The 55,709-nt window shown below is 71.3% G+C and carries 53 protein-coding genes; 31 read left to right on the top strand and 22 right to left on the bottom strand.

From position 1 onward, the window contains the following. Positions 1-81: 81 nt before the first annotated feature. The 4 genes from ACFYZL_RS03260 to ACFYZL_RS03245 all read left to right on the top strand — a co-directional run bounded on the left by ACFYZL_RS03260 (position 82) and on the right by ACFYZL_RS03245 (position 4,027). Positions 82-1,467 (top strand): APC family permease, encoded by a 1,386-nt coding sequence (locus ACFYZL_RS03260; protein ID WP_388675544.1) that lies wholly within the window; start codon positions 82-84, stop codon positions 1,465-1,467. Between the two features lie 300 nt (positions 1,468-1,767). Next, positions 1,768-2,985, top strand: a complete 1,218-nt coding sequence (xseA, locus tag ACFYZL_RS03255) for an exodeoxyribonuclease VII large subunit (RefSeq protein WP_384743087.1) — start codon at positions 1,768-1,770, stop codon at positions 2,983-2,985. Positions 2,986-3,057: 72 nt separating this feature from the next. Further along, positions 3,058-3,303: an exodeoxyribonuclease VII small subunit gene (locus ACFYZL_RS03250; RefSeq protein ID WP_388675541.1), complete on the top strand. Its 246-nt coding sequence runs from the start codon at positions 3,058-3,060 to the stop codon at positions 3,301-3,303. A 133-nt stretch (positions 3,304-3,436) separates the two neighbouring features. Then, positions 3,437-4,027, top strand: coding sequence for a malonic semialdehyde reductase (locus ACFYZL_RS03245; RefSeq protein WP_384743092.1), 591 nt, complete (start codon positions 3,437-3,439; stop codon positions 4,025-4,027). Between the two features lie 84 nt (positions 4,028-4,111). On the opposite strand, the gene ACFYZL_RS03240 is transcribed toward ACFYZL_RS03245, so the two are convergent. Further along, positions 4,112-4,630 (bottom strand): DUF4245 domain-containing protein, encoded by a 519-nt coding sequence (locus ACFYZL_RS03240; protein WP_384743295.1) that lies wholly within the window; start codon positions 4,628-4,630, stop codon positions 4,112-4,114. Between the two features lie 204 nt (positions 4,631-4,834). Between ACFYZL_RS03240 and glpX the strand changes: the two genes are divergently transcribed. After that, positions 4,835-5,866, top strand: a complete 1,032-nt coding sequence (gene glpX / locus ACFYZL_RS03235) for a class II fructose-bisphosphatase (protein WP_376662492.1) — start codon at positions 4,835-4,837, stop codon at positions 5,864-5,866. A gap of 102 nt (positions 5,867-5,968) precedes the next feature. Here glpX and ACFYZL_RS03230 read toward each other — a convergent pair whose 3' ends face one another. The 3 genes from ACFYZL_RS03230 to ACFYZL_RS03220 form a co-directional block, all read right to left on the bottom strand. Further along, positions 5,969-6,370, bottom strand: coding sequence for a WhiB family transcriptional regulator (locus ACFYZL_RS03230; protein WP_384743095.1), 402 nt, complete (start codon positions 6,368-6,370; stop codon positions 5,969-5,971). 143 nt (positions 6,371-6,513) lie between these two features. Next, a complete protein-coding gene (locus ACFYZL_RS03225) occupies positions 6,514-7,113 on the bottom strand; it encodes a TIGR03086 family metal-binding protein (RefSeq protein WP_388675537.1) in 600 nt (199 codons plus the stop codon). Positions 7,114-7,193: 80 nt separating this feature from the next. After that, positions 7,194-7,859: a DUF1707 domain-containing protein gene (locus ACFYZL_RS03220; RefSeq protein WP_388675868.1), complete on the bottom strand. Its 666-nt coding sequence runs from the start codon at positions 7,857-7,859 to the stop codon at positions 7,194-7,196. A gap of 168 nt (positions 7,860-8,027) precedes the next feature. Here ACFYZL_RS03220 and ACFYZL_RS03215 point away from each other — a divergent pair, with 168 nt between their 5' ends. From ACFYZL_RS03215 to ACFYZL_RS03205, 3 genes are all read left to right on the top strand, one after another. After that, positions 8,028-9,692, top strand: a complete 1,665-nt coding sequence (locus ACFYZL_RS03215; RefSeq protein WP_384743101.1) for a fumarate hydratase — start codon at positions 8,028-8,030, stop codon at positions 9,690-9,692. A gap of 137 nt (positions 9,693-9,829) precedes the next feature. Next, positions 9,830-10,441, top strand: a complete 612-nt coding sequence (locus tag ACFYZL_RS03210) for a hypothetical protein (protein ID WP_388675534.1) — start codon at positions 9,830-9,832, stop codon at positions 10,439-10,441. A 233-nt stretch (positions 10,442-10,674) separates the two neighbouring features. Further along, entirely contained in the window at positions 10,675-11,442 is a 768-nt protein-coding gene (locus ACFYZL_RS03205; RefSeq protein ID WP_388675531.1) for a glycerophosphodiester phosphodiesterase, read from the top strand. Here the strand turns inward: ACFYZL_RS03205 and ACFYZL_RS03200 are convergent. Continuing rightward, positions 11,396-11,779, bottom strand: a complete 384-nt coding sequence (locus tag ACFYZL_RS03200) for a hypothetical protein (RefSeq protein WP_388675528.1) — start codon at positions 11,777-11,779, stop codon at positions 11,396-11,398. The two genes, ACFYZL_RS03205 and ACFYZL_RS03200, sit on opposite strands and share 47 nt — an antisense overlap. A 194-nt stretch (positions 11,780-11,973) precedes the next feature. Then, the gene (locus ACFYZL_RS03195; RefSeq protein ID WP_388675525.1) at positions 11,974-13,524 is read right to left on the bottom strand and encodes a ricin-type beta-trefoil lectin domain protein; all 1,551 of its coding nucleotides are present in this window, start codon (positions 13,522-13,524) and stop codon (positions 11,974-11,976) included. Positions 13,525-13,632: 108 nt separating this feature from the next. On the opposite strand from ACFYZL_RS03195, the gene ACFYZL_RS03190 reads away from it, so the two are divergent. The 3 genes from ACFYZL_RS03190 to ACFYZL_RS03180 all read left to right on the top strand — a co-directional run bounded on the left by ACFYZL_RS03190 (position 13,633) and on the right by ACFYZL_RS03180 (position 18,324). Next, complete coding sequence (locus ACFYZL_RS03190; RefSeq protein ID WP_384743115.1) at positions 13,633-15,039, top strand: class II fumarate hydratase; 1,407 nt, start codon at positions 13,633-13,635, stop codon at positions 15,037-15,039. 132 nt (positions 15,040-15,171) lie between these two features. Continuing rightward, positions 15,172-15,870 carry a DUF402 domain-containing protein gene (locus tag ACFYZL_RS03185; RefSeq protein ID WP_384743118.1) on the top strand — a complete coding sequence of 233 codons (699 nt, stop codon included), beginning with the start codon at positions 15,172-15,174 and terminating at the stop codon, positions 15,868-15,870. Between the two features lie 255 nt (positions 15,871-16,125). Further along, a complete protein-coding gene (locus ACFYZL_RS03180; RefSeq protein ID WP_388675521.1) occupies positions 16,126-18,324 on the top strand; it encodes a SpoIIE family protein phosphatase in 2,199 nt (732 codons plus the stop codon). Positions 18,325-18,468: 144 nt separating this feature from the next. Here ACFYZL_RS03180 and ACFYZL_RS03175 read toward each other — a convergent pair whose 3' ends face one another. Further along, complete coding sequence (locus ACFYZL_RS03175) at positions 18,469-20,748, bottom strand: transglycosylase domain-containing protein (RefSeq protein ID WP_388675519.1); 2,280 nt, start codon at positions 20,746-20,748, stop codon at positions 18,469-18,471. A gap of 233 nt (positions 20,749-20,981) precedes the next feature. Here ACFYZL_RS03175 and ACFYZL_RS03170 point away from each other — a divergent pair, with 233 nt between their 5' ends. The 3 genes from ACFYZL_RS03170 to ACFYZL_RS03160 all read left to right on the top strand — a co-directional run bounded on the left by ACFYZL_RS03170 (position 20,982) and on the right by ACFYZL_RS03160 (position 22,992). After that, complete coding sequence (locus ACFYZL_RS03170) at positions 20,982-21,902, top strand: SPFH domain-containing protein (protein ID WP_384743125.1); 921 nt, start codon at positions 20,982-20,984, stop codon at positions 21,900-21,902. Continuing rightward, positions 21,899-22,168, top strand: coding sequence for a hypothetical protein (locus ACFYZL_RS03165; RefSeq protein WP_384743128.1), 270 nt, complete (start codon positions 21,899-21,901; stop codon positions 22,166-22,168). Before ACFYZL_RS03170 ends, ACFYZL_RS03165 begins: the two co-directional genes overlap by 4 nt. A 104-nt stretch (positions 22,169-22,272) precedes the next feature. Continuing rightward, positions 22,273-22,992 carry a peptidylprolyl isomerase gene (locus ACFYZL_RS03160; RefSeq protein WP_384743131.1) on the top strand — a complete coding sequence of 240 codons (720 nt, stop codon included), beginning with the start codon at positions 22,273-22,275 and terminating at the stop codon, positions 22,990-22,992. 67 nt (positions 22,993-23,059) lie between these two features. Here ACFYZL_RS03160 and ACFYZL_RS03155 read toward each other — a convergent pair whose 3' ends face one another. Beyond that, positions 23,060-24,556, bottom strand: a complete 1,497-nt coding sequence (locus ACFYZL_RS03155; RefSeq protein ID WP_388675515.1) for a DUF2079 domain-containing protein — start codon at positions 24,554-24,556, stop codon at positions 23,060-23,062. A 130-nt stretch (positions 24,557-24,686) separates the two neighbouring features. Here ACFYZL_RS03155 and ACFYZL_RS03150 point away from each other — a divergent pair, with 130 nt between their 5' ends. From ACFYZL_RS03150 to ACFYZL_RS03140, 3 genes are read left to right on the top strand one after another with little or no spacing between them, the layout of a single operon-like run. After that, entirely contained in the window at positions 24,687-25,211 is a 525-nt protein-coding gene (locus ACFYZL_RS03150) for a PadR family transcriptional regulator (protein WP_376661647.1), read from the top strand. Continuing rightward, complete coding sequence (locus tag ACFYZL_RS03145; RefSeq protein ID WP_384743138.1) at positions 25,208-25,894, top strand: ABC transporter ATP-binding protein; 687 nt, start codon at positions 25,208-25,210, stop codon at positions 25,892-25,894. Before ACFYZL_RS03150 ends, ACFYZL_RS03145 begins: the two co-directional genes overlap by 4 nt. Further along, entirely contained in the window at positions 25,891-28,239 is a 2,349-nt protein-coding gene (locus ACFYZL_RS03140; RefSeq protein ID WP_388675510.1) for an FtsX-like permease family protein, read from the top strand. Before ACFYZL_RS03145 ends, ACFYZL_RS03140 begins: the two co-directional genes overlap by 4 nt. Before the next feature lie 114 nt (positions 28,240-28,353). Here the strand turns inward: ACFYZL_RS03140 and ACFYZL_RS03135 are convergent, their stop codons facing one another. Further along, positions 28,354-29,319 carry a hydrogen peroxide-inducible genes activator gene (locus ACFYZL_RS03135; protein ID WP_384743144.1) on the bottom strand — a complete coding sequence of 322 codons (966 nt, stop codon included), beginning with the start codon at positions 29,317-29,319 and terminating at the stop codon, positions 28,354-28,356. Between the two features lie 135 nt (positions 29,320-29,454). Here ACFYZL_RS03135 and ACFYZL_RS03130 point away from each other — a divergent pair, with 135 nt between their 5' ends. Together ACFYZL_RS03130 and ACFYZL_RS03125 are read left to right on the top strand one after the other, a co-directional pair. Beyond that, entirely contained in the window at positions 29,455-30,009 is a 555-nt protein-coding gene (locus tag ACFYZL_RS03130) for a peroxiredoxin (protein ID WP_384743147.1), read from the top strand. 3 nt (positions 30,010-30,012) lie between these two features. Beyond that, a complete protein-coding gene (locus ACFYZL_RS03125; protein WP_384743150.1) occupies positions 30,013-30,552 on the top strand; it encodes an alkyl hydroperoxide reductase in 540 nt (179 codons plus the stop codon). Between the two features lie 102 nt (positions 30,553-30,654). On the opposite strand, the gene ACFYZL_RS03120 is transcribed toward ACFYZL_RS03125, so the two are convergent. From ACFYZL_RS03120 to ACFYZL_RS03100, 5 genes are all read right to left on the bottom strand, one after another. Continuing rightward, positions 30,655-31,341, bottom strand: a complete 687-nt coding sequence (locus ACFYZL_RS03120; RefSeq protein WP_384743153.1) for a hypothetical protein — start codon at positions 31,339-31,341, stop codon at positions 30,655-30,657. Further along, entirely contained in the window at positions 31,338-32,654 is a 1,317-nt protein-coding gene (locus ACFYZL_RS03115; RefSeq protein ID WP_384743156.1) for an AI-2E family transporter, read from the bottom strand. The genes ACFYZL_RS03120 and ACFYZL_RS03115 overlap by 4 nt, the downstream gene beginning before the upstream one ends. 121 nt (positions 32,655-32,775) lie before the next feature. Beyond that, positions 32,776-33,477 (bottom strand): transglycosylase SLT domain-containing protein, encoded by a 702-nt coding sequence (locus ACFYZL_RS03110; protein ID WP_384743159.1) that lies wholly within the window; start codon positions 33,475-33,477, stop codon positions 32,776-32,778. A 445-nt stretch (positions 33,478-33,922) separates the two neighbouring features. Beyond that, a complete protein-coding gene (locus ACFYZL_RS03105; RefSeq protein WP_388675504.1) occupies positions 33,923-35,239 on the bottom strand; it encodes a PhoH family protein in 1,317 nt (438 codons plus the stop codon). 351 nt (positions 35,240-35,590) lie between these two features. After that, positions 35,591-36,352 (bottom strand): isoprenyl transferase, encoded by a 762-nt coding sequence (locus ACFYZL_RS03100; RefSeq protein WP_384743164.1) that lies wholly within the window; start codon positions 36,350-36,352, stop codon positions 35,591-35,593. A 133-nt stretch (positions 36,353-36,485) separates the two neighbouring features. Here ACFYZL_RS03100 and mgrA point away from each other — a divergent pair, with 133 nt between their 5' ends. Further along, complete coding sequence (mgrA, locus tag ACFYZL_RS03095; protein WP_384743167.1) at positions 36,486-37,523, top strand: L-glyceraldehyde 3-phosphate reductase; 1,038 nt, start codon at positions 36,486-36,488, stop codon at positions 37,521-37,523. Positions 37,524-37,654: 131 nt separating this feature from the next. On the opposite strand, the gene ACFYZL_RS03090 is transcribed toward mgrA, so the two are convergent. After that, positions 37,655-38,446: a prepilin peptidase gene (locus ACFYZL_RS03090; protein ID WP_384743169.1), complete on the bottom strand. Its 792-nt coding sequence runs from the start codon at positions 38,444-38,446 to the stop codon at positions 37,655-37,657. A 258-nt stretch (positions 38,447-38,704) separates the two neighbouring features. Between ACFYZL_RS03090 and ACFYZL_RS03085 the strand changes: the two genes are divergently transcribed. From ACFYZL_RS03085 to ACFYZL_RS03075, 3 genes are all read left to right on the top strand, one after another. Further along, positions 38,705-39,073, top strand: coding sequence for a DUF192 domain-containing protein (locus ACFYZL_RS03085; protein ID WP_384743172.1), 369 nt, complete (start codon positions 38,705-38,707; stop codon positions 39,071-39,073). A 59-nt stretch (positions 39,074-39,132) separates the two neighbouring features. Beyond that, positions 39,133-39,750: an SMI1/KNR4 family protein gene (locus ACFYZL_RS03080; protein ID WP_384743175.1), complete on the top strand. Its 618-nt coding sequence runs from the start codon at positions 39,133-39,135 to the stop codon at positions 39,748-39,750. Positions 39,751-40,028: 278 nt separating this feature from the next. Continuing rightward, complete coding sequence (locus ACFYZL_RS03075; RefSeq protein WP_384743178.1) at positions 40,029-41,318, top strand: ABC transporter substrate-binding protein; 1,290 nt, start codon at positions 40,029-40,031, stop codon at positions 41,316-41,318. A gap of 147 nt (positions 41,319-41,465) precedes the next feature. Here the strand turns inward: ACFYZL_RS03075 and ACFYZL_RS03070 are convergent, their stop codons facing one another. After that, entirely contained in the window at positions 41,466-42,095 is a 630-nt protein-coding gene (locus tag ACFYZL_RS03070) for a hypothetical protein (protein ID WP_384743180.1), read from the bottom strand. Between the two features lie 150 nt (positions 42,096-42,245). Between ACFYZL_RS03070 and ACFYZL_RS03065 the strand changes: the two genes are divergently transcribed. After that, on the top strand, positions 42,246-43,373 hold the full coding sequence (locus ACFYZL_RS03065) for a serine hydrolase domain-containing protein (RefSeq protein WP_384743183.1): 1,128 nt from the start codon (positions 42,246-42,248) through the stop codon (positions 43,371-43,373). A 49-nt stretch (positions 43,374-43,422) separates the two neighbouring features. Here the strand turns inward: ACFYZL_RS03065 and ACFYZL_RS03060 are convergent, their stop codons facing one another. The 3 genes from ACFYZL_RS03060 to ACFYZL_RS03050 form a co-directional block, all read right to left on the bottom strand. Further along, positions 43,423-43,752, bottom strand: coding sequence for a nuclear transport factor 2 family protein (locus tag ACFYZL_RS03060; RefSeq protein ID WP_384743186.1), 330 nt, complete (start codon positions 43,750-43,752; stop codon positions 43,423-43,425). A gap of 122 nt (positions 43,753-43,874) precedes the next feature. Next, the gene (locus ACFYZL_RS03055) at positions 43,875-44,681 is read right to left on the bottom strand and encodes a polysaccharide deacetylase family protein (RefSeq protein ID WP_388675498.1); all 807 of its coding nucleotides are present in this window, start codon (positions 44,679-44,681) and stop codon (positions 43,875-43,877) included. A 193-nt stretch (positions 44,682-44,874) separates the two neighbouring features. After that, positions 44,875-46,464, bottom strand: coding sequence for an MDR family MFS transporter (locus ACFYZL_RS03050; protein ID WP_388675495.1), 1,590 nt, complete (start codon positions 46,462-46,464; stop codon positions 44,875-44,877). Positions 46,465-46,598: 134 nt separating this feature from the next. Here ACFYZL_RS03050 and ACFYZL_RS03045 point away from each other — a divergent pair, with 134 nt between their 5' ends. Beyond that, entirely contained in the window at positions 46,599-47,177 is a 579-nt protein-coding gene (locus ACFYZL_RS03045) for a TetR/AcrR family transcriptional regulator (RefSeq protein WP_388675492.1), read from the top strand. Between the two features lie 196 nt (positions 47,178-47,373). Continuing rightward, the gene (locus ACFYZL_RS03040) at positions 47,374-48,189 is read left to right on the top strand and encodes a class I SAM-dependent methyltransferase (RefSeq protein WP_388675489.1); all 816 of its coding nucleotides are present in this window, start codon (positions 47,374-47,376) and stop codon (positions 48,187-48,189) included. 15 nt (positions 48,190-48,204) lie between these two features. Here ACFYZL_RS03040 and ACFYZL_RS03035 read toward each other — a convergent pair whose 3' ends face one another. Continuing rightward, entirely contained in the window at positions 48,205-48,657 is a 453-nt protein-coding gene (locus ACFYZL_RS03035) for a nuclear transport factor 2 family protein (protein ID WP_384743199.1), read from the bottom strand. Between the two features lie 102 nt (positions 48,658-48,759). On the opposite strand from ACFYZL_RS03035, the gene ACFYZL_RS03030 reads away from it, so the two are divergent. Next, the gene (locus tag ACFYZL_RS03030; protein ID WP_384743201.1) at positions 48,760-49,299 is read left to right on the top strand and encodes a TetR/AcrR family transcriptional regulator; all 540 of its coding nucleotides are present in this window, start codon (positions 48,760-48,762) and stop codon (positions 49,297-49,299) included. Positions 49,300-49,358: 59 nt separating this feature from the next. Here the strand turns inward: ACFYZL_RS03030 and ACFYZL_RS03025 are convergent, their stop codons facing one another. Together ACFYZL_RS03025 and ACFYZL_RS03020 are read right to left on the bottom strand one after the other, a co-directional pair. Beyond that, positions 49,359-50,450, bottom strand: coding sequence for a hypothetical protein (locus ACFYZL_RS03025; RefSeq protein WP_388675485.1), 1,092 nt, complete (start codon positions 50,448-50,450; stop codon positions 49,359-49,361). Positions 50,451-50,519: 69 nt separating this feature from the next. Further along, entirely contained in the window at positions 50,520-51,596 is a 1,077-nt protein-coding gene (locus tag ACFYZL_RS03020; protein ID WP_388675482.1) for a hypothetical protein, read from the bottom strand. 451 nt (positions 51,597-52,047) lie between these two features. Between ACFYZL_RS03020 and ACFYZL_RS03015 the strand changes: the two genes are divergently transcribed. The 4 genes from ACFYZL_RS03015 (at position 52,048) to ACFYZL_RS03000 (ending at position 55,548) form a co-directional block, all read left to right on the top strand. Further along, a complete protein-coding gene (locus ACFYZL_RS03015) occupies positions 52,048-52,329 on the top strand; it encodes a hypothetical protein (RefSeq protein ID WP_384743208.1) in 282 nt (93 codons plus the stop codon). A 133-nt stretch (positions 52,330-52,462) separates the two neighbouring features. Then, on the top strand, positions 52,463-53,824 hold the full coding sequence (locus tag ACFYZL_RS03010) for a hypothetical protein (protein WP_388675479.1): 1,362 nt from the start codon (positions 52,463-52,465) through the stop codon (positions 53,822-53,824). 66 nt (positions 53,825-53,890) lie between these two features. Beyond that, the gene (locus tag ACFYZL_RS03005) at positions 53,891-54,601 is read left to right on the top strand and encodes an HdeD family acid-resistance protein (RefSeq protein WP_388675476.1); all 711 of its coding nucleotides are present in this window, start codon (positions 53,891-53,893) and stop codon (positions 54,599-54,601) included. Between the two features lie 50 nt (positions 54,602-54,651). Next, positions 54,652-55,548, top strand: coding sequence for a S41 family peptidase (locus tag ACFYZL_RS03000; RefSeq protein WP_384743216.1), 897 nt, complete (start codon positions 54,652-54,654; stop codon positions 55,546-55,548). Positions 55,549-55,709: the final 161 nt, after the last annotated feature.

The following is a 55,709-nucleotide window of genomic DNA, read 5'->3' as shown; positions in this document are numbered from 1 at the left end:
CAGCAGGCCGTACGTCCCCCGTACGGCACACACTTGCCGGGAAGATCAGAAGAAACGTCCCGACAGTCACCCGGAGGACTGATGGCGTCCGCGACGGATTCCGGCAACGCCGTGCCCGGAGGTACGGGCGGCGCCGCACCCACCGCCCTGCGGCGGAGCCTCGGCTTCCGGGACCTGGTCGTCTACGGGCTGCTCTTCATCGCCCCGATGGCCCCGGTCGGGGTCTTCGGCACCCTGGACGCGAAGTCGCACGGCGCCGTCGCCCTGGTCTACCTGGCCGCGACCGTCGCGATGGCGTTGACGGCCTTCTCGTACGCGCAGATGGTGCGGGTCGCCCCGCAGGCCGGCTCGGTCTTCACGTACGCCCGCAAGGGGCTGGGTGAGGGGGCGGGGCTGATCGCCGGGTGGATGGCGATGCTCGACTACCTGCTGATCCCGGCGGTCGCGTACCTGTTCTCGGGGATCGCGATGAACGCGCTGGTGCCGGAGGTCTCCCGGTGGGTGTGGACGGCGCTGGCGGTGGTCGTGACCACCGGCCTGAACCTGTGGGGCGTACGGACGGCCGCGCGGGTCGGGTTCGCGGTGCTGGCCATGGAGGTGCTGGTCCTGCTGGTCTTCGTGGTCGCGGCGGTGACGGTGCTGGTCCGGGACGGGGCGCGGCGCGGCCTGCTCTCCCCGCTGACGGGCGACGGTTCGCTCGGCTTCAGTTCGGGGGCGGTGCTGACGGCGGTGTCGGTGGCGGTCCTGTCGTACCTGGGCTTCGACGCGATCGTCTCCTTCGCGGAGGAGGTGACGGGGGGCTCGCGGCGGGTGGCGCGGGCCGTGCTGTTCTGCCTGGGGATGGCGGGTGCGCTGTTCGTCGCGCAGACGTATCTGGTGGCCCTGCTGAACCCGGTCTCCTCGGCGGAGCTGGCGGCCGATCCGGGACTGCAGGGCCCGGCCTTCTACAACGCGGTGCAGTCGTCGGTCGGCACCTGGCTGCACGACCTGGTGGCGGTCAGCAAGGCCGTCGGGGCGGCGTTCGCGGCGCTGGCCGGGCAGGCGGCGGCGGGCCGGCTGGTGTTCGCGATGGCCCGCGAGGGGCGGCTGCCGCGGGCGCTGGCACGGACCTCGGACGGCACTCCGCGGGTGGCTCTGGTGATGGCGGCGACGGTGACGCTGGTCGCGGCGCTGTGGGCGGCGGGGCGGGACGACGGGCTGGACCACCTGGTCTCGGTGGTGGACGTGGGGGCGCTGGTGGCGTTCACGCTGCTGCACGCGTCGGTGATGGGGTGGTTCGTGGTCCAGCGGCGCGAGGGGCCGCCGAACTGGTGGAAGCACCTGGTGATGCCGGTGCTGGGTGCAGCGGTGACGGTGGCGGTGATCGTGGAGGCGTCGTGGGCGGCGCGGGTGGTGGGGGCGGTGTGGCTGGGGGTGGGCCTGTGCGTGTTGCTCGCGCAGCGGGGGCGGCGGCGGGTGTCCGCCTGACGGGACGCCGCCGCGGGGCTCCGCCGCCGGGCTCCACGGCCGGGCGCGGCGCCGTTCCGGGGGCTCCGCCCCCGCGCCCCCGCGCCTCAAACGCCGGCGGGGCTGGGATGGTGCGCCACTGCCGGGGCTCCGCCCGGACCCGCAGGGTGGGGGCCCCGACCGGCAAATCCAGCCCCGCCGGCGTTTGAGGCGCGGGGTCCGGGGCGGCGCCCCGGCAGCTGGCCCGCACCCGATGGCCGACACGGCCCCGCGGGGTAGCGGCCCTGAGGCCGTGTCAGCCCGGGCGGATAGCCTGCGTACATGGGTCTGAATACGTCGGCCGAGGCGCCGCTGCCGGTGGGGCAGGTGTCCCGGCTCATCGGGGGCTGGATCGAGCGGCTCGGGCAGGTGTGGGTGGAGGGGCAGATCACGCAGCTCTCGCGGAGACCGGGGGCGGGGGTGGTCTTCCTGACGCTGCGCGACCCCTCGCACGACATCTCGGTCAGCGTGACCTGCTTCCGCCAGGTCTTCGACGAGGTCGCGGACGTGGTCTCGGAGGGCGCGAGGGTCGTACTGCTGGCCAAGCCGGAGTGGTACGCGCCGCGCGGGCAGCTGTCCCTGCGGGCCACCGAGATAAGGCCGGTCGGCATCGGGGAGCTACTGGCCCGGCTGGAGCGGCTCAAGCGGTCCCTGGCCTCCGAGGGGCTGTTCGCCCTGGAGCGGAAGAAGCCGCTGCCGTTCCTGCCGCAGCTGATCGGGCTGGTGGTCGGGCGGGCGTCGGCGGCCGAGCGCGACGTACTGGAGAACGCACGGCGCCGCTGGCCCGCGGTCCGTTTCGAGGTGCGGAACGTGGCCGTGCAGGGCGTGCACGCCGTGCCCCAGGTGATCCAGGCCGTCAAGGAGCTGGACGCGCTCGACGAGGTCGACGTGATCATCGTGGCCCGCGGCGGCGGCAGCGTGGAGGACCTGCTGCCGTTCTCCGACGAGGAGGTCGTGCGGACGGTCGCCGCGGCCCGTACGCCGGTGGTCTCGGCGATCGGCCACGAGCCGGACTCCCCGCTGCTGGACCTCGTGGCGGATCTGCGGGCCTCCACGCCCACGGACGCCGCGAAGAAGGTCGTCCCGGACGTGGGCGAGGAGCTGGAGCGGGTGCGGCAGTTGCAGGGCCGCGGGCTGCGCGCGGTGCGCGGGCTGCTCGACCGGGAGGAGCGGGGGCTGGCGCACGCGCTGGCGCGGCCGGTCTTCGTACATCCCCAGCGGATGGTGGAGGTACGGGAGGACGAGCTGGACGCGCTGCTCGCGCGCAGTCGGCGCACGCTCGGGCACCTGCTGGACCGGGCCGACTCGGAGCTGGAGCACACCCTGGCCCGGGTGGTGGCGCTGTCGCCCGCCGCGACGATGGAGCGGGGGTACGCGGTGCTCCAGCGGGCCGACGGGCACGTGGTGCGTTCGCCGCGGGAGGTGACGGGGGACGAGGTGCTGCGGGCCCGGGTGGCGGAGGGCGAGTTCGGCGTGCGGGTCGTGCCGGAATCCGACTAGCCACATGTGATCAACCAATTCACACACTGAAGCAACGGTTCCGTTGCATCGCACACATAGGGTGGAAAAGGAATGGCAGAGGCCGAAACCGCGCTGGGTTACGAGCAGGCGCGCGACGAGCTGGTCGAGGTCGTCCGCAAGCTGGAGGCCGGTGGGACCTCCCTGGAGGACTCCCTGGCCCTCTGGGAGCGCGGCGAGGAGCTGGCGACGGTCTGCCGGCACTGGCTGGAGGGGGCCAGGGCCCGGCTGGACTCGGCGCTCGCGGCGCGCGAGCAGGCGGAGGCGGGCGGGGCGGGCGGGGCGGGCGAGGCCGGCTAGGGGCGGGGGCGGAAAAGGTCCCGTAGCGCGAGTGACGCCGATCACGATCGGCCAGATTTAGTTGAAATTTCATCTACCTGCGCCGTAGTGTCTGGGACATCGCTTCACCTCCGTATGGAAGAAGGCTTTCCGCATGTCTCTCGTTCTTGACTCCGCCGCCCAGGACCTGCTGTTCCGCGAGGCCCGCACCGCCAACACGTTCTCGGACGAGCCGGTGACCGAGGAGCAGGTTCAGGCGATCTACGACCTGGTGAAGTACGGCCCCACCGCCTTCAACCAGACCCCGCTGCGCATCACCCTGGTCCGCTCCCCCGAGGCCCGCGAGCGCCTCGTGAAGCACATGGCCGAGGGCAACCAGGCCAAGACCGCCGCCGCCCCGCTGGTCGCGATCCTCTCCGCGGACAACGAGTTCCACGAGGAGCTCCCGCAGCTGCTGCCGCACTTCCCGCAGGCCAAGGACGCGTTCTTCTCCGAGCGCCCGGTCCGCGAGCAGTCCGCGCTGCTGAACGGCGCCCTGCAGGCCGCTTACTTCATCCTCGGCGTCCGCGCCGCCGGCCTGGCCGCGGGCCCGATGACCGGCCTGGACTTCCAGGGCCTCCAGAAGGAGTTCCTGGACGCCGACCACACCCCGCTGATGGTGATCAACATCGGCAAGCCGGGCGAGGACGCATGGTTCCCGCGCTCCCCGCGCCTGGAGTTCGACCAGGTCATCACCACGGTCTGAGTCCGAACGCGCGAAAGGCGGCCCGCCCCGGGATTCCGGGGCGGGCCGCCTTCGTGCGTGTGCGCGCTCGGCGGGAGGCCGGCGCTACTTGCCCTGCTTGAACTCCAGCGCCGCCGCCATCGCGCCCAGCTGCTCGAAGGAGGCGGTGCCGGTGACCACCGTGACGTGGCCCTGGTCCTGGCGCACGAGGGCGTCGTACTTCTCGCCGTCCCAGCGCTCCCAGGTCGCGTCGCCGACCTGCTGCGTCTGCCCGGTGGCCTTCGCCTTCTGGGTGATCCGGCCGAGGTTCTTGGCGGAGGTGTCCGTGGACTGCTCCACCGCCACGTACTGCTGTTCCGGATCGAGGAAGCCCAGGTGCCAGGCGTTGGCGTTCTTGCGCTCGTACGAGACCGACGTCGCCCGCCACTGCTCCGGGAGCCCCACGGGGGCGGCCACCGGGTAGGGGGCCGCGCGCCGGGCCGTGAGCGTCTCCACCCGGTAGTCGACCGTGAGCGTCGGATCGGCCTTGTCGTCATGGGGGACGAACATGTAGATCCCCGCCACGACGACGCCGATCACCGCCAGCGACCGGACCATGTCCCAGACCGTCTGCTTGCCTTTCATACCTGCCACGGCACCATCGTCCCGCATCGCCGCCGGCGATCACCGCCGGGGGCCGCCCTTGCGGGTCGCGAGTGTCCGCTCAGGCCAATCGGCTGACCGATATACCGCTCATAAGTGACCCGGTCTGCTCAATTTGTCGACCTGACGATAGAGTTCCAGCACCCTCACTTCACCGGCCGTCGCCGACCAGAAAGGTGCCCTCGGATGACCGAGCACAACCTGCCGCCTCAGCTCGTAGTCTCACCGGAGGCCCCCGACCGCAACCTCGCCCTGGAACTCGTCCGGGTCACCGAGGCCGCCGCCCTGGCCGCGGGTCGTTGGGTCGGCCGCGGTGACAAGCTCGGCGCGGACGGCGCGGCCGTCAACGCCATGCGCACCCTGATCTCCACCGTCTCGATGAACGGCGTCGTCGTCATCGGCGAGGGCGAGAAGGACGAAGCCCCGATGCTCTTCAACGGCGAGGCGGTCGGCGACGGCACCGGTGCCGAGGTCGACATCGCCGTGGACCCGATCGACGGCACCACCCTGAACGCCAAGGGCATGCCGAACGCCATCGCCGTCCTGGCCGCCGCGGACCGCGGCACCATGTTCGACCCGTCCGCGGTCTTCTACATGGAGAAGCTCGTCACCGGCCCCGAGGCCGCCGACTTCGTCGACATCAACGCCCCCGTCTCGGTGAACATCCGCCGCGTCGCCAAGGCGAAGGGCATGGCCGTCGAGGACGTCACGGTCGTCATCCTGGACCGCCCGCGCCACGAGGGCATCGTCAAGGAGATCCGCGAGACGGGCGCCCGGATCAAGTTCATCTCCGACGGCGACGTCGCCGGCTCGGTCATGGCGGTCCGTGAGGGTACCGGCGTGGACCTGCTCCTCGGCATCGGCGGCACCCCCGAGGGCATCATCTCCGCCTGCGCCATAAAGTGCCTCGGCGGCACGATCCAGGGCAAGCTGTGGCCCAAGGACGAAGCCGAGCGCCAGCGCGCCCTGGACGCCGGCCACGACCTGGACCGCGTCCTGACCACGAACGACCTGGTGTCCGGCGAGAACGTCTTCTTCGTCGCCACCGGCATCACCGACGGCGAGCTGCTGCGCGGCGTGCACTACCGCTCGGAGACGGCGACGACGTCCTCGCTGGTCATGCGCTCGAAGTCGGGCACGATCCGGCAGATCGACTCGACGCACCGCCTGTCGAAGCTGCGCGCGTACAGCGCGATCGACTTCGACCGCGCGAAGTAGCCCGCGGCCGGTAGCCACAGGCTCGCACGGCACGACGAGAGGGGCGGTTCCCGCGTACGGCGGGAACCGCCCCTCTCGTCGCTCCCGCGCCGGGCGGGCGCCTCAGCCCGCGGCGGCGATCGGGCCGGTGGTCGGGGTCTGGCGGAGCTCGGCGGCCCTGCGGCGCATCCGGGCCAGGATCACCCGGCGCTCGGCCGCGGTGAGACCGCCCCACACTCCGTACGGCTCGGGCTGGAGCAGTGCGTGCTCGCGGCAGGCGACCATCACCGGGCAGCGCGCGCAGACGCGCTTGGCGGCCTCCTCCCGGGAGAGCCTGGCCGCGGTCGGCTCCTTCGACGGCGCGAAGAAGAGCCCCGCCTCGTCCCGGCGGCACACCGCCTCCGCGTGCCAGGGGCCGTCCTCTTCCCGTGATGGGGTCCGCGGCTTCGGCACGGCCGGCGCCGCACGCCCCTGAAGAGTCTGGACGGCGGCTGCCTGCAGGGACTGATGCGGCGGATGCGGCACGGTCTACTCCTGACGACGTATACGCGAGCGAGACGCGAGCGGGAGACGATGCACCTGTCCCTACCCGCTGTACGCGCCCCTATGCACCGTGCACCACCGGCCGCGCGGCCTTCGTCCGAAACGTGCCCCTGCCGCCGGGGCGCTCACGCGCCCTTCGGCGCCCAGCCCGGATCGCGCCCGAGGAAGGCCAGCAGCGACCCGACCGGGTCGGCTTCGGGCGAGGGCGCGTCGGGCAGCGCCGGGCCGTAGGCGAAGCCCCGCAGGGGCTCGGCGAGGGCCTCCGCGGCGGGCCGCAGGGCGCGGGCCAGCTCCGCGGGGAGCGGGGAGGGCCGTCCGGTGGCCACCGCGATGTCCCAGGCGTGCACGGCGGCGTCCAGGGCGGCCGCGCCGACGGCCGTCTCGGCGGGCACCGTGAACGGGGGCAGCGGCACCGCGACCTCGGCGGTACCGGGCGCGACCCCGGCGAAGGCCTCGGCGGCCGCGTCGAGCGCGGGCTCCAGCAACCGCGCCGGGGCGTCGACCGGGGCGCCGGACGGCGCGAACGGGTCCTCGGCCGGGCCGGGTCCGCCGGTGAGGCGGGAGGCGTAGGCGAGCTGGTCGCCGACGGCGTGCCGGAGGACCTGGGTGACGTTCCACTGCTCGCAGGGCGTCGGCCGGTCCCAGCCGTCGGCCGGCACCGCGGCGACGGTGGCGCGAAGTGCTTGGTGTGCCTGGTCGAGGAGGTCCCACTTGGATACGGTCATGCGCCGGATCCTACGAGAGCGCCTACGGCCGAATCCCGTTGTTTCCAGGGCGTGTTGGGGAGCGGAAAAACGGAATCGGATCAGCCGTCGAGCCGCTTGCGCAGCTTGTTCGCCAGGTCGACGAGGCGGGCGCCGAGCTTGGGGCGGGCCTCGATGTTGCCGAGCAGGGCGAAGCCCCGGACGATCACCACGGGTGCCTGCGGGTCGATCTCCCCGCGGCTCTCGCCGCGCACCTCGAAGTTGCCGAGGACCCCGCTTCCGTAGCCGCGCAGGGTGACGTTCTCCGGGACCCGGATCTCCACGTTGCCGAGTACGCAGGTCACGTTGATCTCGGTGACCTGCTGCTCGAAGACCGCCTCGGTGAGGTCGATCTCGATGTCGCCCATGAGCGAGACCGCGCGGGTGTGCGCGCCCGGCCGCCAGCGGCCCTTGCGGGAGGCACTGCTGCACACGGCGACGACGTTCTCCATCTGGCCGGCGGGAACGGCCGTGGCGGCTCCCGCCGCGTACGCGGGCCGGTCCTGGCCGACGCCGGGCGCGGGCAGGTCCCGTACGAGGACCTCCAGCTCGCCGACCGTCTTGAGCTCGTAGAGCGAGTCGAGGCGCTCCGAGTGCTCCTCGGCGTTCAGTCGACCCTCGGCGAGGGCGTCGGCGAGCCGCTGCGCGATCCGGTCCCGGTCGGCGTCGGAGGCGCGCAGCTCGGATGCGGCGGGGGCAGGGGCGGCGGGGTGCTTTTCCAGGTCCACGTCAATCAGCATAGCGAGACACGATAGATCGCGATACTCCTGAGTGGCGCAGAGCGCGCCCCGAGTGAGCCTTACCTCACAACCACGGCCGCGTCGAGAGGTCCTACGCTGGATGACCGCGCTGCCAATTGGTCGCCAGTGCTGTCTGCCGAGTGAGGAATGGCCACAATGCCGGAGTTCGCGTACACCGATCTGCTGCCCCTGGGTGAGGACACCACCCCCTACCGGCTGGTGACCGCCGAGGGCGTGTCCACCTTCGAGGCGGACGGCCGTACGTTCCTCAAGGTCGAGCCCGAGGCCCTGCGCAAGCTCGCCGAAGAGGCGATCCACGACATCCAGCACTTCCTGCGCCCCGCGCACCTCGCGCAGCTGCGCCGCATCATCGACGACCCCGAGGCCTCCTCGAACGACAAGTTCGTCGCCCTCGACCTGCTCAAGAACGCGAACATCGCGGCGGCCGGCGTCCTGCCGATGTGCCAGGACACGGGCACGGCGATCGTGATGGGCAAGCGCGGCCAGAACGTCCTGACCGAGGGCGGTGACGAGGCGGCCCTGTCGCGCGGCATCTACGACGCGTACACCCGCCTGAACCTGCGCTACTCGCAGATGGCCCCGATCACCATGTGGGAGGAGAAGAACACCGGCTCGAACCTGCCCGCGCAGATCGAGCTCTACGCGACGGACGGCGGCGCGTACAAGTTCCTCTTCATGGCCAAGGGCGGCGGCTCGGCCAACAAGTCCTTCCTGTACCAGGAGACCAAGGCGGTCCTCAACGAGGCCTCCATGATGAAGTTCCTGGAGGAGAAGATCCGTTCGCTCGGCACGGCGGCCTGCCCGCCGTACCACCTGGCGATCGTGGTCGGCGGCACCTCGGCCGAGCACGCGCTCAAGACCGCGAAGTACGCCTCGGCGCACTACCTGGACGAGCTGCCCCGCGAGGGCTCCGCGCTCGGCCACGGCTTCCGCGACGAGGCCCTGGAGCAGCAGGTCTTCGAGCTGACCCAGAAGATCGGCATCGGCGCGCAGTTCGGCGGCAAGTACTTCTGCCACGACGTCCGCGTCGTCCGCCTCCCCCGCCACGGCGCCTCCCTCCCGGTCGCCATCGCGGTCTCCTGTTCCGCGGACCGCCAGGCGGTCGCGAAGATCACCGCCGAGGGCGTCTTCCTGGAGCAGCTGGAGACGGACCCGGCGCGCTTCCTCCCGGACACCACGGACTCCCACCTGGACGAGTCCGCGGACGTGGTCTCCATCGACCTGAACCAGCCGATGGACGAGATCCTGGCGACCCTGACCAAGCACCCGGTCAAGACCCGCCTGTCGCTGACCGGCCCGCTGGTCGTGGCGCGCGACATCGCGCACGCCAAGATCAAGGAGCGGCTGGACGCGGGCGAGGGCATGCCGCAGTACCTGAAGGACCACCCGGTCTACTACGCGGGCCCCGCGAAGACCCCCGAGGGCTACGCCTCCGGCTCCTTCGGCCCGACCACGGCCGGCCGCATGGACAGCTACGTCGAGCAGTTCCAGGCGGCGGGCGGCTCGAAGGTCATGCTGGCCAAGGGCAACCGCTCGCAGCAGGTCACGGACGCGTGCGGTGCGCACGGCGGCTTCTACCTGGGCTCGATCGGCGGCCCCGCGGCGCGCCTGGCGCAGGACTGCATCAAGAAGGTCGAGGTCCTGGAGTACGAGGAGCTCGGCATGGAGGCGGTCTGGAAGATCGAGGTGGAGGACTTCCCGGCGTTCATCGTCGTCGACGACAAGGGCAACGACTTCTTCCAGAACCCGGCTCCGGAGCCGACGTTCACGCACATCCCGGTGCGCGGCCCGGGCCTGTAGCCCTGTGACCGAGGGCCCCTCCCCCGAACGGGGGAGGGGCCCTCGCGCATGTCCGCCCTTCGGCAGATGTCGGGCGGGCACGCTCCCGACGAGGCTGTTGCCGTACCCAAACAGCCCGTGCAGCAAGGGAGTTCACGATGAAGAACCGCACCCGGACCCTGATCCTCGCCGGAACCGCCGCCGCCCTGGTGGCCTCCCTGGTCGCGGCGGGCCCGGCCCCGGCCGCGCCGGCCGCGGACCGGGCGAAGACGGCCTCCGTCCACGGGGGCGGCACGATCTTCTTCCCCTACTCCCCCGAGGACGACATCCGCTTCACGGTCGAGGCCGAGTCGGTCCCGTGGAGCAGGCCGTACCCGGCGCCGGGCCCCGAGAAGGGCCTGCCGACGGACGCGCGGGGCCGGGTGACCGTCTCCCACCACTTCAAGGCGACCGGGTTCACCGGCACCGCCGAGGCGGAGGTGGACTGCCTGGTCACGGGAGGCAAGACCGCCACCCTGACCGCGGTGGTCAAGAGCTCGAACGTCGGCTGGGAGGGCAAGCGGATCGGCATCAGCGTCCAGGACGGCGAGCGCGGCGCCCCGGACCGCCTCGGCTTCTCCTGGGCCGTCGCCAACCTCGACAGGAAGCCGGACGGCACGGTGTACGAGCCGCCGGTGGGCACCTGCATGGCCCCGGCCCCGTTCACGGAGGTCACGAAGGGCGCCTTCAAGGTCACCCCGGCCCCGCTGTCCCCGCTGCCGGCGCCGTAGCGGCCGTACCCGCCGAGCGCGTGGCCGCTGCGCGGGGCTCCGCCCCCGGCCCCTCGGTCCTCAAGCGCCGGACGGGCCGGAATCGCCCTGCGTGCGATCCGGCCCCGCCGGCGTCGAGGCGCCGGTCGCGCAGCGGCCCCTGTCGGGCTGCGCGTACCCGTCCATCCGCTGTTCAGCCATCCGGGCAGCATGCGCTGCCGGGGCGTCGGCCGCATCCGGATAACGTCTGCGGCATGACGCAGCTACCCCTCCCCGCCACCCCCGCCATCCGCGTGGTCGCCCATCGCGGGGCCTCCCACGAGCACCCCGAGCACACCATGGCCGCCTACCGGCAGGCCATCGCCGACGGGGCCGACTCGCTCGAGTGCGACGTGCGGCTCACCGCCGACCGGAAGCTGGTGTGCGTGCACGACCGGCGGGTGGAGCGGACGTCCGACGGGCAGGGGGTGGTCTCCGCCATGACGTACGAGGAGCTCGCCGCGCTCGACTTCGGGCGCTGGAAGGGCGAGGAGCACGCCGGGGCGCGGGTGCTGCTCTTCGAGGACCTGCTGCGCGAGGCGCTGGCGGCGGAGCGGCCGGTCGGGCTCGCCGTGGAGACCAAGCACCCGTCGCGGGCCGGGGGCCGGCTGGAGGTGGAGCTGGCGCGGATGCTCCGGGAGTACGGGCTCGCGGACGGGGCCTCGGGCCGCGTCGAGGTGATGAGCTTCTCCCGCAACGCGCTGACGCGGATGCACCGGCTCGCGCCCGGGCTGCCGACCGTCTACCTGATCGAGCGGGCGGTGCGGCCCGTACGGCCTCCGTTCGCGACGCACGCGGGTCCGGGCATCGACCTCGTACGGCAGGATCCGGGGCTGGTGGGGCGGCTGAAAGCCAAGGGGCTGCGGGTGCGCGTGTGGACCGTGGACGAACCCGAGGACGTGGAGCTGTGCGTACGGCTCGGGGTGGACACGATCATCACCAACCGGCCGCGGGAGGTCCGAAAGCTCCTGGAGTCGCGCTGACCTGCCGGCGGGACCGTACGCCCCTCACGGTGCAGAACGCGACGCCCGCCGGAGAGCCCACGAGCAGGGGGTTGACCCAGATCTGGACGACTTCCACGACGACGCCCATGGGGAAGGTGCACTCCGTGGACACCGGGAAGTACGACCGGTCGATCTTGATGTCGTCGTCCGGGGTGCGGTGGCTCTGCGGGCCGTGCTGCGCGGTGAGCGCGTCGAGGCAGGGGCGGGCGGGGCGCGTGTTGAAGCCGCTCACGTTGCCCCAGGCGAAGGCGATGACCGCGAGGCACAGGCCCACCCAGGCGGCCTCGCTCCACTGGCCGGAGGCCTTACGGCTCATTCCCGGTCTTCGGGTCACCGCCAGTGGACGGCCTTGACGAGGACGAACCCCACGGCGGGCAGGGCCGGCAGCACGGATATCGCGGTAATGATCATCGGGCAAGCGTGCCACGGAGGTTGGAGCCACCCGGCCGGGGCGCGCCGGCCGGGTGTGGGGGTGCGTGTGGGGATGTTCGGCGGGGGTGCCGCGTGGGGCTACGCGAAGCGCTGGTTGGCCGAGCCGTTGCACGGCTGCAGGCGCAGCGGGTCGTGGGCGGCGGCGACCGTCAGGCACATGCCCTGGGCGGCCGCGGGGCGGATGGTGGCGCCGTCGCGGACGAACTGCTGGTTCGCTCCGCCGTGGCAGTTCCAGATGATCAGGCCGGTTCCGGCCCCGTAGTTGGCGCCGGGGGCGTCGAGGCAGCGGTCGTGGCTGAGCTCGATGTGGACGGACTTGCGTGCCGTGTCGTACCACCAGCCCTGGTTGCGCCCGCCGTGGCAGTCCCATCCGAGGACGGCCGTCTCATTGGCGCTGGAGCCGCCCTTGGCGTCGACGCAGTTGCCGGTCGCCTCGTTCTTCAGGGGTGCGTAGAGGGAGTCCCACGCGCCGGCCTGGAGGACGGGGGTACCGGTGCTCGCGGGGTCGGCGCAGGAGGCCTCGCGCAGGCCGGAGTTGTAGAGCTGGGTCAGGCAGGACGCGAACGCGCCGTGGCCCCGGTAGTTGGGGTGGAAGGACTGGCGGGCGGTGTTCTCGTCCCACGGGAAGTGGTCGCCGAGGTCCAGGTAGAGGCCGCGGGCCCAGGTGTCCTCCATGCACACCTCGTGGCCGTGGAAGAGCCGGGAGTTGTCGAGGAAGATCGCGCCGGAGTTGCGGGCGGCCTCGCGCATGCCCTTCTCGAAGGTGGGCACCGCGTAGTTGCGGCCCCAGGCGGCGTCGGAGTCGTAGCCCGCGCAGCCTCCGGGGAGCTTGCCGGGGAAGTTCGGGTTGTCGTAGAAGTCGGGGCCGATGGGGCTGGGGTAGCCCATGACGACGAGCTTGTAGTCGGAGTCGGCGTAGCCCGCGTCGCGCATGACCGTCTTGAGGTCCGCGACCGTGGCCTCGACCTTCGGCTTCAGGCCGTCGACGCGCGCCTGCCAGCCGGGGCCGTACTTGGGCTCGCAGGTGCCCTGGCTGAGCACCCAGCGGGTGACGCAGTCGGTCATGACGGGGCCGAACTGGAGGTCGTCGTTGGCTCCGGCGACCAGCAGCACCATCTTGATCTTCGTGTTGCGGGCCTTGATGGCGAGGTTGTCGCTCTGGACCAGCTCGTCGGCGTACTGCTTGCTGCCGCCGATGCGGATGTTGCCGGTGTACCCGCCGGAGCAGGCGACGTTGAAGGTCAGGTCGGCGGGGATCCCGGTGCGGTGGATCGCCGAATCGGGCGAGCGGTGGCACTGGTTGGACGAGGTGTTGGTCGCGGGGTCGTAGTTGCCGACGCCCTCGCCCGAAATCTCGCTGTCGCCCAGCGAGATCAGGCCGGTTTTGCGCTCGGCGAGCGGGCGGACGGCCGGGTCGCCGTAGATCTTGGTGGCCTCCGCCGCGCGGATGGCCTCCAGCTCGGGCGAGAGGGGGGTGACCGCCCCGGCCGTGGTCCCTGCCGTGGTCCCCGCCGTGGTCGCGGCCTGGGCCATCGGGGTGATGGCGGTGACGCCCCCGAGGGCGGCCGCGATCGCCGCGACCGCTGCGAAGGTAGATCTGAGCATGGGTTTCGTACGTGCACGTGCCATGGACGCCTCCCCGGCTGTCGGTGTTACCCCCGGTATTTACTGGCCGGTAGGGGAGTTGGGAACACTTCGAACAAGACAATTGCTCAACTTTTTGAGGAGGCTACAAAAATGACCGACGATCAGCAGGCCGAAGCGTTCCGGATCGAGCACGACTCCATGGGTGACGTACGGGTCCCCGCGCACGCCAAGTGGCGTGCGCAGACCCAGCGCGCGGTGGAGAACTTCCCGATCTCGGGGCAGCGCCTGGAGAGCGCCCACATCGAGGCGCTCGCCCGCATCAAGGCCGCGGCCGCCGTGGTGAACGCGCGGCTCGGCGTCGTGGACGAGGACATCGCCGCGGCGATCCGGTCCGCCGCCGCCGAGGTCGCGGACGGCCGCTGGGACGACCACTTCCCCGTGGACGTCTTCCAGACCGGCTCCGGGACCTCGTCCAACATGAACGCCAACGAGGTGATCGCCACCCTGGCCACCGAGCGCATGGACGGCGTCCAGGTCCACCCCAACGACCACGTCAACGCCTCGCAGAGCTCCAACGACGTCTTCCCGTCGTCCATCCACATCGCCGCGACCGCCGCCGTCACCCACGAGCTGATCCCGGCGCTGCGGCACCTGGAGATCGTGCTGGAGCGCAAGGCCGCCGAGTTCGAGCACGTGGTCAAGGCCGGGCGGACGCACCTCATGGACGCGACCCCGGTCACCCTGGGCCAGGAGTTCGGCGGGTACGCGGCCCAGATCCGCTACGGCATCGAGCGGCTGCACGCGGCCCTGCCGCGGCTCGCGGAGCTGCCGCTGGGCGGCACGGCGGTGGGCACCGGGATCAACACCCCGCCCGGGTTCTCCGCGGCGGTGATCGCCGAGGTGGCCGCCGCGACCGGGCTGCCGCTGACCGAGGCGCGCGACCACTTCGAGGCCCAGGGGGCTCGGGACGCGCTGGTGGAGACCTCGGGCATGCTCCGTACGGTCGCCGTCTCGCTCACCAAGATCTGCAACGACCTGCGCTGGATGGCTTCCGGGCCGCGCACGGGATTGGCCGAAATCAACCTCCCGGATCTCCAGCCCGGCTCCTCGATCATGCCCGGCAAGGTCAACCCGGTGGTTCCGGAGGCGGTGCTGATGGTCGCCGCGCAGGTGATGGGGAACGACGCGACCGTCGCCGTGGCGGGCGCGGCCGGCAACTTCGAGCTCAACGTGATGCTGCCGGTGATGGCGAAGAACCTGCTCGAATCGATCCGGCTGCTGGCGAACGCGAGCCGGCTGCTCGCGGACCGCACGGTCGACGGGATCACCGCCAACATCGCCCGGGCCAGGGAGTACGCGGAGTCCTCGCCCTCCGTGGTGACCCCGCTGAACCGCTACATCGGCTACGAGGAGGCCGCCAAGGTCGCCAAGAAGTCCCTCGCGGAACGCAAGACGATCAGGGAGGTCGTCCTGGAATCCGGCTTCGTGGACCGCGGCGACCTCACCCTGGAGCAGCTGGACGAGGCCCTGGACGTGCTGCGGATGACGCACCCCTGAGCCGGGCGCGGTCGGGGGCGGACGAGGGCGGAGGGCTTCGGGGAGGGGCCGGATTCGGTCGTTTACCGTCCCCGGCCCCCTCCGTGACCTGCACCGCAGCGGGCGCGGGGGCCCCGGACCTAAGATCTGCGCATGACAGGTACCTTCCGGCCCACGAGCGGTGACGCGGCGCACGGCACGCACTGGGCGCCCGGGGAGCAGATCCTCTGGCGCTACCGCGACCACGCGCCGGGGCCGACGGGCGGGGTGCACATCTGCCGCCCGGTGACCGTGGTGCGGGACACCGAAGACCTGCTGGCCGTCTGGATGGCCCCGGGCACCGAGTGCGTCAAGCCGGTGCTGGCCGACGGCACGCCGGTCCACGAGGAGCCGCTCGCCACCCGCTACACCGCGCCGCGGACCACCGTGCGCTCGCGCTGGTTCGGCGCGGGCGTGCTGAAGCTGGCCCGTCCCGGGGACCCGTGGTCGGTGTGGCTGTTCTGGGAGCGCGGCTGGCGGTTCAAGAACTGGTACGTGAACCTGGAGTCGCCGCGGACCCGGTGGTCCGGCGGGGTGGATTCCGAGGACCACTTCCTCGACATCTCCGTCTACCCCGACCGCACGTGGAAGTGGCGGGACGAGGACGAGTTCGCGCAGGCGCAGCACTCCGGCCTGATGGACGCGGAGCAGGCGGAGCGGGTGCTGGCGGCGGGACGCGACGCGGTCGACGTGATCAAGGCGTGGGGGCCGCCGTTCGCCGACGGCTGGGAGGACTGGCGGCCCGATCCGGCATGGACGGTTCCGGTCCTGCCCGAGGACTGGGACCGCACCCCGGCGCATATGACCTCATGAGACCCTTGATGCGCCCCCGGGGTTCAAACGTAGGATCGTTCTCCACGAGGTCGCGACGCCGGCGGTGCGGGCGGTCTGTGGTTCCGTAAGTGTCGTGTTACGCGCGGTACTTGACCGGAGGTCGAGGCAGGGCGAGAAGTAACGAGGGGGACCCGGAAGCGCGGGGCGATGGTGCCGCGGCCGCTGAGCGGGTATACCGCGACTGACCGAGTTGAGTGCAGCGCACATCGAGCGCAAACGGACGGAATTCCACGCGTGACGGAGTACCCCACCTCCCAGGAGGGCCCGCAGCCCGTCGCCTCCGGCGGAGGTACGGACGAGCCCGGCCACGGCAAGGCGCCGATCGCCGCCGAGGCCGTGCGCACGCATGCCCCGGACTCCGGCGCCGGCCTCGCCGATTCGGCCGCTGTCGCGGCGGCCACCGACGCCCGTGCGGCCCGCTCCGCGGCGGGTGGCGGCGGACTCCCCCACCCCCGGGGCGAGGCCGGCGCGGCCGCGCGGAACGCCGCGGGCGACGCGGCCGACGAGCAGCCCCGCACCCGCGGGGAGGGCGACGCGCCGGCCGGGGACGGCCCGGCCCGGGCACGGGACGGCGATGCCGCGCGCAACGCGGGCCGGGCTCCCGGCCCGCGCGGTGAGGACGGCGACGACACGGCCGGGGGCGGCAAGGGCGGGATGCCCGGCGGGGAGGTCACGGCCGCGCGCCGTGAGGGTGACCGGCTGCGGTTCGTCGGGGCCGCCACGCGGCGCATCGCCCGCGGCATCGACCTCGACGAGATCGTGCTCGGACTGTGCCGGGCCACCGTCCCGACGTTCTCCGACGCGATCCTCGTGTACCTGCGCGACCCGCTGCCCGTCGGCGACGAGCGCCCCGTCGGCCAGGTCGTTTTAAGGCTGCGTCGCACCGACCGGCTCCGGCCGATCGACGATCTGACCACGGTCGAGGGCGCCGGGGCCGCGGGGGCCGCCGGCGAGCTCGACTTCAGTCAGCTCCCGCTGCTCGGCCCGCAGGGCGACCTGCCCGCGGCCGAGCTCTGCGAGATCCGCTCCGGCGGCCCGCTCGCCGAGGTGCTGCGCGGCGTACGGCCCGTCTTCGGGTCCGCCGCCGGGGCCAAGGAGGCCCTCGCGGAGCTGCTCGGATCGGAGCACCCGGTGCCGCGCGGCAACCGGGCCGTCCTCGCGCCCCTGCGCGGCCGCCGCCGGGTGATCGGCGCGGCCGTGTTCCTGCGCAGCCCCGAGCGGCCCGCCTTCGAGCAGAACGACCTGCTGGTCGCCGCGCAGCTGGCCACGCACACCGCGCTCGGCATCGACAAGGCCGTGCTGTACGGCCGCGAGGCGTACATCGCGGACGAGCTCCAGCGCACCATGCTGCCCGACGGCCTGCCCCAGCCCACCGGGGTGCGGCTCGCCTCGCGCTACCTGCCGGCCGCCGAGACGGCCCGGGTCGGCGGGGACTGGTACGACGCCATACCGCTGCCCGGCAGCCGGGTCGCGCTGGTCGTCGGCGACGTCATGGGCCACTCCATGACGTCCGCGGCGATCATGGGTCAGCTCCGCACCACGGCCCAGACCCTGGCGCAGCTGGACCTGCCGCCGGCCGAGGTGCTGCACCACCTCGACGAGCAGGCGCAGCGGCTCGGCTCGGACCGCATGGCGACCTGCCTGTACGCGGTCTACGACCCGGTCTCGCACCGGATCACCATCGCCAACGCCGGTCATCCGCCGCCGGTGCTGCTGCACCTGGGCGGTCGCGCGGAGGTGCTGCGCGTGCCTCCGGGCGCCCCCATCGGCGTCGGCGGCGTGGACTTCGAGGCCGTGGAGCTGGACGCGCCCGCCGGGGCCACCCTGCTGCTCTACACCGACGGCCTGGTGGAGTCGCGGCTGCGGGACGTGTGGACGGGCATCGAGCTGCTCCGGGAGCGCCTGGCCACCACCGCCCAGCTGACGGGCCTGGACCACCCGCCGCCGCTGGAGGCCCTGTGCGACGACGTGCTGGACATGCTGGGCCCGGGAGACCGGGACGACGACATCGCGCTGCTCGCGGCCCGGTTCGACGGGATCGCGCCCAGTGACGTCGCGTACTGGTTCCTGGACCCGGAGGAGACGGCGCCGGGCCGGGCCCGCCGGTTCGCGCGCCGCGCGCTGACCCGCTGGGGTCTGGAGGAGCTGACCGACTCCCTCGAACTGCTGGTCAGCGAGGTGGTCACCAATGCGGTCCGGTACGCGGAGCGGCCCGTGACGCTGCGGCTGCTGCGGACGGACGTACTGCGCTGCGAGGTCGGCGACGACTCCCCGCAGTTGCCCCGCCAGCGACGCGCGCGGGACACCGACGAGGGCGGCCGCGGCCTGTTCCTGGTCAACCGGATGGCTCGGCGCTGGGGTGCGACCCGGCTGAGCAGCGGCAAGGTCGTCTGGTTCGAGCTGCCGCTGCCGGGACCGCACGAGCGCCGCTGAGAAGGCGCCGACCCGCAAGGAGCCCCGAGAAGCCCCGAAAAGGCCCTGAGAGGGCCCGAGAAGGCCAGTGGATGCCTGCGAGGGCCCCGAGAACGGCAGAACCGCCGCCCGCGTCCTGCGGGCGGCGGTTCTGCCGTTACGGGCCTACTGTTCCTGCTGCGGCGGGAAGAGCGGCGGGTCCGGCGGCTTGGGACCGTTCGTCTTGGTCGGGTCCGGGCTCGTGGTCGGCGAGGTGGTCGGGGTCGGCGACTTCGAACCGCTCTTGGTCGGCGTCGGCGACGGCGACTGGCTGCCCGCCGGGGTGCTGCTGGTCGACGGGGAGGTCGAGGCGCTCGTCGAGGCCGACGGGGAGGCGCTGCGGGTGGGGGCCTGCGAGGCTCCCATGTCCGCTTCCTTCAGCTCGAACTCGGCCGTCTCCTGGCCCTTGAGCGCGGCGAGGGTGTACGTCTTCCAGATCGCCGCGGGGAACGTGGAGCCACCCGCACGACCACCGCCGGCGGTACCGGTCAGCGTGACCTGCGTGTGCGTCGTGGGGTCTTCACCGAACATCGCGACGACGGTGACCAGTTCGGGGGTGAACCCGGTGAACCAGCCAGCCACGTTCTTCTCGGTGGTACCGGTCTTGCCGGCGGCCTCGTAGGCGCTGCTGCGGACCTTGTTGCCGGAGCCGCCCTCGTCGTTGACGACGCCGGTGAGCACCTTGGTGACCGTGTCCGCGGTCTTGCGGCTGATGGCCTGGGCGCCGATGGCCTGACGGGGGGTGAACTTGCCCTCCTTGTGCTCGGCCTTCTTGATGATGGTCGGCGTGACCTTCTTGCCGTGGTTGTCGAAGGTGGCGTAGACGGCCGCCATCTCCACGGTGTTGGCGCTCATGGTGCCGAGCGCCATGGCGGGCTGGTCGTCCGGCCAGCCGGGACGCTTCTTCATGCCGAGCGACAGGGCCGTCTTCTGCACCTTCTCCGGGCCGACGTCCACGATCATCTGTGCGTAGACGGAGTTCACGGAGAAGTCGGTGGCGCCCTGGACGGTGATCATCGGATCGCCGAAGTTCCGGTCGTCCTGGTTCTGCGGTGCGAAGGGGACCTTGCTGCCCTTGACCGGCCGCCTGCTGGTGCCGTCGTAGAGGGTGTTCGGCGTGATCGGCTTGCTGTCCTGCGTGGTGGCGTTCTCCTGCAGGGCGGCGGCGAGCACGACCGGCTTGAAGGTGGAGCCGGGCTGGTAGTCGGTGCGCAGGGCGTTGCTCTCGGACTTCTCCGTCAGGCCCTGGCCGCCGTACATCGCGACGATGGCGCCGGTCTTCGGGTCGACCGAGGTCGCGCCGGCCTGGACGCTCTGGTCCTGGGGGCGGTTCTTGGTGTCCTTGCGGTCGAGCTTGGACTCCAGCTCCTCGTCGACGGCGTCCTCCAGCGCCTTCTGCTTCTTCGGATCGATGTTGAGCGTGATGTTCCAACCACCGGCCGCGATCTCCGCGTCCTTGATCCCCTGCTCGATCATCTCGTCGTTGGCCGCCTGGATCAGGTAGCCCTTCTGGCCGTCCGTGCCCGGGCGGGGCTTGGGCTTGATCGGCGGCGGGAGCGTCATGGTCTTGCGCTTGGCCGGGTCGAGCTTGCCCATCTCGACCATGTTGTCGAGGACCGCGTTGAAGCGGATGTTGACGAGCCTCGTGCCGTTCGGGCCGGCGGTCGCCAGGTCGTACTGGCTGGGGGCCTGGATGACGGAGGCGAGGTAGGCGCCCTGCTCCAGGGTGAGCTTGTCGGAGTCGACCCCGTAGAAGGCCTGGGCCGCGGCCTGGATCCCGTAGGCGTTGCGGCCGTAGAAGTTGGTGTTCAGGTAGCCGACGAGGATGTCGTCCTTCTCCATGCGCTGGTCGACCTTGAGGGAGATCACCAGCTCCCGGAGCTTTCGGGTCGGCGACTGGTCCTGCGTCAGGTAGTAGTTCTTGACGTACTGCTGGGTGATCGTCGAACCACCGGCCGTGCCCTTGCCGCGCACCGTGTTGAACAGGCCCCGGGCCACGCCCATCACGTCGATGCCGCGGTCCTTGTAGAAGGACTTGTTCTCGATCGCGATGAAGGCGGTGCGGACGTCCTCGGGGATCTTGTCGATCGTGACGTTCTCGCGGTTCATCTTGCCGGTGCGGGCCATGACCGAGCCGTCGGCGTACTGGTAGGTGTTGCTCTGGAGCGTGGCGCTCTTGTTCGGGTCGGTGGGTTCGTCCACCGAGAAGTAGAGGATGATCGCCGCGGCCATGAGGAGCAGGATCAGACCGAAGAAGGTCCCGAGGACCTTCTTCCAGGTGAAGAAGCGACGTATGCCGGTGCGCTTGCCGCCGCCCGCCCCTCCCTTGGCGGGCTTCCCGCGCCCGCTCGGCGCACGCCGCGCACTGCGCTGCGTCTGCGCCCTACGCGTTTCTGCTCGGCTCATCGCTCCCGCTCCGCTCGATTTCCCCCGACACGTCAGCTCAGAAAGCTAACACCGCAGGCTGTGACAAAGGTTGGTCAACCATCATCAATACCGGTCAAATCGGACGTGAGAATCAGCACCCACGCCATGGGAACCGACGCTTGTGAGGGCCGAAGGGTTGCCGTACCGCCAAAAAGTGATATCACTTTGCTAAGCGGCTCGACCGGCCGCGACCAAGAGAAACGGGGCAGACCATGACGAACGCAGCGACCTCACCGGCCGGGGCGTCGGACGGCGTACGGGAATTCAGCGCGCGCAGCGTGGGTGGCGGCCTGGCGCTGCTGCTCGGACTGGCGGGCGTCGTGGCCGGGGCGGGCCTGATCGCGGCCGGCGCGGTCCAGACGGCGGCCGCGGCCAAGGTCCTGCTGATCGCGGGCGGCATCCTGCTGAGCGTGGCCTCGATCTTCGCGATGAGCGGGCTCAACACCGTCGCGCCGGGCGAGGCCCGGGTGGTCCAGCTGTTCGGCCGCTACCGGGGGACGATCCGCACGGACGGCCTGCGCTGGGTCAACCCGCTGACCTCCCGGGAGAAGATCTCCACCCGCGTGCGCAACCACGAGACGGCCGTCCTGAAGGTCAACGACGCCTACGGCAACCCGATCGAGCTGGCGGCGGTCGTGGTGTGGCGGGTCGAGGACACGGCCCGGGCCGTCTTCGAGGTCGAGGACTTCACGGAGTTCGTCGAGACCCAGACCGAGGCGGCGGTGCGGCACATCGCGATCGAGTACCCCTACGACGCCCACGAGGAGGGCGGGCTGTCCCTGAGGGAGAACGCCGAGGAGATCACCGAGAAGCTCGCCGCCGAACTCCACGCCCGGGTGGAGGCGGCCGGCGTGAGCATCATCGAGTCCCGCTTCACGCATCTCGCGTACGCTCCGGAGATCGCCTCCGCGATGCTCCAGCGCCAGCAGGCGGGCGCGGTCGTGGCGGCCCGCAAGCAGATCGTGGAAGGCGCGGTGGGCATGGTCGAGCTGGCCCTCACCCGCCTGGCGGAGGAGGACATCGTGGACCTGGACCCGGAGCGCAAGGCCGCCATGGTCTCGAACCTGATGGTGGTCCTGTGCGGGGACCGCGCCGCGCAGCCGGTCGTCAACACGGGCACCCTCTACCAGTGACCCGACCCGAGGCCCCGGACCCGACCCCGCCCCCGGACCCGGCGTCCGGGGCGAAGGCCGGGCGGCAGGCCCGCAAGCAGGTGCTGCTGCGGCTGGACCCGCAGGTGTACGACGCGCTGGCGCGGTGGGCGGGTGAGGAACTGCGCAGCGCGAACGCGCAGATCGAGTTCCTGCTGCGCCGTGCCTTGTCCGAGGCCGGGCGGCTGCCCTCCTCGCCCGGGCCGATCCCCCGCCGCGGGCGTCCCCGTAACGCACCCGATTCCTGAGGGATTTCCGCCGGAATTCAGCGGCGTGTGCCGCCGGTGCCCTTCGGCGCGACTGGATACGCTCACCGCGTCGTACACGGCCGCTCACCGAATTCGAGGCGCGTATGGATCTGACCAGTGTGAAATCATTCGTCGGTCGGCGGGCGGCCCGGAAAGCGGCCGGCGTGGCCGCGGCGATCGTCGCGTGCTCCGGGCTCGCCTGGACGGCGGTTTCCCTCACCAGCAGTACGACCACGGACGCCAAGCGGCCCGAGGCCTGCCTCTACACACCCACCGGCAAGGGCAACGGCAACAAGTCGGTCGGAATGCCGACCTACGACAGCATCGCCGCGCGGCGGCCGTTCATGCTCACCCTCTCCACCAGCGAGGGCCCGATCACCATTCAGGCCCTCACCACGCAGGCACCGTGCACCACCAATTCGTTCGCCTATCTCGCCGGGAAGAAATACTTCGACGGCAGTAAATGCCACCGCCTCACGACGAAGGGTATTTTCGTACTGGAATGCGGTGACCCCGCCGGAGTGGGAACCTCGGACCCGGGCTACTCCTACCCGAACGAAAACCGGAAGGGCGCCACCTATCCGGCGGGCACGGTGGCCGTCTCCAAGGCCCAGCCGGGGCGGAACGGCGGACAGTTCTTCATCAGTTACGCCGACCCGCTCCTGAGGATGCCGCCCGAGTGGACGCCCTTCGGCAAGGTGATCGACGGGCTGGAAGTGGTGCAGAAGTTCGCCGCGAAGGGGACGGCGACCGGGGAGCCCGACGGAGCGCCCAAGGAGCCCGTCGTCATCGACTCGCTCACGGTGCAGTATCCGAAGGGCTGAGCGCGGTACGGGTGCCACGTGACCGTCACGGTCGCGTGGCACCCGTGCGCGTGCCCCCGTCCGACGGCTAGCCGGTACGGGTCAGCAGGATGAAGCCGTCCTTGTCGTACACCACGCTGTATCCCCGCGCGCGGGCCTCTTGGACGGCCCGGTCCTGCTGCATGTGGTTGTACGGCCACTGCAGCGCCGGGGGCACCTCGGTGTCCACCATGATCCACTCCGGGTCGGGGCGGCTGTCCCCCCAGCCGTGCAGGCTGACGCTGGTGCGGTCGGCCAGGTGGGGCACCAGATAGTGCCCCGCCTGGACCGTGGCGCCGTCCGGGATCATCTCCATCACCTTGTGGGCCTCCGCCGTACGGGGATGGTTGGCCCAGGTGTCCGGCTTGACCAGTTGCCAGAAGGCGAAGTGCGGCAGCAACAGCAGGGTGACCGCCGCGCAGCCCGCCAGATACCGGTACAGCCCGCGACCGCTCGCACCCCGCCGGTGCAGGGCGTCCACGAAGGCCACGAAGACGATCGGCATGACCAGCAGCGAGTAGTGGTAACTGGTGCCCCAGTGCGGCGCGTAGTCCGAGGAGAGGCGCCACAGCACGGACGGCACCAGGACCAGGGCCAGCGGTGAGCGCAGGGCCAGGAAGAGGGTCGGGGCCAGGATGTAGAGGATGGTCGTGACCTTCTCGCGCGGCGTGATGAGGCCGAGCGTCATCCGTTCGACGGAGCCCATGAAGCCGCCGTCCGACTGCACCGCTCCCGCGGCCGCGCCGGTGTTCGGGTTGTGGGAGGCGAAGTAGCCCTCGAACCCGCCCGGATGGAAGGAACTCAGCACCAGCAGGGACAGCCCGAGCGCCGCCACGCCGATCGCCGCCGTCACCAGCCCCGTCCTGCGGTTGCCCCGGCCCGCCTGCCAGGCGATGACGACGCCGATCGCGGCGACGGTGAGGCCGAGGTCCTCCTTCACCAGGAGCAGGGGCAGCGACCACGCCGCCGCGGCGCGCAGCCGCCCCGCGCTGAGGGCCGTGAGGGAGAGCGTGAGCAGCGGAAGGGCGAACGCCCACTCGTGGAAGTCGGATTCGAGTCCGCTCGCCAGGCCCCACGAGAGGCCGTAGCAGACGCCGACGACCGCGGCGGCGGGGGCGCCCAGCGCGCGGCGCGTCCACAGGGCCAGGGGCACCACGCTTCCGGCGACCAGCGCGGCCTGCGCGACGAGCAGCATCTTGACCGAGGGCCACAGCCAGTACAGCGGCGCCAGCAGGGCCAGGATGGGCGAGAAGTGGTCGCCCAGGACCGGGAAGTCCGGACCCTTGACCTCGGATACGGGCAGGTGCCAACCCGCGTACGAACGCACGACCTGGACGAAGATCGCCAGGTCGAAGCTGCGCGAGCCCAGGCGGTCGTGGACGGACAGGGACAGGATCGAGTAGCCGAAGAACAAGGCCCCCGCCATGGCCCAGATCCACCATGTGCGTTCGGGGCGGTCTTCCCGGGGCGGCTCCGGCGCCGCCCGTTCCTCGATGCCTGTCTGCTGCGGTGGGAGTGTGGCGGCGGCGCCGGTGGGTGCTTGCATGAACCCGCAAGATGCCGGCAACGCCGGCGGTCGGGGCCGGAGTTGCCTTCCCTCTGGGCCGATTCCCTTCGGATGGCGCACGCCGAGGGTCTATACATCGAGCGTATACACACCGTGTAGAGTCACCGGCATGTCCATCGGTCACACGCTCCTCGGCCTCCTGGAGGCCGGCCCGCGCCACGGCTACGACCTCAAGCGGGCCTTCGACGAAAAGTTCGGCCACGACCGCCCCCTCGCCTACGGGCAGGTCTACTCGACCATGTCCCGCCTCCTGAAGAACGGCCTCGTGGAGGTCGAGGGGATCGAGAGCGGCGCCGGGCCCGATCGCAAGCGGTACGCCATCACCGACGCCGGCATCACCGACGTCGAGGCCTGGCTCTCACAGCCCGAGAAGCCCGAGCCGTACCTGCACTCGGTGCTCTACACCAAGGTCGTCCTCGCCCTGCTCACCCACCGCAGCGCGGGCGGGCTCCTGGACACCCAGCGCGCCGAGCACCTGCGCCTCATGCGCATCCTGACCGCGCGCAAGCGCAAGGGCGACATCGCCGACCAGCTCGTGTGCGACCACGCCCTGTTCCACTTGGAGGCCGACCTCCGCTGGCTGGAGCTCACCGCGGCCCGCCTCGACCAGCTCGCCCAGGAGGTACGCCGATGATGCCGGCCGGATCACTGCTCGCCGCCACGGACCTCCACAAGGCCTACGGCAGCACCAAGGCGCTCGACGGCGCGGAGTTCTCCATCCACGCCGGCGAGGTCGTCGCCGTCATGGGCCCCTCCGGCTCCGGCAAGTCCACGCTCCTGCACTGCCTCGCTGGCATCGTCACCCCCGACTCCGGCTCCGTCTCGTACGCGGGCCGCGAGCTCGCCACGATGAGCGACTCGGAGCGCAGCGCCCTGCGCCGCTCGGACTTCGGCTTCGTGTTCCAGTTCGGCCAGCTCGTACCCGAGTTGACCTGCGTGGAGAACGTGGCGCTGCCGCTGCGGCTGGCCGGGGTCCGGCGCAAGGAGGCCGAGGCGACCGCCCTGCACTGGATGGAGCGGCTCCAGGTCGAGGACCTGCCCCGCAAGCGCCCCGGCGAGGTCTCCGGCGGCCAGGGCCAGCGGGTGGCGGTCGCCCGCGCGCTGGTCACCGGGCCCCGGGTGATCTTCGCCGACGAACCCACCGGCGCCCTCAACTCCCTCAACGGCGAGCTCGTGATGCAGCTGCTCACGGAGGCCGCCCGGTCCGCGAACGCCGCCGTCGTCCTCGTCACCCACGAGACCCGCGTGGCCGCGTACTCCGACCGCGAGATCGTCGTGCGCGACGGCCGGTCGCTCGACATGGAGCGCGTCATATGAACACCCTGCGCGCAGGGGCCCGGGACCTCGGCATGGGCATCCGCTTCGCCTTCGGCGGCGGCCGCGAGGGCTGGACCCGCACCCTGTTCACCGGTGTGGGCGTCGGCCTCGGCGTCGCCCTGCTGCTGATCTCCACCGCCCTGCCGAGCGCTCTCACCGCCCGCTACGAACGCAGCGACGCCCGCACCACGGTGAACGCGTTGAGAGCCGAACAGCCGGGCCACGACACCCTGTTGGTCATGGGCGCCGAGCAGACGTACCACGACATGTCGATCGACGGCGCCCTCCTGCGGGCCGAGGGGCCCGACGCGCCCGTGCCGCCGGGCCTGGAAAAGATCCCGGGCCCGGGCGAGATGGCCGTCTCCCCCGCACTGAAGGAGCTGCTGGACTCCACGGAAGGCGCGGGGCTGCGCGAGCGCCTCGACTGGCGGATCTCCGAGGTCATCGGCGACCCGGGCCTGATGGGCCCCGGCGAGCTCCTCTTCTACGCCGGCAACGACCGCCTGCGGAAGACCGGCCCCGAGCAGTACCAGGTCGTCCGGATCAACGGCTTCGCCCCCGTCGGGGACCGCGAGGGGCTCGACCCGGTGCTCATGCTGCTGGTGGTGATGACCTTCGTCGCGCTGCTGCTGCCGGTCGCCGTGTTCATCGCGTCCGCCGTGCGCTTCGGCGGCGAGCGCCGCGACCTGCGCCTCGCGGCGCTGCGGCTGGTCGGCGCGGACGCCCGTACGGTGCGCCGGATCGCCGCCGGGGAGGCCCTCGCCGGATCCCTGGTCGGGCTGCTCCTGGGTGTCGGGTTCTTCGCCGTGGGCCGCGAACTGGCCGGCAGCTTCACCCTCCGCCAGCGCAGCGTCTTCCCCGCCGACCTGAATCCCTCGCCCGGACTGGCCGCGCTGGTGGCGCTCGTCGTGCCCATGGCGGCGGTCGCGGTGACCCTGTTCGCGCTGCGCGGCGTGGTCGTCGAACCGCTGGGCATCGTCCGTACGACCGCACCGCGCGGGCGCCGCATGTGGTGGCGGCTGCTGCTGCCGCTGGGCGGACTGGGCCTGCTGGTCCCGCTGATGGGCCGCCGCGGCGACGGGGGCGTGAACGGCGGCGGGCAGTTCAACCAGTGGCAGATCAGCGCCGGCGTCGCCCTGCTCCTGGTCGGCATCACCGCGCTGCTGCCCTGGCTGCTGGAGCGGCTCGTGTCCCGGCTCTCCGGCGGCCCGGTGTCCTGGCAGCTGGCCGTGCGGCGGCTCCAGCTGACCGGTGGCGGCGCCGCCCGACTGGCCAACGGCGTGGCCGTCGCCGTCGCCGGGGCGATCGCCCTGCAGATGCTCTTCGCCGCCGTCGAGAGCGACTACGTCGCCTCCACCGGGCAGGACCCGGCCCGGGCCGCGCTCGCGATCAGCCTGCCTCCGGGCCAGGAGTCCACGGGCGACCTCCCCGCGAAGGTCGCGGCCACCGAGGGCGTCGTCGCGGCGGTCCCGCTGACGGCCGTCCTCGGGACGCAGGAGGATCCCGAGGACGGGACGCGCGCCGAGATCACCATCGGCACCTGCGAGGCGCTGCGCGAGGTCGCCGTACTGAACTCGTGCACGGACGGCGACTCCTTCGTCCTGGCGGATCCCTACTCCGGCCGGCCGCTGCGGCCGGGCGAGAAGCTGACCATCGACCCGCTCCTGGACGCCTCGCCGGACTCCGGGCACTCCAAGGCCGTCGAATGGAACGTCCCGGCCGGAGCGCTCCCGGTCACCGGCCGCGAGGACCCGACGGGCAGGATCCGGGGCGGCGTCCTGGTGACGCCCTCGCAGGCCCCGCGGGGCGTGGGCGCGGCGGAGAACGCGCAGGTCTTCGTGCAGGTCGACGGGTCCGTGCCGGACGCCGTGGACAAGGTCCGCACGGCCGCCCTCAAGGCGGACCCCCTCAGCCGCACGCTGACGCTGAAGTACACCAAGGAGAAGGCCGGTTACTCGGCGATCCGCACGGGGCTGTTCTTCGGCGCGACCGCCGTGCTGATCCTGATCGGCACCAGCCTGTTGGTCTCGCAGCTGGAGCAGCTGCGCGAGCGCAAGAGGCTGCTGTCGGCGCTGGTCGCCTTCGGTACGAAGCGTTCCACGCTGAGCCTGTCGGTGCTGTGGCAGACGGCCCTGCCGATCGGGCTGGGCCTGGCGCTGGCCGCGGTGGTGGGCCTGGGCCTGGGGGCGGTGCTGATGCGGATGACCGGCCGGTCGGTCCGTATCGACTGGTCGTCGGTGGCCGCGATGACCGGCGCCGGGGCGGCCCTGGTCGGGGCCGTGACCCTGCTCAGCCTGCCGGTGCTGGTGCGGCTGATGCGACCGGACGGCCTGCGGACGGAGTGACCGGGTGCGGCGCCGCTGCGGGGGCTCCGCCCCCGAGCCCCCGCGCCTCACACGCCGGCGGGGCTGAAATTGCGGGTCCGGGGGCGGAGCCCCGGGGGTGCGGGCCGGCCCGGGTCAGTCCGCCAGGCAGACGGGGAGGAGCCGGACCGCCTCGCGGAGGGCGGCGGCCACGGCTCGGAACTCGTCCTGCCGCGCCGTCCCCGTCCGCATCGCCAAGGCGACCCGCCGCGACGGCGCAGGCTCCGCGAAGTAGCCCGTCGCCAGCCGCTCGTTCCGCGTGGTCTCCAGCCTCAGCGCGGTCCGCGGCAGCAGTGTCACTCCGAGTCCCCCTGCGACCAGTTGTACGAGGGTGGACAGCCCGGCGGCGGTGGTCGTGACGTCCGCGTCCGAGGTGCGCCCCGCCTCGCGGCAGATGTCGAGGGCCTGGTCGCGCAGGCAGTGCCCCTCGTCCAGCAACAGCAGTTGCAGCCCGCGCAGCTCCTCCAGCGGTATGTCCCGGCGGCCCGCCAGCTCGTGCTCCCGGGGCGCCAGCAGGACGAACTCCTCGTCGAAGAGCGGTAGTTCGGTGACACCCGGCACCCCCAGCGGCACCGCGAGCAGCAGCAGGTCGAGCCTCCCGCCGGCCAGCCCCTCCAGCAGCGAGGCCGTCTGCTCCTCGTGCACCTGGAGGTCCATCCCGGGGTAGCGCCCGCGGAAGAGCCGGAGCACGGTCGGCAGCAGGTACGGCGCCACCGTGGGGATCACCCCGAGTCGCAGCACCCCGGTGAACGGCGCCCGTACCGCCTCGGCCTCCTCCATCAGCCCGCCCACGGCGTCCAGCACCACCCGCGCACGCGCCGCGATCCGCTCCCCCGCCGGCGACAGCAGCACCTTGCGGGTGGTCCGTTCCAGCAATTGCACGCCGAGGGCCTCCTCCAGCGCGGAGACGGCTCCCGAGAGCGCGGGCTGACTCATGCCGATCGCCCCGGCGGCGTCCCGGAAGTGCAGGTGCTCGGCGACCGCCGCGAAGGCGCGCAGCTGCGCGAGGGTCGGCTGCTTCACCGGCCTCGCCTGCTTCGTTCCCCTGTTACCCGTAGCCACTGATAGGCACCTCCGATCACCTGGCGCAAGAGTAGCTATTTCTTTAATCAATCCTGGTGTGCCAGCATGTGAGATCCGTCCAACCCCCTCGGAAAACCCCCAAAAAGGGCTCTTTCCATTCCGTAAGGAGAGCGCGTGCTCACTGTCGGCGACCAGTTCCCCACCTTCGACCTGACGGCCTGCGTCTCGCTCGAAGCAGGCAGCGAGTTCGCGCAGATCGACCACAAGACGTACGAGGGCAAGTGGAAGGTCGTCTTCGCCTGGCCCCTCGACTTCACCTTCGTCTGCCCGACCGAGATCGCCGCCTTCGGCAAGCTGAACGAGGAGTTCGCCGACCGCGACGCGCAGGTCCTCGGCTTCTCGCTCGACTCCGAGTACGTCCACCACGCCTGGCGCAAGGACCACGCCGACCTGCGTGACCTGCCCTTCCCGATGATGTCCGACATCAAGCGCGAGCTGTCGACCGACCTCGGCATCCTGGGCCGGGACGGCCTGCCGATGCGCGCCGTCTTCATCGTGGACCCGAACAACGAGATCCAGTTCTCGATGGTGACCGCCGGTTCCGTGGGCCGTAACCCCAAGGAGGTCCTGCGGGTCCTCGACGCCCTGCAGACCGACGAGCTGTGCCCCTGCAACTGGAACAAGGGCGAGAGCACCCTCGACGCCGGCGCCCTGCTGGCCGGTGAGTGAGCGATGTCCCTCGACTCCCTCAAGTCCGCCATACCGGACTTCGCCAAGGACCTGAAGCTGAACCTCGGTTCGGTGATCGGGAACCAGGACACCCTCACGCAGCAGCAGCTGTGGGGCACGGTCCTGTCGTGCGCGATCGCCGCCCGTTCCCCGCTCGTCCTGCGTGAGCTGGAGCCGGAGGCGAAGGCCGTCCTGTCTCCGGAGGCGTACACCGCCGCCAAGTCCGCCGCCGCGGTCATGGCGATGAACAACGTCTTCTACCGCACCCGCCACCTGCTCTCCGACCCGGAGTACGGCAACCTGCGGGCGGGCCTGCGGATGAACGTCATCGGCAACCCGGGCGTGGAGAAGGTCGACTTCGAGCTGTGGTCCCTCGCGGTCTCCGCGATCAACGGCTGCGGCCAGTGCCTGGACTCGCACGAGCAGGTCCTGCGCAAGCACGGCCTCGACCGCGAGACGGTCCAGGAGGCCTTCAAGATCGCCTCGGTGATCCAGGCCGTCGCCGTCACCCTCGACGCGGAAGCGGCCCTGGCCGCCGAGTAACCGCGTCGCGTACGCACATCAGGGGCCCGCGGCCGTCACCGGCCGCGGGCCCCTGATCCGTACACGCCGGTCCGGGCGGCCGCCCGTACGCCCGGACCGCGATCAGGGCTTCTTCAGCGCCTTCATCAGGGCGCGCATGTCCTCGATCGCTGCCGCCGCGACCGCGTCCTTGTCCGCGCCGGCCGTCCGCTCGCCCCCGTGCCACTGGACGGTGAGCGTGAAGACCGCGCCGCCGTCGAGCACCTGGAGCCGGGTGGCGTACATGTGGTCATGGACCATCGCCCGCTCCCCGAGCCCCGGGACCGCCTCGACCGGGTCGATCTCCGGGCCGATGTACGGATCACGCCCGAGTCCGGCCCCGAACTCCGGCCCGGGGTCGGTCTTCCTGTGCAGGTCGACCTGCACCCGGCCGTAATAGTCGAGCTTGGTCCCGGGCTCCTGGGCCGCGAACCAGTCGCCGCTGAAGTCGCAACCGGCCCAGTCCAGGGACGGGCTCTCGGCGTGCCCGGGCTGCCGGTGCGCGAGGCCCCCGGTGAGCTCGTCGAGCACCTTCAGCGGCGCGTCCTTGCACAGGTCCTCGGAGTGCCGGTACGAGATCCTCGGCGCGCCGGAGAACCGGTCCTGCGCGGCCAGAACGCCCGCCCACACCGCGGAGGCCACCAAGGCCCCGCCGAGCGCCCACAGCCACGGCAGGCGCCGTCCTGCGGGTCCCCGGGGAGCCTCGGGCCGTGCCTCCTCGGCCGGAGGCCCGCCCGACCACTCGCCGTCGAGCTCGGGCTCGCCGATCACGCCTGCGGACCGTCCGTGACACCGACTGCCGTCGCACCGTGCGGCGCGGGGCCGACAGGACCGACGGCGGGGTGCAGTTGCTCGCGCGAGTACGCCCGCAGGTAGACGACCACCGTGTTGGTGACGGCCACCAGTGGCACCGCCACCACCGCTCCGCCGATGCCCGCGATCATTCCGCCGGCCGCCACGACCAGCACCACCGCGAGCGGGTGGACCCGTACGGCACGGCCCAGGATGAAGGGCTGGAGCACGTGCCCCTCGATCTGCTGCACCGCGAGCACCACGCCCAGCACCGCGAGCGCGATGACCGGACCCTGCGTCACCAGCGCCACGACCACCGCGAGGGCGCCGGAGATGACCGCTCCGACGAGGGGGATGAAGGCGAACAGGAAGATGAAGACGGCGAGCGGCACGGCCATCGTCACGTCGAGGAAGTAGAGCCCGAGGCCGATGAAGACGGCGTCGATGAGCGCGACGAGGACGGTGCCGCGCACGTACGCGGTCAGCGTGCGCCAGGCGCGCGGTCCGGCGCCGGCCATGCCGGGGCGGGCCGTGGCCGGGACGAGCCCGAGCACCCAGGTCCAGATCTTCTTCCCGTCGTAGAGCAGGAAGAGCGTGGAGAACATCGCGAGCAGCATGCCCGTCAGCACCTCGACGAGCACCGTCACGCCCTGCAGGCCGGCGGAGGTGATCTGCTCGGTGTTGGTGCCGATGGTCTCGCTGAGGTTCTTCGCGATGTCGTTGATCTGCTTCTCGGTCACGTGGAACGGACTGTCCAGTGCCCAGGTCTTGAGTTCGTTGATGCCCTCTCGAACCCGGTTGGACAGGTCGTCGAGGTTCTCCATGACCTGCCAGACCACGAACCAGCCGACGAGCCCGATGATGACGAAGCCGAGGATCGCGGTGACGGCCGTGGCCAGTCCGCGCGGCATGCCGAGGCGGCGCAGCCTGACCACGAAGGGCTGGAGCAGCGCGGTGACGAGCATGGCGGCGGCGAAGGCGAGGACGACCAGGCGCACTTCGCTGATCACCTTCATCAACACCCAGAGCATCCCGGCGAGGAGCAGCAACCGCCAGCTGACCTCGGCGGCCACGCGCATGCCCCAGGGGACCACGCTCGCCGGATCGGGGCGCGCGGGCAGGGCGACGACGGCCGGTGGCCGCTCGCGCTCGGGCGCCGGCCCGGGCACGTCACGGCCCGGCAGGTCGCCCCTCGCCTCGGCCGCGATCTCGGCGCGCCGCTCGTCGAGCGCCGCCTCCATCCGGTTCAGCCTGCGCCCCAGCCGGCCGAGCCAGCCTGCCCTCTTCGACATCTCTTTCCCTTCCCCCCGCCCCGTGGTCACACCACGAAAGACCGTACACGCGAGGAGCCCCGCACCGTATGACGGTGTGGGGCTCCTCGGGGTTGAGCAGAGGGTGCGGCGGCCTCGCGGCCTAGTACCAGCCGTTGGCCTGGTGGAAGCTCCAGGCGCTGCACGCGCTGCCGTACCGGCTGTTCATGTAGTTCAGGCCCCACTTGATCTGCGTCGCGGGGTTGGTGCGCCAGTCGGCGCCGGCCGAGGCCATCTTCGAGCCGGGGAGTGCCTGGACCAGACCGTACGCGCCCGAGGACGAGTTGACGGCCTTGTAGTTCCAGGTGGACTCCTCGTTGATGATGTTCGAGAAGCACTGGAACTGGCCGGCCGGGACCATCTGCCGGGCGATGTCCTTGACCTGGGCGACCGTGTACGAGCTCTGCAGGGCGAAGTCGCCGGCGTCGCGGGCGGCGGAGCGGCTGGCCACGTCCTTCGCCTCGCGGTCCGCCTTGGCCTTGGCCTCGGCGTCCGCCTTCTCCTTCTCCGCGGCGGCCTTCTTGGACTTGGCGTCCTCGGCGGCCTGCACGCGGGCCGCCTCCTCCGCCGAGCGCTTGGCGTCGGCGTCGGCGGCGTGGGCGATGGAGTCGGCCTGCTGGGTCAGGGACCCGCTCTGGACCGCCGCCTGGTCGCCGACCGGGATGTCGGTGAGGAGGGTCGCGCCGGACGCTGTCGTTTCGAGGTCGTTCGAGGGGTCGCCGGCGGCAACGCCCACGACTGCTCCGACGGTGGTGACCGCGGTGGCCGAAGCCACTGCGAACCCCCGGACCGAAATCCGGCTCACACGGTGTCCTTCCAGCAGCGTCCGCAGTGACCGCGCGGGCGCAAGATTGCCCTCGACTCTGGCCTCCGTGGTTCTCGGGTCACTGGAGGCGCTGGCCCGTGGGCAGCTCCCTCGCGGGGGCTGCCGCTTGAAACTCCGGGCGGCATACGGCAATCGACTGTGGAGTTGTGGTGCTGCGCGTACCTCACGGGAGGTACAGGTGTGCCGTATGCGGGGCCTGACGGAAACCAGACTCTGCCGGAACGCCACGCCGCAAGGCAATTCTCCGTTGCGTGGGAAAGGTCACACCTGCCCCGTTGCCGCCGATTCCCCCAAAGGGCTGTGCAGCACGACGCCGCCCGGCTAGGCTCTCGGGCCTTTGCCGGGCGGCGCCAACTCTCTTTCCCGCTATGGGCGTTTTACCCCTCTGTGCCCCTCGCGGGTTCCCTGGTGCCCTCCGTGTTCCTTACAGCGATTCGAGCATCTCGGTGACGAGCGCCGCGATCGGGGACCGCTCGGATCGGGTCAGCGTGACGTGCGCGAAGAGCGGATGCCCCTTCAGTTTCTCGACCACGGCGACGACTCCGTCGTACCGGCCGACCCTGAGGTTGTCGCGCTGGGCCACGTCGTGGGTGAGAACGACCCGGGAATTCGCCCCGATACGGGACAGAACGGTCAGCAGGACGTTCCGTTCCAGCGACTGGGCCTCGTCCACGATGACGAACGCGTCGTGGAGCGAACGACCGCGGATGTGCGTGAGCGGCAGGACCTCCAGCATCCCGCGGTTCAGCACCTCCTCGATGACCTCCTTCCCGGCCACCGCCGAGAGGGTGTCGAAGACCGCCTGCGCCCAGGGGCTCATCTTCTCGTTGGCGTCACCCGGCAGGTAGCCGAGGTCCTGACCGCCCACCGCGTACAGCGGCCGGAAGACCATCACCTTCTGGTGCTGCCTGCGCTCCAGCACCGCCTCCAGGCCCGCGCACAGCGCCAGCGCCGATTTTCCGGTGCCGGCCCGGCCGCCCATGGAGATGATGCCGATCTCCGGGTCGAGGAGGAGGTCGAGCGCGATGCGCTGCTCGGCGCTGCGGCCGTGCAGCCCGAAGGCCTCGCGGTCGCCCCGTACGAGCTTGACGTTGCCGTCGGCCGTGACCCGGCCGAGCGCCTTGCCGCGCTCGGACTGCAGGACCAGTCCCGTGTGCACGGGCAGTTCGGCGGCATCCGGCACGTGGAGCCGGTCCTCGGAGTAGAGGAGGTCGATCTGCTCCCCGGAGAGGGAGAGCTCGCTCATACCCGTCCAGCCCGCGTCGGTGATCGCGAGCTCGGCGCGGTACTCCTCCGCGAGCAGGCCCACCGAAGAGGCCTTGATGCGCAGCGGGAGATCCTTCGAGACCACCGTGACGTCGTAGCCCTCGGCCTGAAGGTTGCGGGCGACCGCGAGGATGCGCGAGTCGTTGTCCCCCAGCCTGAAGCCGGCGGGCAGGACACCCGGGTCGGAGTGGTTGAGCTCGACGCGCAGGGTGCCGCCCAGATCACCCAACGGGATGGGGGCGTCGAGGCGACCGTAGCGAACCCGGAAGTCGTCGAGCAGGCGCAGGGCCTGGCGCGCGAAGTAGCCGAGTTCGGGATGGTGCCGCTTGGCCTCCAGCTCGGTGATCACCACGATCGGGAGCACGACCTCGTGCTCGTCGAATCGGGAGATCGCGTTGGGGTCTGCCAGCAGGACGCTGGTGTCGAGGACGTAGGTCCGCCTGTCGGGCAGGCGGCGCTTTGTGCTGGTCACCACGGAAGGACGTACCCCCTCGGAAGAGGTCGGGCCATGAAGACCGGACCGGTCATCGGCACCCATGCCGGGGCCGATTTCCGGCCCTCCCACTCCGTCCGTGCGAACCGCACGTGCGTCCTGGTGCAAAGGGCCTCCCGGGCGGACGACCCCATGCCGTCCGCTGAGACTCGACACCCGTGGATCGGGCATCGACCTGAAAGGGATATTCCCCGATCAGGCCAGGCCATGCCTTGGCATATGACGGACGCTCGGTGAATCCCTGGTTAAGGGTCGGAGGGGAGGGCGCGCCGGGGCCCGAGGCGCCGTCAGGCGTCCCGGGGGGGCGGGGAGGGGCGGGGAGGCTCCGGGGCCTCAGGTGCCGTAGCGCCGGTGGCGGGCCGCGTAGTCGCGCAGCGCGCGGAGGAAGTCGACCTTGCGGAAGGCCGGCCAGAAGACCTCGCAGAAGTAGTACTCGGAGTGCGCGCTCTGCCAGAGCATGAATCCGGACAGGCGCTGCTCGCCGCTGGTGCGGATCACCAGGTCCGGGTCGGGCTGGCCGCGCGTGTAGAGGTGCTCGGCGATGTGGTCGATGTCCAGGATCTCGGCGAGCTCCTCGAAGGAGGTGCCCTTCTGCGCGTGCTCCAGCAGCAGCGAGCGGACCGCGTCGGCGATCTCCTGGCGGCCGCCGTAGCCCACGGCGACGTTGACGAGTATCCCGTCGATGTCCTGCGTGGCCTGCTCGGCCTCCTTCAGGACGGTCTGCGTCTGCGAGGGCAGGATGTCGAGGTTGCCGACGTGGTGGACGCGCCAGCGGCCGTCCGCGGCGAGGCCCCGTACGGTGTTCTCGATGATGTTGAGCAGCGGGCGGAGCTCGACCTCGGGCCGGTCCAGGTTGTCCGTGGAGAGCATCCACAGGGTGACGACCTCGACGTCCGTCTCGGTGCACCAGCCCAGCATTTCGGAGATCTTGTCGGCCCCGGCCTGGTGGCCCTGTTCCGTCGTGCCTCCGGACGCCTTCGCCCAGCGCCGGTTCCCGTCCAGGATGACGCCGATGTGCTTGGGCGCCGCGTCATGGTCGATGCGGCCTTCCACCCGGCGTGCGTAGAGCCTGTACACCAGGTCGCGCAGCTTCACGATCTTCCAGCCCCTCCGTGCAATGCCCCCGAGCGAATGCGGTGCGGTCCCACCCCCGAGGCGGCCACATTACTGCGCGCCGGGAGGGGGTACCCAACTCGGTCTGTCACAACTCCGTGATAGGGAGGACAACGTGACTGATACCAATCCCTATCGGGCAGAACCCTCGCGCTACGACTCCATGGAGTACCGGCGCACCGGCCGCAGCGGCCTCAAGCTCCCGGCCATCTCCCTGGGCCTGTGGCACAACTTCGGCGACGACCGGTCCCTGGCGTCCCAGCGGGCGATCCTCCGCCGCGCCTTCGACCTCGGCGTCACCCACTTCGACCTGGCGAACAACTACGGTCCGCCCCCCGGCTCGGCCGAGCTGAACTTCGGCAAGATCTTCGCGCAGGACTTCGCGCCCTTCCGCGACGAGCTGATCCTCTCCACCAAGGCCGGCTACCTCATGCACCCCGGGCCGTACGGGGAGTGGGGCAGCCGCAAGTACCTGCTGAGCTCGCTCGACGCCTCGCTGAAGCGGATGGGCGTGGACTACGTCGACGTCTTCTACTCGCACCGCTTCGACCCGGAGACCCCGCTGGAGGAGACCATGGGCGCCCTCGCGTCCGCGGTCCAACAGGGCAAGGCGCTGTACGTCGGCGTCTCCTCCTACACCGCGGAGCAGACGGCCGAGGCGGCGCGGATCCTGCGCGAGATGGGCGTCCGCCCCCTGATCCACCAGCCCTCGTACTCCATGATCAACCGCTGGACGGAGGAGGACGGCCTGCTCGACACCCTGGAGGAGGCCGGCATGGGCTGCATCTCCTTCGCACCGCTCGCGCAGGGGCTGCTGACGGGCAAGTACCTGAAGGGGATCCCCGAGGGCTCGCGGGCCACCCAGGGCAAGTCCCTGAACCCGGCGCTGCTGTCGGATGACGTCGTCCGGCGCCTGGGCGGACTGAACGAGATCGCCGCGCGGCGCGGGCAGTCGCTGGCCCAGCTGGCACTGTCGTGGGTGCTGCGCGACGAGCGGATGACTTCGGCCCTGATCGGCGCGTCGAGCGTGAAACAGCTCGAGGAAAACGTGGCGGCGCTGGCCGGAGAGCGGCTCTCGGAAGCCGAACTGAAGGAGATCGACTCCTTCGCGGTCTCCACGCCCGGCACGAACATCTGGGCCCAGCGCAGCTGACCTGCGGGTTTGCGCGATCGGCCCGGAGAACGAAAAACGGGCCGGTCCGTGGGGGGGATACGGACCGGCCCGAGGGGGGGGTTCCACCATAACCCTTCGTAAAGCGTGATGCGTGCATTGCGGCGACACGATTACGCTCCGAAACCGCCCAGCAGCACTCCGGTGAGTGCTCCGGCGGCCATGAAGGGGCCGAAGGCGAAGGCCCGCTTCCGGGCTTCCGGGCCCTTCAGCGCCTGCGGGAGGCCGTACAGGGCCCCGTAGAGGAAGCCCAGGAAGGCCCCGGCGGTCCATACCCCCCACCCGTACCACCCAAGAGCGACCCCCAACGAGAGCGCCAGCTTGACGTCGCCGAAGCCCATGCCGGCGGGGTTGATCAGGAACAGCAGGAGGTACGCCGCCCCGAGCGCGCCGCCCCCGAGCAGCGCGCCCCGCCAGTCGCCCGCGGCGCGGGGCAGGAGGGCGGCCGCGGCGAGTCCGGCGGTGGCGGTGGCGGCGAGCGGCAGGGTCAGTACGTCGGGCAGCCGGTGCACGGCCCGGTCGACGAGGGCGAGCAGCACGAACAGCGGGGCGAGCCCCACGTACACCCCCACCTCGGGACGCGCCCCGACGGCGGCCGCGAGCGCGGCGCAGACCGCGGCGGTGAGCGCGGCGAGGGGGGCGCCCGGCCGCCCGTAGGCGTGCGCCGCGGCCCTTTCGGGCGGCGGCCCTCCGGGCCGGGGCGCGCCGGCCACCGCCCACAGCGCGTCGGCATCCGCGCGGCAGCGGGCCGGGCCGAGCCAGCCGGCGATCCGGTGGCCCTGCGGGCAGCTGTCCCGCCAGGGGTCTTCGGGCTCGACGGAGAGCCGGTACGCCGCGCGCGGCAGCAGCCGTCCGGCGGCGGCGCCGTAGCCCGCGGCGGCGAGGACGATCAACACGACACCCATCCGGCGACGGTAGCGCCGGACGGGTGAGTCCGGGTGCCGCTGCGCGGGGCCGTCCCCTACCCGCCCCTTCCCGAACTGGGGGCTCCGCCCCCAGACCCCCGCGCCTCAAACGCCGGCGGGGCTGAAATTGCCGCTGCGCGGCACTGCCGGCCCGTCCGGCGTTTGAGGACCGGGGTCCGGGGCGGAGCCCCGGGGAACGGAGGAAGGGCGGGTAGGGGACGGCCCCGCGCAGCGGCACCGCCCTCTACCCTGGCCCGCATGGCGAACTGGCGGGACGCGATCGGCACGCTCACGGTGGAGGGGACCCAGGTCCCCCTGGAGGTCGCCGCGAGCTATCGCGCCCGCACCCGCGGCCTCCTCGGCCGGGACGGAATCACCGGCGCGCTCCTGCTCACCCCGGCCGCCTCCGTGCACACCTTCCGCATGCGGTTCGCCATCGACGTCGCGTACCTCGACCGGAACCTCCGCGTCCTCGCGGTCACCACCATGCCCCCCGGCCGTCTCGGTCTGCCCCGGCTGCGCTCCCGGCACGTCCTGGAGGCCGAAGCCGGGGCGATGGCCGGGTGGGGGCTGCGGGTCGGGACGACGGTGAAGGCGGACGTATCCGGGCGTCTCACGCGCGGCTAGGCGAGGCCCCGCACCGGCGGTAGGTTGGGGCGGTTGAGCTGGGGTCTCAGGGGAGCGGCATGACGGAGAACGCGCGGGTCAAGGCGCTGGAGCAGATCATGCCGGCGACGCACGGGGCCGACGAGGACATCGACTGGCGGGCGGCCGAGGCCGCTTGGGGGACCCGGTTCCCTGCCGATTTCGTGGCGTTCATGGGCCGCTTCGGCGCGGGTTCCATCAACGGCGAGGCCGACGTCCTGCTTCCGCTGCCCAAGCCCGGACTCCAGTGGGCCCCGGCGGAGATGGCGGAGGAGACCGCCAACGCCCGCCAGATCTGGGAGGACGAGGGCGGCCGGGCCGCCTTCGACGTGGACCCGGAGTCGATCCTCGCCTGGGGCGTCACCGGCGGCTCGGACATCCTGTGCTGGCTCACCTCCGACCCGGACCCGGACCGGTGGCCGGTCCTCGTGTGCGGACGGCACACCGCGGACTCCTTCGCCGTGTACCCGTACGGCATGGCCGAATTCCTGCACCGGCTCTGCTCCGACGAGTTCGACGTGAGCCCGGTCAGCATCACCTTCTGGGACGGCGGCCACCTCAGCTTCGTGCACTGGCGCAAGGCCCAGCGTCGTTGGCAGGAGGGCCGCAACCCGGAGACCGGCCAGCCGGACCCGTACGCCGGCGACTTCGCCGACTAGCCACACCTCCCCACGGCCTCCGGCCGGTTCCAGCCCGTTTCAAAACAGGAAACGGGCTTTTCGGCATGTCTACGCGCGTCCGAATTGTGGATCCCATATCGGAAAACACAATCAGAAAAGGGCCCACTTGGAGCATTGAACACAAGTGAGGCCCCAATGGAACCAACCCACCCCCCTTCAGGAGAGAATTCCGGCCAACGGGCCACGGAGGGACACCCCAGCCCGGAGTGACTCATAAGTAGCATCGACATCCAAAAGAAATTCAGGGGAATACACCCGTGCGACGAAGAATTTTCGGAGCGCCCGCCACCGCGGTCGTGCTCGGTCTCTTGGCCTCTCTGACCGGATGCGGTGACGACTCCGGGGACACCGCGGACGGCGAAGGCACCCTGCGCCTGGTGGCCGCCGAATACGGCGACACGCCGGCCACGAGTTCCAAGGCTTTCTGGGACAAGGTGACGACCGATTTCACGGCCGCCCACCCCGGTATCAAGGTGAAGGTGGAGCTCCGCCCGTGGGCCGACATCGACCGTGAGGTCGCCCGTATGGTCAAGGCCGGCAAGGCGCCGGACATGGCCCTGATGGGCTCCTACTCCGACTTCGCGGCGCAGGGAAAGCTCTATTCCGCAGACGAGCTCCTCTCGGTCACCGCCGAGGCGAACTTCCTGGAACCCCTCGCCGAGGCCGGTTCCATCGGCTCGACCCTCTACGGCCTGCCCTTCGTGGCGAGCAGCCGCCTGCTCTTCTACAACGAGACGCTCTTCGAGAAGGCCGGCGTCAAGGCGCCCAAGACCTGGGCCGACCTCAAGGCCGACGCGCAGGCGCTCAAGAACAAGGGCGTGAAGTTCCCGTACGCGATGCCCCTGGGCCCGGAGGAGGCGCACGCCGAGGCGCTCATCTGGGAGCTCAGCAACGGCGGTGGCTACGCCGACAGCAGCGGCAACTACAGCCTGGACTCCGACCAGAACATCAAGACCTGGAGCTGGGTGAAGGATCAGCTGGTCACGCCCGGTCTGGTCGGGCCCGTCCCGCCGTCCAAGCTCAACCGTGCCGACGCCTTCGCCGAATTCCTGAACGGCAACGTCGGCATGCTCAACGGCTACCCCTCGCTCCTCCACGAGGCGCGCGCCAAGGGCATCAAGGTCAACGCCGTCCCGATGCCGGTCTCGGACACCCTCGGCGCCGGGGAGACCCCTCCGACGGTCGGCGTGGCCGACTGGATGATGGCGTTCAAGCAGAACGGCAACGGCAAGGCGATCGGTCAGTTCCTGGACTTCGTCTACCAGGACAAGAACCTGTCGGAGTTCGCCAACCGGTACCACCTGCTGCCGTCGACCACGTCCGCCTCGCGCGCCCTGGGGGGCGCCAACGGCATGGACGCGAACGACACGCAGTTCCTGACCGCGCTGCGCGGCGCCCAGCTCTACCCGGTGAACGACCCCACCTGGGTGACCGTCAGCGACAGCATCAAGCGCAACATCGGACGCGCCGTCGACCCCGACGGCAACCCGAAGGCCGTCCTCGAGGAAATCAAGGCCAAGGCGAACGAGGCCAAGAAGCAGCACTGATGGTCCCCTCGATCCGGGACCTTCGCCCCCTGTCGCGGCACACCCCGTGCGGCAGGATGGGCATGACGGCACTCGATCCGAGGCCGCGGCCCGGTCGCCCGCGAAGCACCCACAAGGTGCGCGGGGCGACAGGCCACACCCCGTCCGTCAGCGCTGCCCGCCGTGGTCCTCGGCGAACGCCGTGCGGTACTGCTCGCAGCTGGAGTCCCAGCGCAGCGTCCCCGTGAGCGTGCCGTAGCCCTTGCGCGTGACGGACCATTCCACCGTGTACTCACCGGTGTCGCACGCGATCCGCTTGCCGCCCGCGACCTTCGCCCGCCCCGTCGCCGGCTTCCCCGTCAGCTCCTGGTGCACCTCCCCCGCCTTGGCGCGGTCCCCGGCGCGCCGCAGGACCGCGTGCACGACGATCGGGTGCCTGCCCTCCTTGGTCGTCAGCGTCTTCTTGACCACCGTCGACTCCGACACCGCCCACGCGAACTCGTAACCCGGCTGCCATGCCAGCGTCTTGGGGTCGGGAGCCTGCCGCTCGTATTCCGGGGCGCCCGCGGGGCCGGGACGGGTGACCGTCTTGTACTGGATCCCCGGGTGGAAGCGGAACTGCGCCTCCACCTTGTGCATCTCGTCCTTGGTCCACATCGACTTCATGGCCTTCTCGCCATCGGACGGGTCCTGGAGGTACGAGGTCCCCTCGGCGGCGGTGGCCGCCTGACCGAGGGCGGGGGCGAGGGCCGCCGCGGCGGTGGCGAGGGCGAGAGCTGCGATGCGGGTGCGCTTCATGCCCGGTCCAACGGGCCCCCGCGGCGGGCCGGAACGACGCCGGGCGCGCATTCACCCGTACGGGAGCCCGCGGAGCACGGAATATCCGGTGACCGGCGCCGGTTGGCGGACGTCTGACGACTTGAAACCGAATGATCTACGGGGGATCCGATGGGCGTGCGCGTGAACGGAACGGTGGCTGCGGGCTGGGAACCGGTACGGGAGGAGTTCGAGGCCTTCGCGGCAGCCGAACGGCACTCCCCCGAGGCGCAGTTCGCGGTGCACCACGAGGGCCGGCGCGTGGTCGACCTGTGGGCGGGCGAGGACACCGACGGGGACACGCTGACCGGGGTGTACTCGATCACGAAGGGTGCGGCGCACCTGGTGGTGGCGCTGCTCGTGCAGGACGGCGTACTGGAATGGGACCGTCTGGTGTCGGCGTACTGGCCGGAGTTCACCGGGGACGGCAAGGAGCGGCTGACCCTGCGCGAGCTGATCAGCCACCGGGCGGGGCTGCTCGGCGCCGACGAGGGCTTCGACTACGACGAGCTGGCGGACGACGCGCTGATCGCGTCACGGCTGGCGCGGCAGAAGCCGTTCTGGGAGCCGGGGACGGCCTACGGGTACCACGCGTTCGTGATCGGCGCGCTGACCGGCGAGGTGGTGCGGCGCGCGACGGGCCGGTCGATCCAGGAGATCTACGAGGAGCGCGTGCGCGCCCCGTACGGGCTGGACCTGTACCTGGGCCTGCCCGAGTCCCTGGAGGACCGGTGGAAGCCGGTGCTGCCCATGCTGCCGACGCCCGAGCAGGCCGCGGCACTGGCGGAGCCGGTGCCGGAGTTGCGGCGGGTCGCCTTCAACACGCACCGGGAGCCCCCGATGGACGTGATCGTCCACGCCAACCACCCGAGGACGCGTCGGCTCGGCCCGGCTTCGGCCGGTGGGATCGGCTCGGCGCGCGGTGTCGCGGGCCTGTACGCGGCTTCCATCAGCGAGGTCGACGGCAGGGCCCCGCTGCTGGAGCCGGACACGGCGGCGCAGGTCGCGGAGCCGCAGACACCGGGCCAGGACCTCGTGTTCTGCGTACCGAACCCCTTCGGGCTGGGCTTCAAGCCGCTCCCCGCGGTGGGCCCGGAGGCCTTCGGGCACAGCGGCGCGGCGGGCGGGCTCGGCTGGGCGGACCCGGCCACGGGGATCGCGTACGGCTACACGCGCCGCCGTTACGCCTTCCCGGGCGGGGCCGCTCCGGAGAACGAGCGCCTGACGGCCGCGGTGATGAAGGCGGTGCGGGGGCTGTAGCCCGGGCGGAGCGGGCCTGAGCGGGCCGCCCGGACACCGCGCGGCCCGCTCAGGCCTGGCCGGTTTCGAAGCGGCTGATCTTTCCGCCTCCGGGGGCGATGGTGAACCGCCAGGCGGTGCGCATCTCGCCCCAGGTGTCGTTGCGGTAGCCGACGACGAGGGCACGGCCTCCGTCCGCCTCGGACTCGACGTCCATGTGGCCGTTGGAGGAGAAGATCTCCCGGTCGGCCCAGTCCTCGACGTCACGGTCCGATCCGTCGTCGGACATGGTCGCGTCGCCGGTCAGGACGGCGTGGAAGGCCTCCTTGTCGTGCGCGTTGACGGCCCTGACGAAGGCGGCGACCACGGGGTCGGAGAGTTTGGCGGGGGCGATGCTCACGGGGGCCTCCAGGCGGCTTCGGCGGGCGTGTGGGCGGACGTACGCGTGTACGCGCCCGACCAGGGAACACCCGGGGCCGGACCGGATCGGCGATCCTCACCCGTTCGCCGCCGGACGGCGTGTCAGGAGGCCCGTACCGGGAAGCCGGTGGGCCGGCCCTGTTCCTTGAGCCAGGCCAGCACCTGGTCGAGCGCCTCGACGGTCTGCGTGCGGTTGCCGCCGCCGTCGTGGAAGAGCACGGTCGGGCCGTTGCCGATCTCGCGCTTGACGGCCTCGACGATGGCGGCCGTGCCGGGCTTCTCGAAGTCCTTGGTGTCGACGTTCCAGCCGAGCGGGCGCATGCCGTTCTCGGCGGCGATGCGCCGGCTGTCGGGGGTGAACGCGCCTCCGGGGGCGCGGTAGTAGTCGACCTTCGCGCCGCCGCCAGCGGCCTCCTCGATCAGCTTCTTCGCCTCCAGGATCTGCTGTTCCTGGTAGGCGAGGGGCTTCTTGTCCATGGACGTGTCGTGGCTCATGGTGTGGTCGCAGAGCCGGTGTCCGGCGGCCACGACCTGCTTGACCACGTCGGGGTGGGCCTTGGCCTGTGGTCCGATCATGCAGAAGGTCGCCTTCACGTCGTACTTCGCGAGCACGTCGAGCACCTTCGGCGTCCATCGGGGGTCGGGGCCGTCGTCGATGGTGATGTTGACCGCGTTCGCGCCGCCCTCCGACGCGTGGGCTATGGACTCGGGTATCCCCTGCGGTTGCCGCCCGGGCCCTGACGCCCGGTCACCCTTCGCGTCGGAGCCGGTGTCCTTCTGCCGTGACACGTTCCCGTGCGAGGGCGTGTGCCCCGAGTCGACGAAGGCCGCCACTCCCCACACCGTCGCCCCCACGGCGACGGCCGAGGCCACGACGGCCGCACGGGCCCGGATGCCCTGCTTGTCCATGCTGTCCACTCCCCATCCGCCTTGTCAGCGTCCTGTGGATCAGGACGATCGGGACAGCGGGGAGGTTCCAGCCAATTGGGCCTTAAAATCCAGCTAATGGGACAGATGGGACTGGTGTGGCGGGACAAAAGCCCGGCCCCGGTGGATCCGTCGGTCCACCGGGGCCGGGCTCTCGCAACGCCGTCTCCACCCGTCAGTGGGCGAGCGACTCCTGCGGCGCCGGGGCGGCCTTGTCGCCCTCCGCACCTCCGGCCGGGGCCGGGCCGGCGCCCCGCAGCGGGACCTCCTTGACGAACCAGGCGGCCAGGAAGCCCAGTACGGCGATGGCCGCGCCGAGCAGGAACGCGGAGTGCGTACCGGCGGCCACCGCGTGCTGGTAGGCGTCGCGCACGGCCTCCGGCAGCTTGGCCAGGCTGGCGGCGTCGAGCTGGGCGGAGCCGGCGGCGTTCGCGGCCTGCGGGCCGAGGCACTCGGACATGGTGTCCGTGACGCGGGTGGTGAACAGGGAGCCCATCAGGGCCACGCCGAAGGAACCGCCGAGCGTCCGGAAGAGGGTCGCCGAGGAGGAGGCGACGCCCATGTCCTTCATGTCGACGCTGTTCTGCGCGACCAGCATGGTGATCTGCATCAGGAAGCCGAGACCGGCGCCCAGGACGGCCATGTAGAGGCCGGAGACCAGGCGGGTGGTGCCGGTGTCCATCGTCGCGAGCAGGAACAGCCCGACGACCATGAGCGCGCCGCCGATGATCGGGAACATCTTGTACTTGCCGCTGCTGGTGGTGATGCGGCCCGCGATCAGCGAGACGACCATCATCGAGAGCAGCATGGGCAGCAGGAGCAGGCCCGAGTTGGTGGCGGAGGCGCCCTGCACGGACTGCTGGAACAGCGGGAGGTAGAGCACGCCGCCGAACATCGCGAAGCCGACCAGGAAGCCGATCACGGACATCAGGGTGAAGTTGCGGCTGCGGAAGATGTGCAGCGGCATGACCGGCTCGGAGGCCTTGGTCTCGGCGTAGACGAAGGCGGCGATGGACAGGACGCCGAGGACGATCAGGCCGATGATCTCGCCGGAGCCCCAGGCGTACTCGGTGCCGCCCCAGGTGGTGACGAGGACGGTGGAGGTGATCGCGATCGTCAGCAGCGCCGCGCCGAGGTAGTCGATCTTCGGGCGGGCCTGGTCCGCGCGCTTCGGCAGGTGCAGCACCGCCGTCACCATCGCGAGCGCGACGGCACCGAGCGGCAGGTTGATGTAGAAGGACCAGCGCCAGCCCATGTGGTCGGTGATGGTGCCGCCGACCAGCGGGCCGCCGATCATGGCGAGGGCCATCACGCCGGCCATCATGCCCTGGTACTTGCCGCGCTCACGGGGCGGGATCAGGTCGCCGATGATCGCCATGACGCCGACCATCAGACCACCGGCACCGAGGCCCTGGATCGCGCGGAAGCCGATGAGCTGGCCCATGTCCTGGGCCATACCGCTGAGGGCGGAGCCGATCAGGAAGATGACGATCGAGGTGAGGAAGGAGCCCTTCCGCCCGTACATGTCGCCGATCTTGCCCCAGATCGGGGTGGAGGCCGCGGTGGCCAGGGTGTAGGCGGTGACCACCCAGGAGAGGTGCTCCAGGCCGCCGAGCTCGCCGACGATCGTGGGCATCGCGGTGCCGATGATCATGTTGTCGAGCATGGCCAGCAGCATCGCGATCATGAGGGCCATGAGGACGACCCGAACGCTGCGCGGCTTCACCTCCTCCGAGGTCCCGGCCGATTTCGCCACGTCCACCATGTTCCACTCCCCGTGTACTTCTTCTGGTACTTATTCGTTCACCGGCACTTACTTGCCGCCCGGCTAGTTCATTACACTGGGGACGGTAGACCCGTAACTTGCCGGGCGTCAAGTAAGTAACTCTGAGGAGAGTCATGTCCAGCAGCAGTCCGCAGCGCCGCCGTGGCGACACGCGTCAGCGCATCCAGGACGTCGCACTGGAGCTCTTCGCCGAACAGGGCTACGAGAAGACGTCGCTGCGCGAGATCGCGGAGCGGCTGGACGTCACGAAGGCGGCGCTCTACTACCACTTCAAGACCAAGGAAGACATCATCATCAGCCTCTTCGAGGACGTGACCCGTCCCATCGACGAGCTGATCGCGTGGGCCGAGGAGCAGCCGCGCACCCTGGAGACCAAGCGCGAGGTGCTGCGCCGCTACAGCGAGGCGATGGCGGCCGGCGCCTCGCTCTACCGCTTCATGCACGAGAACCAGGCGACGACGCGCGAGCTGAGCATCGGCGAGACGGTCAAGGTCCGACTGTTCCGGCTGATCGAGTTGCTGCGCACGGAGGACGGACCCGTGACGGACCAGGTCCGCTGTGTCAGCGCCCTGTTCACGCTGCACGCCGGGATGATGTTCCTCCAGCACGTGGAGGCCGACCCGGAGGAGACCCGCAAGGCCGCGCTGGAGGTCGCCACGGACCTCATCACCCAGGCCCACCAGGTCCCGTAACCCGCGGACGTCGGCGCCCGGGGCGCCCGTGACGCGGGCGGGGCGGCGCGCACCGGCCCGTCCGACGGTGCGATGGACCGGTGGACCGGTGGACCGGTGGACCGGTGGACCGAGGCCCACGGATCGATGGGCCGACAGGCCGATGGGGCCGGCGCGGCACCGCGGAGCCGCAGGGGGCGGCCTGTACGTTCCGGGCATGTCCGGCAGCACGGTCACCCCGACCACCCCCGCCACCGGCAGGTCACGGCACCTGTACGACGCCTGCCCGCTCTGCTCGGCGCCCGACATCTCCGAGCTGCGCACGGGCGACTGCTCGCACCACGCGCTGTACAAGCCGGTGGTCTCGCCGCTCATGGTGTGGATGCGCTGCGGGGCGTGCGAACACGTCTTCACCGAGGGCTACTTCACCGACGAGGCCCTCGCGGCGGTCTTCTCCTCGACCCACCCGAACCAGCAGCCGGGCGCGGACTTCGAGCAGAACCGCTACGCCTCGGCGCGCATCGTGGAGCGCGTCGCCCGCCACGCCCCGGACGGCGCCTGGCTCGACGTCGGTTTCGGGAACGGGTCGCTGCTGTTCACCGCGGAGGAGTGGGGCTTCGAGCCCCGGGGCCTCGACCTGCGCCCCGCCACGGTCCAGGCGATGCGCGCGCTCGGCGTCGACGCCCATTGCGCCGACCTCACCTCCCTCGACGAACCCGGCCGGTACTCCGTGATCAGCCTGGCCGACGTACTGGAGCACATGCCGTACCCCGGCCGGGGCCTGGTCGCCGCGCACCGGCTGCTGAGGGAGGACGGCGTGCTCTTCGCGTCGATGCCCCACTACGGCTGCGCGGCCTGGCGCCTGCTCGACGCGCACAACGCCAACCCCTACTGGGGGGAGCTGGAGCACTTCCACAACTTCAGCCGCGCCCGCCTCTACTCCCTGCTGGAGGAGCACGGCTTCGAGCCCCTCCAGTACGCGGTCAGCGAGCGCTACCGGCTGTGCATGGAGGTCATCGCACGCCGCCGTTAGGTCGTCTCTTTCGGCCTAGGCGCGGGGCGGGCCGAGGCGGCGGGCCGCCTCGTCGATCGGGACGTCGTTGATGCTCGCCTCCCGCCGGCTCATCAGGCCGTCGGGGGCGAACTCCCACTGCTCGTTGCCGTGGCTGCGGTACCACTGGCCGTCGGCGTCGTGCCACTCGTACTCGAAGCGGACGGAGATGCGGTTGCCGGTGTACGCCCACAGCTCCTTGCGCAGCCGGTAGTCGAGCTCGCGCTCCCACTTCCCGGCGAGGAACTCTCGGATCTCGGCACGGCCGTTGAGGAAGCGGTCGCGGTTCCGCCAGACCGAGTCCTCCGTGTACGCGAGGGAGACGCGCTCGGGGTCGCGGCTGTTCCAGGCGTCCTCGGCGGCCTGGACCTTGGCGCGGGCGGACTCGGCGGTGAAGGGGGGCAGGGGCGGGCGCACGGCGGCGGCGGTCGGGGTTTCGGTCTCGGTCACGGTGATCCGTACCTTTCGGCGGGAACGACGGGAGAACGCTCGTTCTCACACCTTAGAGAACGAGCGTTCTCCCCGCAAGGGAATCTGGACTACCCTGCCCGTATGGACGACGAAGAGGCCCGCACCCGACTGCTGGACGCGGCGGAGGAGCTGTTCTACGCGGAGGGCATCCAGGCCGTCGGCATGGACCGCATCCGTGCCGGGTCGGGCGTCCCGCTCAAGCGGCTCTACCGGCTCTTCCCTGCGAAGGAAGCCCTGGTCACGGCCTATCTGGAACGGCGCGATCAGCGATGGACGCGCAGCCTGCGCGATGCCGTCACCGGGGCCCCGGAGCCGGTGCCCGCCGTCTTCGACTGGCTGGCGGGGTGGTTCTGCGAGCCGGACTTCCGGGGCTGCGCGTTCCTGAACGCGTACGGGGAACTGGGCACCGGCCCGGCCGCGGTGCTGGACGTCGTACGCCGCCACAAGGCGGAACTGCGGGCACTGCTGGGCGAGTTGGCCGGACCGCAACGCCCGGGGCTCGCGGACCAGCTGCTGATCCTGGTCGAGGGCGCCACGGTGGTGGCGGCCCTCGACCCCGGTCCGGAACCGGCCCACCGGGCGCGGGAGGCCGCCGAGCGGCTCCTCACCGCGACCGGCTGAACCGCGCCACGCCGGACCGGGCCGGGCCGGCCGGACCGGAGCGGGGGAACTGCCGGCCGCTACTGCTTGTGGCCGTGCCGGACGTCCAGGCAGAGCGCCCACACGTCGGTGTAGCTGCCCTGGGAGGGCGAACCGCCGCTGTGGGTGGAAGCCGTCCAGTACGACGGGTCGGAACTCCCGTCGGCGAACGGCGTGCCGGCGGCGTCGCTCGGGAAGCTGCCGTTGAGGTGGGGGCCGCCCGAGGTCGCCTTGCTGAAGTCGGTCGTGGTCACGTTGCCGCCGCTGATCGCCGCGCCGCCGCTGACCAGCCGACCGTCCTCGCGGGAGCAGCCGGTGCTCGCCGTCGTGCCCGTCGAGGCGGTGTTCGGGCCGTCGACTTCCTTGAAGCGGACCGTCGTGGCGGTGTGCTTGAGATCGATGTCGTCCGTGCTGCAGATCGCGTAGGCGTAGGTCATGTTGTCCGCGCCGCGGCCGCCGCCGATCCCACCGACCGCCGTCCAGGAGTCGGGGTTGCGCTCGCCGTCGCCCGCCGCGATCGAGCCGTGGTGGTGCGCGTCGTCGTTGAAGGTGGGGAAGCTCGCGATCGGCTTGAGGCTGCCGACACTGGCCGGGGTGGTGCGGGAGCCGCCGCCGATCAGGACGGTGCCGGCCGGGCAGGTCGCCGTGACGAGCTTGGAGGACAGCCCGCTGGTGGGCCCGGAGGCCTTGTTCATGACCACCTGGGTGTGCCGGATCAGGTTGCTCTGCAGGCAGATCGCGTACGGGGTGGTGGAGAAGGCCTCGCTGCTGCGGCTGCCGCTCCCGCCCATCGCCATCCAGTGCGTGGCGTCGGTGCCGACGACCCCCGGGGTGTCGATGTACTCGGCGACGCCGTCGGCGCTGGGCACCATGCCCATCACGTGGTTGCCGTTGGACATCTCGTCACTGCCGATGGCCTGGTCGGCCCCGCCCCCGGAGACGAGGCCGTCGGGGCAGTCGGCGTGCGAGGTGACCCCGGTGAAGGGGGTCGCAGGGCCCATGGTGGCCCCGGGGGTGGCGACGGTGACGTCGGCCGTCTTGGCGTACGCGGCTCCCGGCACCGCGACGGTCAGCAGTCCGGCCAGGAGCAGTGCCCTGGCCGTGGCGGAGCTCCGCCGGAGTTTCGTGCTCATGGGGTTCTCTCTCTTGTTTCCTTGCGCGTGGGCGCGTGGGCGCGTGGGCGGTTTGCGGCAGCTGCCGGCTCAGACGCCGTCGTTGGCGCACAGCGCCCAGGCATCGGTGTGGGTGCCGGGCGAGGACTGTCCCCCGGTGTGGGCGGAGGCCGTCCAGTACGCCGCCGTGGTGGTCCCGTCGCCGACCGCGGCGCCGCCGGAGGTGCTGGGGAAGCTGCCGTTGAGGTGGTCGCCACCCGAACCGGGGCCGGTGAAGTCGGTGGTCGTCACGTTGCCCCCGCTGACCGCGGCGCCGCCGCCGATCAGCTTCCCGTCGTTCTGGCCGCAGCCGACGGTCGCGGTCTGACCGGTGCTGCCGGTGGTGGGGCCGCTCACCTCGCTGGAGCGGACCTTCACCGTGGCTCCGCCGACGTTGATGCCGCTTCCACTGCAGATGGCGTAGGCATAGGTGTAGTTGGCGCTGTTGGTGCCGTTGTCCCAGCCGACGGCCGACCAGGAGTCGGGGTTCTCCTCTCCGTCCGCCGCGGCCTTCGCGCCGAAGCCGTGGGCGGAGTCGTTGAAGGTGGGGAAGCTCGCGATCGTCTTGAGGGTGCCCGTGTTGCCGGGGGTGGTGCGGGCGCCGCCGCCGAGCAGGCGGGTGTTGGCCGGGCAAGTGGCCGTGACACGCCCCACGGTCGCTCCGGTGGTGGGGCTGTTGGCCTTGTTCATGACGACCTGGGTGTGGTTGATGAGGCTGCTGGTGAAGCACATCGCGTAGGGCGTGGTGGAGAAGGAGGCGTTGACCTGGCCGCCGCTTCCTCCGATGCCGAGCCAGTGCGTCACGTCGGTGCCCACGACACCGGTGGAGCCGGTGTATTCGGTGGTGCCGTCGGAGCTGGGCGAAGTGCCGTTGAGGTGGTTGCCGTTCACGCCCGAGCCGGTGCCGATGGCCTGGTTGACGCCGCCGCCGGAGATCAGACCACTGGAACAGTCGGCGTGGGTCGATATCTCGGAGTTGGCGGAGGCGGGTCCGCTGGTGGCCCCGGGGGTCTTCACGGTCACGCTCACGGTGTTGGCGTAGGCGGTCGCCGGTACGGCCAGGGCCAGCACGGCGCCGAGTACGAGCGTCCTGCCGTTGGCGAAACGGCGCAGAAGTCCTGTGGTCATGTGGATCTCCCCATCTGACGGGCGGTGAGCGACAAGCGGTGGGCCGCGGTCGAAGGCGGCGCGGCGCGCGGTACGCGGTGCGGCGCGGAGCGGAGCGTTGTCCGGAGGAGGGGGTACGGGCGTCGTCGGCGCGGAACTGCCACGGCATCACAACGGCTGCCTGCCTCGCGGATGTACGCCGCTCAGGGGCAGACAAGGGGTTCGGACCAGCCATCTCGCCACCCTGTCCGGAGCGGCGCATGCGGACTCTAGCAGCCCTCCAACGCTGCATCTACATAGGAAATTCTTACTTTCAAGTAGCAGATGCGCGTTTTGACGATCGGTCGTCTCGGCGGGCTGGGCGTTCCGGCATCCGGCGTACGGGCGGGTGTCACGTCCCGCCCGGGCCCGGACGCGGTCGTAGCGTCGCAGCGGACCCCGTCCCCCTCCGCTCAGGAATCGAGGAACCGAGATGGCAGTTCTGGTCTACAACCGGAGCTCGGATTGGACCCAGGAGACCTACGAGGCCATCCACCAGCGTGTGCTCCCCGATCCGAAGAACCCGCCGGCCGGGCTCCTGGTCCACACCGCGTCGCCGGACGAGCGGGGCGGCTGGATGGTCGTCGACGTATGGGAGTCGGAGGCCGACTACCGGCGCTTCGTCGAGGACAGGATCGTTCCCGCCGCACGGGAACTCGGGACACCGCCCTTCGACACACACATCAGCGAGATCTTCTACCACCTGATCCCGTAGCCGGGACATCGAGGCGCCAGTCGGCGCAACCTGTGGGGCGCCGCCGAGGAAGACAGGGAAGGGGTGTGGCCGAGAACGCCGGCGACGGCGACGCGACGGCGACGGCGACGGCCGCACCCGAAAGGCAGCGCGAATGACTCCCTCCACGTTTCTTGCCGACCTTCCCTTCGCACGGGGACGACGCGCCGAACGCGCCCCGGACCGGCCGTGGTCGAGGAAGAGCAGGGCCCCGGTCGCATCGGCGCTGGGCGCGGCCCTGGCGCTCGTCCTGCCCGGGGTGGCAGCGGCGGCGCCGGGCGACCCGGACACCGGCTTCGGCACGGGCGGCCGGGTCACCACCGACTTCGGCGGTTTCGAGCAGGTCAACGGGGTGGCGGTACAGCCCGACGGCAAGATCGTCGCCGTCGGGCTCACCGACACGGGCGGGGCCGACGGCGGCGTCGACAACTTCGCGGTGGCCCGGTACGAGGCCAACGGCACCCCGGACAAGACCTTCGGCACCGGCGGCCGCTTGACCACGGACTTCAGCGGCGCCGCGCAGGCGGTTGCCGTGCAGCCGGACGGAAGGATCGTCGTCGTCGGTCACAGCGACGACGACTTCGCCGTGGCCCGCTACAACGCCGACGGAAGCCCGGACACCACCTTCGACAACGACGGCAGGGCCACCACCCAGTTCGGCGGGGTCGACCAGGCCCGCGCGGTGGCGCTGCGACCCGACGGGAAGATCGTCGTCGCCGGCCTCAGCAACGCGGGCGGCACCTACGACTTCGCGGTGGCCCGCTACAACAGCGACGGCGGTCCGGACATCGACTTCGACGCCGACGGCAGGGTGACCACCGACTTCTCGGGCGGCCTCGACCAGGTCTTCGGGTTGGCGTTGCGGCCCGACGGAAGGATCGTCGCCGCGGGGTCGGCCAACGGCTTCGGTGCCGACGACTTCGCGCTCGTCCAGTACGAGGGTGACGGAACCCTGGACTCCGGCTTCGGCACCGGCGGCAGGGTGACCACCGACTTCGGCGGCCTCGACCAGGCCCGCGGGATGGCCCTGCAGCCCGACGGCAAGATCGTCACCGCCGGCCTCGGCGGCTCGGGCAACACCTCCGCGTTCGCGATGGCCCGCCACAACGCCGACGGCAGCCCCGATGCCGGCTTCGGCACCGACGGCCGGGTGACGACGGGCTTCGGCGCCACCGGCAGTGCGGCCGCGGTGGCGGTGCAGAGCGACGACAAGATCGTCGCAGCCGGGCAGGGCGGCCCCGGCGGCTCAGGCTTCGCACTGGCCCGTTTCAACGGCGACGGCACCGCGGACACCTCCTTCGGCACCGGCGGCAAGGTGACCACCGAGTTCGCGGGCGCCGACGACGGGGCGCACGCGCTCGCCGTGCAGGCCGACGGCAAGATCGTCGCGGCCGGGTCCGCGTCGGGGGCCGCCGGCGACTTCGCGCTCGTCCGCCACCAGAGCGGCGCCACCCCGTCCGCGCCCCGTCGGCCGTAGCCCCTCGGCATTGCCGCGCCCGTTTTTCCGGATCAGCGAGCCATATCAAACCGACATAAAATGGACGTGAAGGGTAGACAAGGTCCGTCCGGCGCCTTCGAGGCGCCCCCGCGGGCCGTTCGGCTGGCCCAGGAGGCGGTGATGGCCGTATCCCCCGACACGGGATCGCAGTACAACCACAGTGACCCCGAGGACACCCTCAAGCAGATCGGCGGCTCGTGGCACTGGGCGCTCGGCCTGGCCCTCGCGACCCTGATCCCGGGCATCCTCATTCTCGTCTGGCCCGACGAGACCCTGCACATCCTGGCCGTGATCATCGGCCTGCAACTCCTGGTCGTGGGCGGCTTCCGCTTCGTCTCGGCCTTCACTCACAGCCGCGACGGGGGCGGCAGCAGACTGGCCGCCGTCCTCATCGCCCTGCTGGCGATCCTGGCCGGCGTCCTCGTACTGCGGCACCCCATGCAGACGATCGGCGCGCTGTCCCTGATCGTCGGAATCTTCTGGCTGCTGACCGGCGTGCTCACGACGTACGTCGCGATCGCCGACCGCTCGCTCGTGCACCGCGGCCTGACGATCGGCCTGGGCATCCTCGGTGTCGTCGCCGGCGTCGTCGTGCTCTGCTTCCCCGTGGACTCCGCAGTGGCCCTGACCCGGCTGTTGGGGCTGTGGCTGGTGCTGCTCGGCGTGTTCGAGGTCGTGGCGGCCTTCGCCCTGCGCTCCGCCACCCGCCGGCTCGTGGCGCCCGGTCCTCCGCGCCCGTCCATGCCTCCGGACTGATCGGAAAACCCGCTGTCCCGTCGAGCCGCGTCCGCTTAACATGACCGGCCATGCCAACAAACGAACAGACAGTCGAGCAGGCCCTGGCCCGCATCACCGCGGGTTACGTCTTTCCCGACAAGACCGCTGCCATCGAAGAGGCGATCCGGACCCGGATCGCCTCCGGCGCGTACGAGGGCCTGAGCGACCGTGAGCTGTGTGAGACGGTGACGGCGCACCTCCAGGAGGTCTGCCCCGACAAGCACCTGCGGCTGATGTGGACGGAGGAGCCCCAGTCGCTGGAGCCGGTCGACGACGACGGGGGCATGGCGGCCTTCATGTCCCTCCTCCGCACGGAGAACCAGGGGATACGCCGCGTGGAGCGCCTCGACGGGAACGTCGGCCTCATCGAGCTCACGCGCATCGCGACCGCCATCGAGGGCGCCGACGCGATCGGCGCGGCCATGCGGCTGGTCGCGCAGAGCCGCGCGCTCGTCCTGGACCTGCGGGAGTGCACGGGCGGGGCTCCGGAGGGGGCGGCGCTGTGGAACAGCCACTTCTTCCCCGACGACCAGGTGCACCTGCACGACATCTACGACCGCGGCAGCGACTCGACCCGGCAGTTCTGGACCTCGGCCCACCTGCCCGGACCGCGCTACACGGACGACAGGCCGGTCTACGTGCTGACGAGCGAGAGGACGTTCTCCGGGGGCGAGGACGTGGCGTACACGCTGCAGGCGCACGGCCGCGCGAAGGTCATCGGCGCGACCACCCGTGGCGGCGCCCACCCGACGGCCCGCCGCGCGGTCGCCGAACACATCCTCGTGACGGTGCCGACGGCGCGGTCCATCAACACGGTGACGGGCACCAACTGGGAGGGCGTGGGCGTCGTACCGGACGTCCAGGTGCCGGCGGACCAGGCCCTGGACGAAGCCCTGAAGGCGATCACGGAGCGCCAGGGCGGGTGACACGGGCCGGGTGACACGGGGCGGGTGACACGCGGCCGGTCACGCCGGGCGGGGGGGGGGGGGGGGGGGGGCCCCCCCCCCCCCCCCCCCCCCCCGGGGGGGGGGGGGGGGGGGGGGGGGGGGTGAAAAGAAGAACCCCCCCCAGCGGGGTGGGGGTGGTT

The sequence above is a fragment of the Streptomyces sp. NPDC001717 genome (assembly GCF_042892775.1).
Lineage (GTDB): Bacteria > Actinomycetota > Actinomycetes > Streptomycetales > Streptomycetaceae > Streptomyces.
This window is presented reverse-complemented; position numbering and strand designations above follow the sequence as displayed.

Coding starts and splice junctions, on each gene's coding strand:
- ACFYZL_RS03260 (WP_388675544.1), top strand. CDS start 82: ATGGCGTCCGCGACGGATTCCGGCAACGCCGTGCCCGGAGGTACGGGC.
- xseA (WP_384743087.1), top strand. CDS start 1,768: ATGGGTCTGAATACGTCGGCCGAGGCGCCGCTGCCGGTGGGGCAGGTG.
- ACFYZL_RS03250 (WP_388675541.1), top strand. CDS start 3,058: ATGGCAGAGGCCGAAACCGCGCTGGGTTACGAGCAGGCGCGCGACGAG.
- ACFYZL_RS03245 (WP_384743092.1), top strand. CDS start 3,437: ATGTCTCTCGTTCTTGACTCCGCCGCCCAGGACCTGCTGTTCCGCGAG.
- ACFYZL_RS03240 (WP_384743295.1), bottom strand. CDS start 4,630: ATGAAAGGCAAGCAGACGGTCTGGGACATGGTCCGGTCGCTGGCGGTG.
- glpX (WP_376662492.1), top strand. CDS start 4,835: ATGACCGAGCACAACCTGCCGCCTCAGCTCGTAGTCTCACCGGAGGCC.
- ACFYZL_RS03225 (WP_388675537.1), bottom strand. CDS start 7,113: ATGACCGTATCCAAGTGGGACCTCCTCGACCAGGCACACCAAGCACTT.
- ACFYZL_RS03215 (WP_384743101.1), top strand. CDS start 8,028: ATGCCGGAGTTCGCGTACACCGATCTGCTGCCCCTGGGTGAGGACACC.
- ACFYZL_RS03210 (WP_388675534.1), top strand. CDS start 9,830: ATGAAGAACCGCACCCGGACCCTGATCCTCGCCGGAACCGCCGCCGCC.
- ACFYZL_RS03205 (WP_388675531.1), top strand. CDS start 10,675: ATGACGCAGCTACCCCTCCCCGCCACCCCCGCCATCCGCGTGGTCGCC.
- ACFYZL_RS03200 (WP_388675528.1), bottom strand. CDS start 11,779: ATGAGCCGTAAGGCCTCCGGCCAGTGGAGCGAGGCCGCCTGGGTGGGC.
- ACFYZL_RS03195 (WP_388675525.1), bottom strand. CDS start 13,524: ATGGCACGTGCACGTACGAAACCCATGCTCAGATCTACCTTCGCAGCG.
- ACFYZL_RS03190 (WP_384743115.1), top strand. CDS start 13,633: ATGACCGACGATCAGCAGGCCGAAGCGTTCCGGATCGAGCACGACTCC.
- ACFYZL_RS03185 (WP_384743118.1), top strand. CDS start 15,172: ATGACAGGTACCTTCCGGCCCACGAGCGGTGACGCGGCGCACGGCACG.
- ACFYZL_RS03175 (WP_388675519.1), bottom strand. CDS start 20,748: ATGAGCCGAGCAGAAACGCGTAGGGCGCAGACGCAGCGCAGTGCGCGG.
- ACFYZL_RS03170 (WP_384743125.1), top strand. CDS start 20,982: ATGACGAACGCAGCGACCTCACCGGCCGGGGCGTCGGACGGCGTACGG.
- ACFYZL_RS03160 (WP_384743131.1), top strand. CDS start 22,273: ATGGATCTGACCAGTGTGAAATCATTCGTCGGTCGGCGGGCGGCCCGG.
- ACFYZL_RS03155 (WP_388675515.1), bottom strand. CDS start 24,556: ATGCAAGCACCCACCGGCGCCGCCGCCACACTCCCACCGCAGCAGACA.
- ACFYZL_RS03150 (WP_376661647.1), top strand. CDS start 24,687: ATGTCCATCGGTCACACGCTCCTCGGCCTCCTGGAGGCCGGCCCGCGC.
- ACFYZL_RS03145 (WP_384743138.1), top strand. CDS start 25,208: ATGATGCCGGCCGGATCACTGCTCGCCGCCACGGACCTCCACAAGGCC.
- ACFYZL_RS03140 (WP_388675510.1), top strand. CDS start 25,891: ATGAACACCCTGCGCGCAGGGGCCCGGGACCTCGGCATGGGCATCCGC.
- ACFYZL_RS03125 (WP_384743150.1), top strand. CDS start 30,013: ATGTCCCTCGACTCCCTCAAGTCCGCCATACCGGACTTCGCCAAGGAC.
- ACFYZL_RS03115 (WP_384743156.1), bottom strand. CDS start 32,654: ATGTCGAAGAGGGCAGGCTGGCTCGGCCGGCTGGGGCGCAGGCTGAAC.
- ACFYZL_RS03090 (WP_384743169.1), bottom strand. CDS start 38,446: ATGGGTGTCGTGTTGATCGTCCTCGCCGCCGCGGGCTACGGCGCCGCC.
- ACFYZL_RS03085 (WP_384743172.1), top strand. CDS start 38,705: ATGGCGAACTGGCGGGACGCGATCGGCACGCTCACGGTGGAGGGGACC.
- ACFYZL_RS03080 (WP_384743175.1), top strand. CDS start 39,133: ATGACGGAGAACGCGCGGGTCAAGGCGCTGGAGCAGATCATGCCGGCG.
- ACFYZL_RS03070 (WP_384743180.1), bottom strand. CDS start 42,095: ATGAAGCGCACCCGCATCGCAGCTCTCGCCCTCGCCACCGCCGCGGCG.
- ACFYZL_RS03065 (WP_384743183.1), top strand. CDS start 42,246: ATGGGCGTGCGCGTGAACGGAACGGTGGCTGCGGGCTGGGAACCGGTA.
- ACFYZL_RS03055 (WP_388675498.1), bottom strand. CDS start 44,681: ATGGACAAGCAGGGCATCCGGGCCCGTGCGGCCGTCGTGGCCTCGGCC.
- ACFYZL_RS03050 (WP_388675495.1), bottom strand. CDS start 46,464: ATGGTGGACGTGGCGAAATCGGCCGGGACCTCGGAGGAGGTGAAGCCG.
- ACFYZL_RS03045 (WP_388675492.1), top strand. CDS start 46,599: ATGTCCAGCAGCAGTCCGCAGCGCCGCCGTGGCGACACGCGTCAGCGC.
- ACFYZL_RS03040 (WP_388675489.1), top strand. CDS start 47,374: ATGTCCGGCAGCACGGTCACCCCGACCACCCCCGCCACCGGCAGGTCA.
- ACFYZL_RS03030 (WP_384743201.1), top strand. CDS start 48,760: ATGGACGACGAAGAGGCCCGCACCCGACTGCTGGACGCGGCGGAGGAG.
- ACFYZL_RS03025 (WP_388675485.1), bottom strand. CDS start 50,450: ATGAGCACGAAACTCCGGCGGAGCTCCGCCACGGCCAGGGCACTGCTC.
- ACFYZL_RS03020 (WP_388675482.1), bottom strand. CDS start 51,596: ATGACCACAGGACTTCTGCGCCGTTTCGCCAACGGCAGGACGCTCGTA.
- ACFYZL_RS03015 (WP_384743208.1), top strand. CDS start 52,048: ATGGCAGTTCTGGTCTACAACCGGAGCTCGGATTGGACCCAGGAGACC.
- ACFYZL_RS03010 (WP_388675479.1), top strand. CDS start 52,463: ATGACTCCCTCCACGTTTCTTGCCGACCTTCCCTTCGCACGGGGACGA.
- ACFYZL_RS03000 (WP_384743216.1), top strand. CDS start 54,652: ATGCCAACAAACGAACAGACAGTCGAGCAGGCCCTGGCCCGCATCACC.